The 55,683-nt window shown below is 71.1% G+C and carries 55 protein-coding genes, 1 tRNA gene and 1 pseudogene (1 of these 57 cut by a window edge); 15 read left to right on the plus strand and 42 right to left on the minus strand.

Annotation, left to right across the window (positions count from 1 at the left end; all coding sequences use genetic code 11):
- The first annotated feature begins 86 nt into the window (after nt 1–86).
- Together O2L52_RS04275 and O2L52_RS04280 are read left to right on the plus strand one after the other, a co-directional pair.
- Entirely contained in the window at nt 87–1,226 is a 1,140-nt protein-coding gene (locus tag O2L52_RS04275; RefSeq protein ID WP_270114086.1) for a sensor histidine kinase, read from the plus strand.
- A complete protein-coding gene (locus O2L52_RS04280; protein WP_344472254.1) occupies nt 1,223–1,894 on the plus strand; it encodes a response regulator transcription factor in 672 nt (223 codons plus the stop codon). Before O2L52_RS04275 ends, O2L52_RS04280 begins: the two co-directional genes overlap by 4 nt.
- Here O2L52_RS04280 and O2L52_RS04285 read toward each other — a convergent pair whose 3' ends face one another.
- On the minus strand, nt 1,895–2,506 hold the full coding sequence (locus tag O2L52_RS04285; RefSeq protein ID WP_270114088.1) for a hypothetical protein: 612 nt from the start codon (nt 2,504–2,506) through the stop codon (nt 1,895–1,897).
- 173 nt (nt 2,507–2,679) lie between these two features.
- Between O2L52_RS04285 and O2L52_RS04290 the strand changes: the two genes are divergently transcribed.
- Together O2L52_RS04290 and O2L52_RS04295 are read left to right on the plus strand one after the other, a co-directional pair.
- Nucleotides 2,680–4,809 (plus strand): MMPL family transporter, encoded by a 2,130-nt coding sequence (locus O2L52_RS04290; protein ID WP_270114089.1) that lies wholly within the window; start codon nt 2,680–2,682, stop codon nt 4,807–4,809.
- Between the two features lie 189 nt (nt 4,810–4,998).
- Nucleotides 4,999–5,940 (plus strand): LysR family transcriptional regulator, encoded by a 942-nt coding sequence (locus tag O2L52_RS04295; RefSeq protein WP_270114090.1) that lies wholly within the window; start codon nt 4,999–5,001, stop codon nt 5,938–5,940.
- A 350-nt stretch (nt 5,941–6,290) separates the two neighbouring features.
- Here O2L52_RS04295 and O2L52_RS04300 read toward each other — a convergent pair whose 3' ends face one another.
- Nucleotides 6,291–6,977 (minus strand): hypothetical protein, encoded by a 687-nt coding sequence (locus O2L52_RS04300; RefSeq protein WP_270114091.1) that lies wholly within the window; start codon nt 6,975–6,977, stop codon nt 6,291–6,293.
- 9 nt (nt 6,978–6,986) lie between these two features.
- On the minus strand, nt 6,987–7,196 hold the full coding sequence (locus tag O2L52_RS04305) for a hypothetical protein (RefSeq protein ID WP_270114092.1): 210 nt from the start codon (nt 7,194–7,196) through the stop codon (nt 6,987–6,989).
- A gap of 141 nt (nt 7,197–7,337) precedes the next feature.
- On the opposite strand from O2L52_RS04305, the gene O2L52_RS04310 reads away from it, so the two are divergent.
- Both O2L52_RS04310 and O2L52_RS04315 read left to right on the plus strand, forming a co-directional pair.
- Complete coding sequence (locus O2L52_RS04310) at nt 7,338–7,898, plus strand: HdeD family acid-resistance protein (RefSeq protein WP_270114093.1); 561 nt, start codon at nt 7,338–7,340, stop codon at nt 7,896–7,898.
- Nucleotides 7,899–7,974: 76 nt separating this feature from the next.
- Nucleotides 7,975–8,487 (plus strand): hypothetical protein, encoded by a 513-nt coding sequence (locus O2L52_RS04315; RefSeq protein WP_270114094.1) that lies wholly within the window; start codon nt 7,975–7,977, stop codon nt 8,485–8,487.
- 58 nt (nt 8,488–8,545) lie between these two features.
- On the opposite strand, the gene argH is transcribed toward O2L52_RS04315, so the two are convergent.
- From argH to O2L52_RS04360, 9 genes are all read right to left on the minus strand, one after another.
- Nucleotides 8,546–9,940 (minus strand): argininosuccinate lyase, encoded by a 1,395-nt coding sequence (gene argH, locus O2L52_RS04320; protein ID WP_270114095.1) that lies wholly within the window; start codon nt 9,938–9,940, stop codon nt 8,546–8,548.
- A gap of 31 nt (nt 9,941–9,971) precedes the next feature.
- Nucleotides 9,972–10,523, minus strand: a complete 552-nt coding sequence (locus O2L52_RS04325) for an arginine repressor (protein ID WP_270114096.1) — start codon at nt 10,521–10,523, stop codon at nt 9,972–9,974.
- Nucleotides 10,524–10,539: 16 nt separating this feature from the next.
- Complete coding sequence (gene argF / locus O2L52_RS04330) at nt 10,540–11,457, minus strand: ornithine carbamoyltransferase (RefSeq protein WP_344472567.1); 918 nt, start codon at nt 11,455–11,457, stop codon at nt 10,540–10,542.
- Nucleotides 11,458–11,507: 50 nt separating this feature from the next.
- Nucleotides 11,508–12,710, minus strand: a complete 1,203-nt coding sequence (locus O2L52_RS04335; RefSeq protein WP_270114098.1) for an acetylornithine transaminase — start codon at nt 12,708–12,710, stop codon at nt 11,508–11,510.
- Nucleotides 12,707–13,609 (minus strand): acetylglutamate kinase, encoded by a 903-nt coding sequence (gene argB / locus O2L52_RS04340; RefSeq protein ID WP_270114099.1) that lies wholly within the window; start codon nt 13,607–13,609, stop codon nt 12,707–12,709. Before argB ends, O2L52_RS04335 begins: the two co-directional genes overlap by 4 nt.
- Nucleotides 13,606–14,760: a bifunctional glutamate N-acetyltransferase/amino-acid acetyltransferase ArgJ gene (argJ, locus tag O2L52_RS04345; protein ID WP_270114100.1), complete on the minus strand. Its 1,155-nt coding sequence runs from the start codon at nt 14,758–14,760 to the stop codon at nt 13,606–13,608. The genes argB and argJ overlap by 4 nt, the downstream gene beginning before the upstream one ends.
- Nucleotides 14,757–15,770 carry an N-acetyl-gamma-glutamyl-phosphate reductase gene (gene argC, locus O2L52_RS04350; protein WP_270114101.1) on the minus strand — a complete coding sequence of 338 codons (1,014 nt, stop codon included), beginning with the start codon at nt 15,768–15,770 and terminating at the stop codon, nt 14,757–14,759. The genes argJ and argC overlap by 4 nt, the downstream gene beginning before the upstream one ends.
- A 440-nt stretch (nt 15,771–16,210) precedes the next feature.
- Nucleotides 16,211–16,852 carry a response regulator gene (locus O2L52_RS04355; protein WP_270114102.1) on the minus strand — a complete coding sequence of 214 codons (642 nt, stop codon included), beginning with the start codon at nt 16,850–16,852 and terminating at the stop codon, nt 16,211–16,213.
- Nucleotides 16,849–18,090, minus strand: a complete 1,242-nt coding sequence (locus O2L52_RS04360) for a sensor histidine kinase (protein WP_270114103.1) — start codon at nt 18,088–18,090, stop codon at nt 16,849–16,851. Before O2L52_RS04360 ends, O2L52_RS04355 begins: the two co-directional genes overlap by 4 nt.
- A gap of 117 nt (nt 18,091–18,207) precedes the next feature.
- Between O2L52_RS04360 and O2L52_RS04365 the strand changes: the two genes are divergently transcribed.
- Nucleotides 18,208–18,654 carry a YrdB family protein gene (locus tag O2L52_RS04365; protein ID WP_270114104.1) on the plus strand — a complete coding sequence of 149 codons (447 nt, stop codon included), beginning with the start codon at nt 18,208–18,210 and terminating at the stop codon, nt 18,652–18,654.
- Here the strand turns inward: O2L52_RS04365 and O2L52_RS04370 are convergent.
- The 12 genes and pseudogenes from O2L52_RS04370 to O2L52_RS04425 all read right to left on the minus strand — a co-directional run bounded on the left by O2L52_RS04370 (nt 18,635) and on the right by O2L52_RS04425 (nt 29,091).
- Entirely contained in the window at nt 18,635–19,090 is a 456-nt protein-coding gene (locus O2L52_RS04370) for a DUF4190 domain-containing protein (protein ID WP_270114105.1), read from the minus strand. The genes O2L52_RS04365 and O2L52_RS04370 overlap by 20 nt on opposite strands.
- A gap of 190 nt (nt 19,091–19,280) precedes the next feature.
- Nucleotides 19,281–19,835 (minus strand): annotated as a pseudogene (locus O2L52_RS25410) (phosphatase PAP2 family protein); the annotation flags it as partial.
- Between the two features lie 14 nt (nt 19,836–19,849).
- Entirely contained in the window at nt 19,850–21,445 is a 1,596-nt protein-coding gene (locus O2L52_RS04380; protein WP_270114107.1) for a penicillin-binding transpeptidase domain-containing protein, read from the minus strand.
- Nucleotides 21,446–21,604: 159 nt separating this feature from the next.
- A complete protein-coding gene (pheT, locus tag O2L52_RS04385) occupies nt 21,605–24,115 on the minus strand; it encodes a phenylalanine--tRNA ligase subunit beta (protein ID WP_270114108.1) in 2,511 nt (836 codons plus the stop codon).
- A gap of 3 nt (nt 24,116–24,118) precedes the next feature.
- The gene (gene pheS, locus O2L52_RS04390; protein WP_270114109.1) at nt 24,119–25,186 is read right to left on the minus strand and encodes a phenylalanine--tRNA ligase subunit alpha; all 1,068 of its coding nucleotides are present in this window, start codon (nt 25,184–25,186) and stop codon (nt 24,119–24,121) included.
- A complete protein-coding gene (locus tag O2L52_RS04395; RefSeq protein WP_270114110.1) occupies nt 25,183–26,139 on the minus strand; it encodes a TrmH family RNA methyltransferase in 957 nt (318 codons plus the stop codon). Before O2L52_RS04395 ends, pheS begins: the two co-directional genes overlap by 4 nt.
- Entirely contained in the window at nt 26,140–26,523 is a 384-nt protein-coding gene (gene rplT, locus O2L52_RS04400) for a 50S ribosomal protein L20 (RefSeq protein WP_270108037.1), read from the minus strand.
- Nucleotides 26,524–26,572: 49 nt separating this feature from the next.
- Nucleotides 26,573–26,767, minus strand: a complete 195-nt coding sequence (gene rpmI, locus O2L52_RS04405) for a 50S ribosomal protein L35 (protein ID WP_270114111.1) — start codon at nt 26,765–26,767, stop codon at nt 26,573–26,575.
- Between the two features lie 83 nt (nt 26,768–26,850).
- The gene (gene infC / locus O2L52_RS04410) at nt 26,851–27,555 is read right to left on the minus strand and encodes a translation initiation factor IF-3 (protein WP_344472571.1); all 705 of its coding nucleotides are present in this window, start codon (nt 27,553–27,555) and stop codon (nt 26,851–26,853) included.
- Between the two features lie 338 nt (nt 27,556–27,893).
- Entirely contained in the window at nt 27,894–28,361 is a 468-nt protein-coding gene (locus O2L52_RS04415; RefSeq protein WP_270114113.1) for a PH domain-containing protein, read from the minus strand.
- Nucleotides 28,362–28,393: 32 nt separating this feature from the next.
- Nucleotides 28,394–28,789 carry a hypothetical protein gene (locus O2L52_RS04420; RefSeq protein ID WP_136530083.1) on the minus strand — a complete coding sequence of 132 codons (396 nt, stop codon included), beginning with the start codon at nt 28,787–28,789 and terminating at the stop codon, nt 28,394–28,396.
- Nucleotides 28,786–29,091 carry a ribbon-helix-helix domain-containing protein gene (locus tag O2L52_RS04425; RefSeq protein ID WP_270114114.1) on the minus strand — a complete coding sequence of 102 codons (306 nt, stop codon included), beginning with the start codon at nt 29,089–29,091 and terminating at the stop codon, nt 28,786–28,788. The genes O2L52_RS04420 and O2L52_RS04425 overlap by 4 nt, the downstream gene beginning before the upstream one ends.
- 123 nt (nt 29,092–29,214) lie before the next feature.
- Here O2L52_RS04425 and O2L52_RS04430 point away from each other — a divergent pair, with 123 nt between their 5' ends.
- The 5 genes from O2L52_RS04430 (at nt 29,215) to O2L52_RS04450 (ending at nt 36,227) form a co-directional block, all read left to right on the plus strand.
- Nucleotides 29,215–30,693, plus strand: coding sequence for an aminopeptidase P family protein (locus O2L52_RS04430; protein WP_270114115.1), 1,479 nt, complete (start codon nt 29,215–29,217; stop codon nt 30,691–30,693).
- 399 nt (nt 30,694–31,092) lie between these two features.
- On the plus strand, nt 31,093–33,813 hold the full coding sequence (acnA, locus tag O2L52_RS04435) for an aconitate hydratase AcnA (RefSeq protein WP_344472574.1): 2,721 nt from the start codon (nt 31,093–31,095) through the stop codon (nt 33,811–33,813).
- A gap of 141 nt (nt 33,814–33,954) precedes the next feature.
- Nucleotides 33,955–34,347, plus strand: a complete 393-nt coding sequence (locus O2L52_RS04440; RefSeq protein WP_270114117.1) for a VOC family protein — start codon at nt 33,955–33,957, stop codon at nt 34,345–34,347.
- Between the two features lie 93 nt (nt 34,348–34,440).
- The gene (locus O2L52_RS04445; RefSeq protein WP_270114118.1) at nt 34,441–34,896 is read left to right on the plus strand and encodes a DUF3291 domain-containing protein; all 456 of its coding nucleotides are present in this window, start codon (nt 34,441–34,443) and stop codon (nt 34,894–34,896) included.
- Between the two features lie 251 nt (nt 34,897–35,147).
- Nucleotides 35,148–36,227 (plus strand): NAD(P)-binding domain-containing protein, encoded by a 1,080-nt coding sequence (locus O2L52_RS04450; protein ID WP_270114119.1) that lies wholly within the window; start codon nt 35,148–35,150, stop codon nt 36,225–36,227.
- Here O2L52_RS04450 and O2L52_RS04455 read toward each other — a convergent pair.
- From O2L52_RS04455 to O2L52_RS04470, 4 genes are all read right to left on the minus strand, one after another.
- Nucleotides 36,169–37,071: an endonuclease/exonuclease/phosphatase family protein gene (locus O2L52_RS04455; protein ID WP_270114120.1), complete on the minus strand. Its 903-nt coding sequence runs from the start codon at nt 37,069–37,071 to the stop codon at nt 36,169–36,171. The two genes, O2L52_RS04450 and O2L52_RS04455, sit on opposite strands and share 59 nt — an antisense overlap.
- A 40-nt stretch (nt 37,072–37,111) precedes the next feature.
- Nucleotides 37,112–38,023 carry an endonuclease/exonuclease/phosphatase family protein gene (locus O2L52_RS04460; RefSeq protein ID WP_270114121.1) on the minus strand — a complete coding sequence of 304 codons (912 nt, stop codon included), beginning with the start codon at nt 38,021–38,023 and terminating at the stop codon, nt 37,112–37,114.
- Nucleotides 38,024–38,196: 173 nt separating this feature from the next.
- On the minus strand, nt 38,197–39,885 hold the full coding sequence (locus O2L52_RS04465) for a glycosyltransferase family 2 protein (RefSeq protein WP_270114122.1): 1,689 nt from the start codon (nt 39,883–39,885) through the stop codon (nt 38,197–38,199).
- A 331-nt stretch (nt 39,886–40,216) separates the two neighbouring features.
- Nucleotides 40,217–41,632, minus strand: coding sequence for an FAD-dependent monooxygenase (locus O2L52_RS04470; protein WP_270114123.1), 1,416 nt, complete (start codon nt 41,630–41,632; stop codon nt 40,217–40,219).
- A 205-nt stretch (nt 41,633–41,837) separates the two neighbouring features.
- On the opposite strand from O2L52_RS04470, the gene O2L52_RS04475 reads away from it, so the two are divergent.
- The gene (locus O2L52_RS04475; protein WP_270114124.1) at nt 41,838–42,692 is read left to right on the plus strand and encodes a hypothetical protein; all 855 of its coding nucleotides are present in this window, start codon (nt 41,838–41,840) and stop codon (nt 42,690–42,692) included.
- Nucleotides 42,693–42,793: 101 nt separating this feature from the next.
- Here the strand turns inward: O2L52_RS04475 and O2L52_RS04480 are convergent, their stop codons facing one another.
- Nucleotides 42,794–43,960 (minus strand): VLRF1 family aeRF1-type release factor, encoded by a 1,167-nt coding sequence (locus O2L52_RS04480; protein WP_270114125.1) that lies wholly within the window; start codon nt 43,958–43,960, stop codon nt 42,794–42,796.
- Nucleotides 43,961–44,054: 94 nt separating this feature from the next.
- Complete coding sequence (locus O2L52_RS04485) at nt 44,055–44,831, minus strand: DsbA family oxidoreductase (protein WP_373897018.1); 777 nt, start codon at nt 44,829–44,831, stop codon at nt 44,055–44,057.
- Nucleotides 44,832–45,063: 232 nt separating this feature from the next.
- On the opposite strand from O2L52_RS04485, the gene O2L52_RS04490 reads away from it, so the two are divergent.
- Nucleotides 45,064–45,138, plus strand: a tRNA-Val gene (locus tag O2L52_RS04490).
- A 60-nt stretch (nt 45,139–45,198) separates the two neighbouring features.
- Here O2L52_RS04490 and O2L52_RS04495 read toward each other — a convergent pair.
- The 6 genes from O2L52_RS04495 to O2L52_RS04520 form a co-directional block, all read right to left on the minus strand.
- Complete coding sequence (locus O2L52_RS04495; RefSeq protein ID WP_270114127.1) at nt 45,199–45,588, minus strand: MmcQ/YjbR family DNA-binding protein; 390 nt, start codon at nt 45,586–45,588, stop codon at nt 45,199–45,201.
- Between the two features lie 26 nt (nt 45,589–45,614).
- Complete coding sequence (locus O2L52_RS04500; RefSeq protein ID WP_270114128.1) at nt 45,615–46,031, minus strand: hypothetical protein; 417 nt, start codon at nt 46,029–46,031, stop codon at nt 45,615–45,617.
- 52 nt (nt 46,032–46,083) lie between these two features.
- Nucleotides 46,084–46,563 (minus strand): MarR family winged helix-turn-helix transcriptional regulator, encoded by a 480-nt coding sequence (locus O2L52_RS04505; protein ID WP_270114129.1) that lies wholly within the window; start codon nt 46,561–46,563, stop codon nt 46,084–46,086.
- A gap of 99 nt (nt 46,564–46,662) precedes the next feature.
- Nucleotides 46,663–47,568: an NADP-dependent oxidoreductase gene (locus O2L52_RS04510; protein ID WP_270114130.1), complete on the minus strand. Its 906-nt coding sequence runs from the start codon at nt 47,566–47,568 to the stop codon at nt 46,663–46,665.
- A 186-nt stretch (nt 47,569–47,754) separates the two neighbouring features.
- Complete coding sequence (locus O2L52_RS04515) at nt 47,755–48,192, minus strand: VOC family protein (RefSeq protein WP_270114131.1); 438 nt, start codon at nt 48,190–48,192, stop codon at nt 47,755–47,757.
- Between the two features lie 9 nt (nt 48,193–48,201).
- Nucleotides 48,202–48,729 carry a cysteine dioxygenase family protein gene (locus O2L52_RS04520; RefSeq protein ID WP_270114132.1) on the minus strand — a complete coding sequence of 176 codons (528 nt, stop codon included), beginning with the start codon at nt 48,727–48,729 and terminating at the stop codon, nt 48,202–48,204.
- 74 nt (nt 48,730–48,803) lie between these two features.
- Here O2L52_RS04520 and O2L52_RS04525 point away from each other — a divergent pair, with 74 nt between their 5' ends.
- Entirely contained in the window at nt 48,804–49,667 is an 864-nt protein-coding gene (locus O2L52_RS04525) for a LysR family transcriptional regulator (protein ID WP_270114133.1), read from the plus strand.
- Nucleotides 49,668–49,710: 43 nt separating this feature from the next.
- On the opposite strand, the gene O2L52_RS04530 is transcribed toward O2L52_RS04525, so the two are convergent.
- The 6 genes from O2L52_RS04530 to O2L52_RS04555 all read right to left on the minus strand — a co-directional run.
- Nucleotides 49,711–50,700: an LLM class flavin-dependent oxidoreductase gene (locus O2L52_RS04530; RefSeq protein ID WP_270114134.1), complete on the minus strand. Its 990-nt coding sequence runs from the start codon at nt 50,698–50,700 to the stop codon at nt 49,711–49,713.
- 15 nt (nt 50,701–50,715) lie between these two features.
- Nucleotides 50,716–51,003, minus strand: a complete 288-nt coding sequence (locus tag O2L52_RS04535; RefSeq protein ID WP_270114135.1) for an ArsR/SmtB family transcription factor — start codon at nt 51,001–51,003, stop codon at nt 50,716–50,718.
- An 80-nt stretch (nt 51,004–51,083) separates the two neighbouring features.
- Nucleotides 51,084–52,616: an FAD-dependent oxidoreductase gene (locus tag O2L52_RS04540; RefSeq protein WP_270114136.1), complete on the minus strand. Its 1,533-nt coding sequence runs from the start codon at nt 52,614–52,616 to the stop codon at nt 51,084–51,086.
- Nucleotides 52,617–52,645: 29 nt separating this feature from the next.
- Nucleotides 52,646–53,266, minus strand: coding sequence for a GyrI-like domain-containing protein (locus O2L52_RS04545; protein ID WP_270114137.1), 621 nt, complete (start codon nt 53,264–53,266; stop codon nt 52,646–52,648).
- A gap of 39 nt (nt 53,267–53,305) precedes the next feature.
- Nucleotides 53,306–54,544: an ROK family transcriptional regulator gene (locus tag O2L52_RS04550; protein ID WP_270114138.1), complete on the minus strand. Its 1,239-nt coding sequence runs from the start codon at nt 54,542–54,544 to the stop codon at nt 53,306–53,308.
- Nucleotides 54,545–54,627: 83 nt separating this feature from the next.
- Nucleotides 54,628–55,683: the end of a beta-galactosidase gene (locus O2L52_RS04555; protein ID WP_270114139.1), read on the minus strand. 1,524 nt of this gene lie beyond the right edge of the window; 1,056 of the gene's 2,580 nt are visible here — the last part of the coding sequence; the start codon falls outside the window, past its right edge — the gene reads right to left on this strand; the stop codon is at nt 54,628–54,630.

Raw genomic sequence — 55,683 nt, forward strand, 5'->3', positions numbered from 1 at the left:
CCCCCGCGGGGCGCCCCCCCCCCCCCCCCGCCCCCCCCCGCCCCCCGCCCCCCCCCCCCCCCCCCGCTCCTCTTACGCTTGGAGGCGTGCTGCACCGCTTCTCGATCTCCCGGATGGACCTGCTCGTCGGGGCCGTCAACGCCGTGATCGTGCTGACCTGGACGTTCGCGCAGTGGGTGCTCCACGTGCGCGACACGCAGGGGCTCAACGAGGACCTGGCGTGGGCGATGATGTTCGTCTCAGTGGCGGTCCTGTTCTTCCGCAGCGCTTTCCCGCTCACCGTGGCGCTGGTGTCGATGGCGGCGACGATCGTGTACTACCCGGCGTCGTCGACGGACGGGCCGATGCTCATGGCGTTCGTGATCGCCCTGTACACGCTGGCCGCGCTGGGGCGCATCGCCGCCGCGGCGGTGATCGCCGGGCTGGTGTTCCTGATCGTGGTGATCTCGGAGTACCTGGCGGGCTTCGCGCACATGACCGCGAGCGAGACGCTCATGCTCAGCGGGTGGATCATCGCGGTCCCGGCGATCGGCGCGGTCGTGGCGCACTACCGGCGGTACCGGGCGGAGACCGAGGTGGCCCTGGCGGAGACGCAGCTGCGGAGCGTCGCGGAGGAGCGGCTGCGGATCGCGCGGGAGCTGCACGACGCGGTCGGGCACCACCTGTCGCTCATCAACGTGCAGACCTCGGCGGCGCTGCGGAAGCTGCGCAAGGACCCGCTGTACCGGACCGAGGAGACGCTGCAGGTGATCGCCGAGACGAGCCGGTCGTCGCTGCGGGAGCTGCGGGCGATGGTCGGGGTGCTGCGCGAGCCCGGGGAGGACTCGCCGACCGGTCCGGGGCCGAGCCTGGAGCAGCTGCCGCTGCTGGTCGACGCGGCGCGGGCGTCGGGGCTCGAGGTGGAGCTGCGCGTGGACGGCCGGGCGGTGCTGCCGGTGGCGGTGGACGCGGCGGCGTACCGGGTGGTGCAGGAGTCGCTGACGAACGTGCTGCGGCACGCGAAGGCGCAGCGGGTGCAGATCAAGGTGGTCACGGGGACGTCGACGCTGGCGGTGGCCGTGCTCGACGACGGGGTGGGCGACGGCAAGGGCGCCAAGGGGCCGGGCAACGGGCTGACGGGTATGCGCGAACGGGCCGAGAGCCTCGGCGGTACCTTCAACGCGGGGCCGCGCGGTGACGGCGGCTTCTCGGTCGAGGCCACGTGGCCGCTGGAGGTTGACAAGTGATCCGGGTGATGCTGGTTGATGATCAGCGGCTGGTGCGGGCGGGGTTCGCCTCGATCCTCGGCGACGAGGAGGACATCGAGCTGGTCGCGGAGGCGGGCGACGGGTCCGAGGCGCTGGAGCTGGCGCGGCGGCACCGCCCCGACGTGGTGCTCATGGACATCCGCATGCCCAATGTGGACGGCCTGGAGGCGACCGAGCGGATCGGCCGGGACCCCAAGCTCGACGGCGTCAAAGTGGTGATCCTGACGACCTTCGACGAGGACGACTACGTGTACCGGGCGCTGCGCGCGGGCGCGAGCGGATTCCTCGTGAAGGACACCGATCCGGACGAACTGATCCACGCGATCCGGGTGGTCGCCGTGGGCGAGGCGCTCATCGCGCCGCGGGTGACGCGGCGGCTCATCGCGGAGTTCGCCGGGCGCGTGGCCCGGCCGGAGCCGAGTTCGAAGCTGAACGCGCTCACCGAGCGCGAGACCGAGGTGCTCAAGCTCGTGGCCACGGGCATGAGCAACGACGAGATCGCCGGGTCCCTGTTCCTCTCTCCCGCGACGGCGAAGACGCACGTCAGTCGCATCATGTCGAAGCTCTCGGCGCGCGACCGGGCGCAGCTGGTCGTCACGGCGTACGAATCGGGGCTCGTGCGTCCTACCTGGACAGACGGGTCGTAACTACCGGTCGCGGGGGGCTTTGAGGAGCTCTTCGTAGTCGGCGGCCTCGACGGGGTCGAGCACGGCGAGGCGCCTGAGGAGCTCGGCCTCGGCCGAGCGGCTCTCGGCCTCTTCGGGTGACGCCGCCTGCCAGGCGAGGCGGTGGGTCTCGGCCTCGGTGGCCGGGTCGAGCACGACCAGGGTCTCGGCGAGATCGACGACGTAGTGCGCCGGGCGCGCCAGCGGCGCGACCTCCCGGATCACGTCCTCCGGGCGGGCCTTGCCGCCCGCGCGGCGGTGGGCGAGGACGTCGGCGGCTTTGACGAGGATCGCGGCCGCGACTCCACCGGCGATGAGCCCGAGGAAGATCGCGGGGCCGGCCTCGAGCGGGGTCAGCAGGACCGCGCTCGTCGCGCCGATCGCCGAGACGAGGACGTACACCAGCATGCTCTCGGGGCGGTGCATGAAGTCGTACCAGGGCGGCACGGGGCCGGCGAACCCGTCGAGGGCCCGGTCCAGCCGGGTCGCGGCCTCGTCCGTGCCGGACGACCGGTCGGGGGCGGTGATGATCGCCTTCTTGGTGCGCGCGCCGCGCACGATCCAGGCGATGCCTTCGACGTAGGGCTCGTTCATGCGGGGGTTCCTGTCCAGGGGCGACGGGGGCAGGAGCAGTCTATGCGGCCCCGTCCAGGCTCCCGTGCGACTGGTGGCGTAGGCCGGACGGTGCGGCTCATCCCTGGGACGTAGTGCGAATACCGCTGCTGAGGCGATGCGGCGGAGCGCGTCCGACGGCGAGAGTTGCCGGCATGGAACCACACCTTGCCTCGAAGCCCTCGGCGCTCGCGCGGCTGTCCGGCTGGACGCAGCGCCGCCCGCTGATCGCACTCCTCCTCTGGGTCCTCGTGTTCGCCGCCGCGATCGGCGCCTCCGGCGCGGTCGGCTCGGCCTTCGAAGACGACAACTCGATGCCCGGCACCGAGTCGCAGGAGCTCTCCGACCTGCTCGACGAGCGCGCCCCTGAGGCGAACGAGCTCACCGTGCAGGTGGTCTTCGGCGCCGAGGACGTCGCCGCCGAGCAGGACCGCATCGCGGCCTTCCTCGCCGACCTGGGCGACGAGCCGGGCGTGACCGGCGTGAACGACCCGTTCGCCGAGTACGGCGCCGTCAGCGAGGACGGCACGGTCGGCTACGCCACGCTGACCTGGGACGGCACCACCGCCGAGGCGGCCGACCTGATCCCGAAGGCCGAGGAGGCCTCCAGCGACGGCCTCGAGTTCGCACTGGGCGGCGACGTCATCCGCGAGGCGGGCGAAGGCGGCGGCGGTGCGGCCGAGGGCATCGGCATGCTCGCGGCGCTCGTCATCCTCGTGTTCATGTTCGGGTCCCTGCTGGCCGCGAGCCTCCCGCTCATCACCGCGCTGTTCGCGGTGGGCACCGCGTTCTGCCTGTCGATGCTCGTGTCCCATGCGGTCACGCTGCCGACGTTCCTGACGCCCATCATGTTCCTCGTCGGCTTCGGCGTGGGCGTGGACTACGCGCTCCTGATCTTCGCCCGCTTCCGCGCCGAGATCCAGCACGGCGCGAGCCGCAGGGCCGCCGCCGCCATCGCACTCGACACGGCCGGACGCTCGGTCCTGTTCGCCGGCTCCGTGGTGATCGTGGCGCTCATGGGCCTCTTCGCGCTCGGCCTCGGCTCGCTCCAGGCGGTCGCGATCGCGGTGGCGCTCACCGTGCTCGTGACGATGCTCGCCTCGGTGACGCTGCTGCCCGCGCTGCTGGCGCTGTTCGGCAAGCGGATCGAGAAATCGGTGCGCAAGAAGGCCGCGAGGGCCAAGCGCGCCCCCGGCTCGCGCTGGGTCGGCTGGTCGCGGTTCGTGGAGAAGCAGGCGTGGCTCGCGATCATCGTGGTCACCGCCGGACTCGTCGCCCTCGCGACGCCGCTGCTGGACCTGCGCCTCGGCTTCGCCGACGCCGGGACCGACACCGAGGGCACGACCAGCCGCGAGGCGTACGACCTGCTCTCCGACGGGTTCGGGGAGGGCTTCAACGGCCCGCTCATGGTCGTCACCGACGGCACCGAGGCCGAGGCGAACGCCGCGTTCGCGGCCATGAACGGCCTCGACACGGTCGCGATGGCCTCCCCGCCGTTCGCGATCGGCGACGACCTGTGGATGTCGACTGTCGTGGGCACCGCCGGACCCGCCGACCAGGCCACTGTTGACCTCGTGCATGAACTGCGCGACGACGTGCTGAACGAGGTCGAGGGCACGCAGCTCGTCGGCGGCTCCACCGCCGCCGCGATCGACTTCAGCGACATCATGATCGAGAAGGCGCCGCTGTTCCTGCTGTTCGTGGTCGGGCTCTCGCTCCTGCTGCTGATGGTCGTGTTCCGGTCGGTCCTCATCCCGATCAAGGCCGCGATCCTCAACCTCATGACGATCGGCGCGAGCCTCGGCGTGGTCGCGTGGATCTTCCAGGAGGGCATGTTCGGCATCCCGGCCGGCCCGGTCGAGGCGTTCGTGCCGGTGATGTCCTTCGCGATCATCTTCGGCCTCTCGATGGACTACGAGGTGTTCCTCATGTCGCGGATGCGCGAGGAGTGGCAGCGCACCGGCGACCCGGTCGAAGCGGTCCGCAGGGGCCTGGCGTCCACGGGCGGCGTGGTGACCGCCGCGGCCGCGATCATGATGGCGGTCTTCGGATCGTTCGTCCTCGACGACGCCCGCCTGCTCCAGCAGTTCGGCATCAGCATGGCCGTCGCGATCTTCATCGACGCCTTCGTGATCCGCTGCCTCCTCGTCCCGGCGATCATGAAGGTCATGGGCCGGGGCGCCTGGTGGATGCCGAAGTGGCTCGACAAGGCCATGCCGCACGTGACCGTGGAGCCCGAGACCGAGGCCAGGCCGCTCGAACGCGAACCGGTCCCCGCCCGCTAGACCTCAACGGAAACAGGAGCATCAGGGACCCGGCGCTCCGCGCCGGGTCCCTGATGTTCTCCGCGCGCAATGCCCGGCCCTCCCTGCGGCCCCACCCGCGTTGGGCGCAGGTCGGGTTCACCGTGAATAATCGTCGTTCAACAGGGCTCAGCGATCGTTGAGCGAGATTGAACGGTGGAGGTGAACGCGTTGGAGCGGCAAGAGATCGAGGCGTTCCTCATCTTGTGCGAGGAGCTGCACTTCGGGCGCACCGCCAAGCGCATGCTCATCTCTCCAGCCCGCGTCACCCAGCTCATCCAGAAGGCGGAGCGGCTGGTCGGGGCGCCGCTCTTCGAGCGCACCAGCCGGGGTGTGGTCCTCACCGAGCTCGGGCAGCGCTTCCGGCAGGACCTCGAACCCGCTCATGAGGCCGTCCAGGAGGCCGTGCGCCGCGCGGTCGACTCAGGCCGCGGCATCACCGGCGTGCTGCGACTGGGCTTCCTCGGCACCACGAACGGCATGCACCTGCTCGAACTCGGCCGCGCCTTCGAGGCGAAGCATGAGGGAGCCACCACCAGGCTGCTGCTGGAATCCGAGGTCGGCGACCGGCTTCGCCCCCTCGTCGAGGACCGGGTGGACCTCATGGCCACGCTCCTCCCGGTCTCCGACCACGACATCGTGGTCGGACCGGTCATCCTCCGCGAGCGGCTGGTCATGGCCATGTCGGCCGACCACCCGCTCGCGAAGCGGGAGCAGTCCTCCATGGAGGATCTCGCCGACTACCCGGTGATCGCCTCCTCGTCCAAGGACGAGCTGTGGATCGAGCACTTCGTCCCGCGGCGGACGCCCTCGGGGCGACCGATCGATCGCGCCTACAGCGTCGACACGCTCCAAGCGGGAATGGCGTTCATCGCCTCCAGGCCGACCATCGGCCCGATCATCACGCAGTTCGCCATGTTCAACCAGCACGCGGGCATCACCTACCGCCCGATCGAGCAGGCACCGGTCATCGAATCGGCGCTCGTCTGGCCCGCGGCCAAGGAGAACGAGCTGATCCGCGCCTTCGCGCGCGTCGCCGAGGAGCACGGCCCGGTGGAACTCGAATGGGACCCGCTCGCGCCTACCTCGCCCGGCGCGGGCGACGCCGTTTGAGACGCACGGCCGCATACCGGCCGCATCGAGCGGGACGCGCCGCACCGGACATCACCTGGCGGAGCCGGATCCAGTTCAGCCGCAACCGGACTACGGCGAGGGATCGCCGGACCGACCACATGCGGCGCGCACGCAGCAGACAGAGGCGCAGCCGCGTCGCGACCGCGACGGACCTGGCCGGCGCAGTGCGTTCACGGCCGACGGCCGCCGGAGGGAATGCGACGGCACGCGGTCCGAAGTGCTCTATGTCCATTGCGGTGGTCCTCGGGGTTCGTTCCGCTTCTGCGGCTCACCCCTCAATCCTCACCGCTCCCACCCGCCCCGGCAATGGCGATCTCCTGAAAGCGGATTCAGCGAGGGTCAACGGCCGACGGCGAACACGCGGCCTTCCTGAACGCCTCGATCTCCTCCGGGCTCGACAGCCGCACGACCGCACCGATCTCGGCCATGTACCGGCGCTGCCCGGCGGGGAAGCGGGCGAACACCTTGGCCGGGTCCGCCAGGAGGTCCGCGTAGATCTCGAGGCCCTCGGCGTAGAAGAGGTCGACCAGGCGCGGCTCGCCCGCAGGGGTCGCCATGACGTTGCTCGGGTTGCGGTCGAGGCCGCCCCAGTACGGGACCGCCTCCGCCGCTTCGGCGCTCAGCCGCCCGGCCTCGGCCCGGACCGCCGCGATCGGTCCCTCGGTCTCGGCGTCCCAGTCCCGCCACACCTCGGCGGCCCGGTCCTTGTCCGTGGGGACCAGGAACTCCATCACCGTGAGCCGCCCGCCGCCCTCGAGCGGCGCGTCGAGCTCGATCCGCGGCAGCAGCGGGTTGCCCGCCAGCGCGCGGCACAGCCGCACGAACACCGCGTAAGCCGGCTCGAACGGGCTCACCCTCGCGGCCAGCTCGCCGTCCGGAGAGCGCCACACCGTCGCCCAGTCCCCCGCGCCGCACACGTTCCACCCGTCGGCCAGCAGCCACCCGGCCGCCTCCCGATGGCTCAACGCCGCCAACGCGGCCGGATCGGTCGGGAATCCCCGCAGCACATCACTCACGCCCGCAGCCTACGCAGCGCCCCCGCACCGGCGAAACGCCTTTTCCGCCCCGCCGACGCATGCGACTCTCGCCGCGTCGGCCCGCGCTTGTTCTTCCTGGGAGCACTGCTCGAGGCTGCGCAGCGCGCGTCGGAGCACGTCAGCGTCGCTCTCGCCCTCGTGCGCGAGGGTCCGGATGATGCGCTCGTCATCGGCGTCGGGGCGAAAGCGAATGAACATGTGCCGAGTTTCCCGCAACGGCTCGCCTCGCTCTCGGAGGCGTCCGCCGTGTCGCGTTTTCGGGGAAGGCGCACTGTCCGCCCCGGTTGGGTCTAGCCTCGGGGATAGGAGCGTTATCGCAGGTGGAACGGGGTGGATGCGATGATCGAATTGCTCGCGAGGAACTGGGCCTGGGTGCTGGTTCGCGGTGCCTTCACGATCATCTTCGGGGCCATGGCCGTGCTCTGGCCCGGGATCACGCTGTACGTGCTCATCATCCTGTTCGGCGCCTACGCCATCGTGGACGGCATCACCGCGATCGCCATGGGCGCGAGGCGGTCCCGAGGGCGGGGCGTCCTGATCGTCATGGGCGTCGTCGGCGTGGTCGCCGGTCTCATCGCCCTGTTCTGGCCCGGGATCAGCGCGCTCGCGCTGCTCTACGTGATCGCGATCTGGGCGATCATCTCCGGCCTCGTCTCGATCGTGAGCGGCTTCGGCCTCTCGCGGGACGCGGGCGGGCGCTGGCTGTTCGTCATCTCCGGCCTCGCCGGGGTCGTCCTGGGCATCCTGCTGCTGATCAACCCCGAGGAGGGCGCGGTCGCGCTGGTCGTGACCATCGGGTTCTTCGCGATCATCTGGGGCTTCTTCACGGTGTTCACCGCGGTGCGGCTGCAGCGCCTGGCCAAGGAGCTTGACGCCCGCCAGGACTTCGCGGATATTTAGGACTGTAAATATAAGACGGAGCGCGGGGTTGGGCGCGCCCCCTCAGACGACACACGCCTTAGAACACGGAGTCGCCATGCACCCCCCGCAACACGCCGTCCGCAATGCCGTGAGGGCCGCCTCGGTGGTCCTCGCAGCGCTGTTCACGATCCTGGCCGCCGCCACCCCCGCCTCGGCCGCGCCGACCTCCTTCAGCGCCTCGGACCGGGGCGAGGACGGATGCACGGTCTTCGAGACCGCCGGCCAGGCGGACTGGTCCGTCAACAGCATCCCCGAGATGCCGCCGGTCGAGCTCACCGGCAAGACCTACACGTACGCCGACGGCCACATGTGCCTGCCGGTCGTGCCGCGTGACCGCCACGTCGAGTTCATCGGGTACGACCGGTACGGCAAGCCGATCGCCGAACTCGCCGTTCCCGTCTCGGTCGACGGCGGGTCCGAGTACACCGAGTACCTCGTCGGGCCCTACGGCACTCGGATCGCGTACGTGACCGTCGCCGTCTGCGTCACGCAGCCCGCGACCGGTTCGGGCGCGGTGCGCGACTGCGGCGCGACGCAGGTCGTCTATCCGCAGCCCGCCCGCGGCTAGAACGAGCGAAAGCGGCCCGTGCGTCGCACGGGCCGCTTTGCTTCGAGCGGGTGGACCGCTAGGCGGCCCAGGCCTTCCAGGCGTCGATCTGCTCGCGCACCTGCGCCAGCTGGTCGGCCACCGGCTTCGGGCCGGTGGAGCCCGGCGTGGTGCGGCCCGCGAGGGCGCCGTCCACATCGAGCACCGCCTTGACCGACGGGTCGAGGTGCGCGGAGATCCCCGCCAGGTCGGCGTCGGCGATCTCGTGCAGCTCGATGCCGCGCGACTCGCAGTGGGACACGCAGGACCCGGCGATCTCGTGGGCGCTGCGGAACGGGACGCCCTTGCGCACCAGCCAGTCCGCGATCTCCGTGGCGAGGCTGAAGCCCGTGGGGGCCGAGGCGCGCGGCACCTCGACGTTGAACCGCATGGTCGCGACCATGCCCGTGACGGCCGGGAGCAGGAGCGCCAGGTTGTCGAGCGAGTCGAACACCGGCTCCTTGTCCTCCTGGAGGTCCTTGTTGTACGTGAACGGCAGGCCCTTGAGCGTGACGAGCAGGCCGGTCAGGTTGCCGACGAGGCGGCCGGACTTGCCGCGCGCGAGCTCGGCGACATCCGGGTTCTTCTTCTGCGGCATGATCGACGAGCCCGTGGAGAACGCGTCGTCGAGCTTGACCCAGCCGAACTCCTGGCTCGACCAGAGGATGACCTCCTCCCCCAGGCGGGAGAGGTGGATGCCGACCATCGAGCACACGAACAGCAGCTCCGCCGCGAAGTCGCGGTCGGAGACGCCGTCGAGCGAGTTCGCGACGGGGCCGTCGAAGCCGAGCTCCTCGGCCACGGCGACCGGGTCGAGCGGCAGCGACGAGCCCGACAGCGCACCCGAGCCCAGCGGGGACAGCGCGGCGCGCTTGTCCCAGTCCCGCAAGCGGTCCAGGTCGCGCAGGAGGCCCTGCGCATGGGCCAGGAGCTGGTGCCCGAGGGTGATCGGCTGGGCGTGCTGGAGGTGGGTCATGCCCGGCGCGGGCGCGTCCACGAGGCCGGCCGCCTGCTCGGTCAGCGCGCTGACGAGGTCCGTGAGGTCGGCGGCGAGGCCCTTCGCGTGGTCGCGGCAGTACAGGCGCAGGTCCGTGGCGATCTGGTCGTTGCGCGAGCGGCCGGCGCGGAGCTTGCCGCCGAGGTCGCCGAGGCGCTCGACGAGGCCGCGTTCCAGCGCGGTGTGCACGTCCTCGTCGGCCACGGTGCCGGTGAAGGCCCCGGAGGCGACGTCGTCGCCCAGCTCGTCGAGGGCGGTGAGCATCGTCGCGAGCTCGTCAGCGGTGAGCAGCCCGGCCCGGTTGAGCACGCGCGCATGGGCTTTGGAGGCTTTGAGGTCGTACGGCGCGAGGCGCCAGTCGAACCCGATCGAGGCGTTCAGGGCCTCGAGGGCGGCGGCCGGGCCGCCCGAGAAGCGGCCTCCCCACAGTTTCGCCATTACGCCGCGTCTCCCTTGGTGTGCTTGACGGTCATTGCTGGTGCTCCTTGGCGTCGTTCGCCGACGCGGTCTCGTCGGTGGCGTACGGGTCGGGCCCCTTGCCGGCCCAGTGCAGCATCTGGTCGGCCACGTGCGCGCCGGTGACGCCGTCGCGGGCGATTACGGCGATCGTGTCGTCCCCGGCGATCGTGCCGATCACGTCGTGCAGTCCCGAGCGGTCGATGGCGCTGGCCAGGTACTGGGCCGCGCCGGGCGGGCAGCGCAGGACGGCCATGTTCCCGGAGTGGTCGGCGCCGACGAGGAGTTCGCGCAGGAGCCGCTGGAGCCGGTCCGAGGCGATCTCCGTGTCGCGAAGGGGCCGTTCGCCTTCCGCGAAGATCGAGTAGACCGCCGAGCCGCCGTCGGTGCCGCGCACCTTGACCGCGCCGAGTTCCTCGAGGTCGCGCGAGAGCGTGGCCTGGGTGGCCTCGATGCCGTCGGCGGCGAGGAGGTTCGCGAGCTCGGTCTGGGAGCGGATCGGGCTGCCCGAGATGAGCTCGACGATGCGGGCCTGCCGGGCGGCCTTCGTGGTCGGCTGGTTCATCGTCGCGCACCCCGGTTCATCGCTGCTCCTTCAGGAGCCAGGCGAGGAGGGCCTTCTGGGCGTGGAGCCGGTTCTCGGCCTGGTCGAACACGAGCGAGTGCGGGCCGTCCATCACCTCGTCGGTGATCTCCTCGCCGCGGTGGGCGGGGAGGCAGTGGAGGACGATCGCGTCGTCGGCGGCGTGCGCGAGGAGTTCGGCGTTGAGCTGGTACGCGGTGAGCGTCTGGATCCGGTTCTCGCTGTCGGCCATGCCCATCGAGACCCACGCGTCGGTCGAGACGACGTCCGCGCCGGCGACGGCCTCGACCGGATCGGTGGTGACGACCACGGAGCCGCCGGTCTCGGCGTTGATCTCGGCCGCGCGGGCCAGGACCTCGTCCGCGGGCTGGAAGCCGTCGGGCGCGCCGATGCGGACGTGCATCCCGGCCATCGAGCAGGCGATCACCGTGGAGTTGCCCATGTTGAACGCGGCGTCGCCGAGGTAGGCGATGCTCGTGCCCTTGAGCGGCTTGTGCTCGGCGATGGTCTGGAGGTCGGCGAGGAGCTGGCAGGGGTGCCAGCCGTCGGTGAGCGCGTTGACGACCGGGACGCTCGCGTTCGCGGCGAGCTCCTGGATGCGGTCGTCGCCGAAGGTGCGGATCACGATCGCGCTGGTGTACCGCGAGAGGACCCGGGCGGTGTCGGCGACGGTCTCGCCGCGGCCGAGCTGCGTCGACTGGGCGTCGATCACGACCGAGTGGCCGCCGAGCTCGCTGATGCCGATGTCGAAGGACAGGCGGGTGCGGGTCGAGGGCTTCTCGAAGACGACCGCGACGGACTTGGGGCCCGCGAGCGCGCGGAAGCCGTAGCGGTCGGCCTTCATCTTCGCGGCGAGGTCGAGGACCTCGGCCTGCTGCGCGACGGTGAGGTCGTCGTCCCGCAGGAAGTGCTTCAGGTGCGGCGCGGCCGAGCGCTTCGGGTTCGGCGGCGCCGGGGGCGTGACGGTCACGGTCGGCCTCCGGGGGCGGGCAGCACGATGTCGAGGGCTTCGATGAGCTTGTCGCAGAACGTGTCCAACTCCGATGCGGTGATCGTGAGCGGGGGCGCGATCCGGATCGTGTCGGGGCGGGGGGCGTTGGCGAGCACGCCGAGGCCGACGAGGCGCTCGACCGCTTCGGCCGCGACGGGCTCGGCGAGGTTGATGCCGCGCCACAGCGCCTGGCCGCGGACCTCGGTGATCCGGGGGTCGGCGAGGAGCCGGTCGTCGAGGCGCTGCCCGAGCTCCAGCACGTTCTCGAAGAGGTGGTCCCGCTCGATCGTGTCGATCACCGCGAGGGACGCGGCGCACGCGATCGGATTGCCGCCGAAGGTGGAGCCGTGGACGCCCTTGGTGAAGAGCGCGGCCGCCTCCTCGGTGGCGAGGACCGCGCCGATCGGGACGCCGCCGCCGAGGCCCTTCGCGAGGGTCACGACGTCGGGGACGATCCCTTCGGCGTGGTGTGCGAACCAGGCGCCGGTGCGCCCGAAGCCGGACTGGATCTCGTCGAGGACCAGCAGTGCGTTGTGCTCGGTCGTGAGGGCCCTGGCGGTCTTGAGGTATCCGGCCGGGGCGGGGATGACGCCGGTCTCGCCCTGGGTGGGTTCGAGGAACACCGCGGAGACGGTGTCGTCGACCGCGGCCTTGAGCGCGTCGGCGTCGCCGTAGGGCACGAACACGACGTCGCGGCCGTAGGGCCCGAAGGGCTCGCGGATGGCGGCCTTGCCGGTGATCGACAGCGCGCCGAGGGAGCGGCCGTGGAAGCCTTGTTCGGTGGCCACGATCCGGGATCTGCCGTGGGCGGTGCCGTGGAGGATCGCGAGCTTGAGCGCGGCCTCGTTCGCCTCGGTGCCCGAGTTGCAGAGGAAGGCCCTGCCGGGGTTGCCCCACAGGTCGAGCAGCTTCTCGGCGAGCTCGACCTCCTTCTCGTGCAGGAAGAGGTTCGAGGTGTGGGCGAGGCGGGCGGCCTGCTGGCTGATCGCCTCGACCAGCGCGGGGTGGTTGTGGCCGAGGCTGGAGACGGCGATGCCGCCGATCATGTCCAGGTACGTGTTGCCGTCCACATCGGTCACGTAGCGGCCCTCGCCCTCGCGGATGGCGACGGGGGGGAGGCCGTAGTTGCCCATGAGGGCCGCGGTGTACCGGGCCTTGATCTGCTCCGAATAGGTCATTTCGACTCCTGGACCATGGTGCCGACGCCGTCGGTCGTGAAGATCTCCAGCAGGGTGGAGTGGGGGACGCGCCCGTCGATGACGTGCGCCTGGGGGACGCCGCCCTGGACCGCGCGCAGGCAGGCCTCCATCTTGGGGACCATGCCCGCCTGCAGGGACGGCAGCATCTCCGCGAGCCGGTCGGTGGTGACCTGCCGCAGGAGCGAGTCCTTGTCCGGCCAGTTCTCGTAGAGGCCTTCGACGTCGGTGAGGACGATGAGCTTCTGCGCGCCGAGGGCCTCGGCGAGCGCGGCCGCGGCGGTGTCGGCGTTGAGGTTGTAGAGCACGCCGTCGTGGTCGAGCGCCACAGTGGAGACCACCGGGATGCGCCCGGCGTCGATGAGGTCGTCCACGGCGGCGGTGTTGACGGACGCGACGTCGCCGACGCGGCCGACGTCGACCTGCTCGCCGTCCACGTCCGCCCAGCGGCGCTTCGCGGTGAACAGCTGCGCGTCCTCGCCGGACATGCCGACGGCGAACGGCCCGTGGTTGTTGATGAGCCCCACCAGTTCCCGGCCGACCTGGCCGACCAGGACCATCCGGACCACGTCCGCGGCCTCAGGGGTGGTGACGCGCAGGCCGCCCTTGAACTCGGAGGCGATGTCGAGCCTCGCGAGCATCGAGGAGATCTGCGGGCCCCCGCCGTGCACCACCACGGGCTTGATGCCCACGTAGTGCAGGAACACCATGTCGGCGGCGAACGCGGCCTGCAGCTCGGGGTTGATCATGGCGTTGCCGCCGTACTTGACCACCACGATGGAGCCGGTGAAGCGCTGGAGCCACGGCAGGGCCTCGATGAGGGTCTCGGCCTTGCCGAGGGCCTTCTGGAGGTGCGGGGCGAGGTCGTCGATCGCGCTCATGTGCTGTACGCCGAATTCTCGTGAACGTAGTCGTGGGACAGGTCGTTGGTCCAGATCGTGGCCGAGGCCGGGCCGTTGTGGAGCTCGATGTCGATCGTCACGTCGCGGCCCTTGAGGTCGACGAGGTCGCGCGGCTCCCCGGCGGCGCCGGCCTTGCAGATCCACACGCCGTTCACGGCCACGTCGACCGCGTCCGCGTCGAACGGCGCCTTCGAGACGCCGACGGCGGCGAGGATGCGGCCCCAGTTCGGGTCGGAGCCGAACAGGGCGGTCTTGACGAGGTTGTCGCGGGCGACGCAGCGGGCGACCTCGACCGCGTCGTCCTCGGTCGCCGCGCCCGAGACGGTGATCGCGACGTCCTTCGTGGAGCCTTCGGCGTCCGAGAGCAGCTGGTGCGCGAGGTCCTTGCACAGCTCGGTGAGCGCGGTGATGAACGCGTCCGCCTCGGCCTCTACGCCGGAGGCGCCCGAGGCGAGGAGGAGCACGGTGTCGTTGGTGGACATCGACCCGTCCGAGTCGAGCCGGTCGAACGAGTACCGGCAGGCGGTGCCCAGCGCGGCGTCGGCGAGCGGCCCGTCGACCACCGCGTCGGTGGTGAGCACGACGAGCATCGTGGCGAGGCCGGGGGCGAGCATGCCAGCGCCCTTCGCGATGCCGCCGACCGACCAGCCGGCGGGACTCGTGACGACGGCGTTCTTCGCCACGGTGTCGGTGGTCATGATCGCGGTCGCGGCCTGCTCGCCGCCATCGTCGTGGAGCGCCGCCGCGGCGGCCTCGACGCCGGGCAGGAGCTTGTCCATCGGCAGCTGCTCACCGATGAGGCCGGTCGAGCAGACCGCGATCTCGACGGCGCCGCAGCCGAGGAGCTCGGCGGTCTTCTCGGCGGTGGCGTGCGTGTTCTGGAAGCCCTGCGCGCCGGTGCAGGCGTTCGCGCCGCCCGAGTTGAGGACGACGGCCTTGAGCTGACCGGTGGTGAGCACCTGCTGGGTCCACTTGACCGGGGCGGCCTTCACGCGGTTGCCGGTGAAGCGGCCCGCGGCGACCTGCAGCGGGCCCTCGTTCACGACGAGCGCCATGTCCGGCTTCCCGGAGGCCTTGAGCCCGGCGGTGACGCCGGAGGCCTTGAAGCCCTTGGGGGACGTGATGGTCACGGTGCCACTCCGTTCACGGTGAGGCCCGCGGCCTCGGGGAGGCCGAGCATGAGGTTGGCGCACTGCACGACCTGGCCGGCCGCGCCCTTGCCGAGGTTGTCGATTGCCGAGGTCACGATGATCCGGCCCGAGTCCTTGTCCACAGTGCCCTGGAGCTGCACGGCGTTCGTGCCGAAGGTGGATGCCGTGGAGGGCCACTGACCTTCGCGCAGGACGCGCACGAAGTGCTCGCCGTCGTAGGCCTTCACCAGCGCGGCGTGCACGTCGGCGGCGGTCACGTCCCCGGTCGCCTTGGCGGTCACCGTGGAGATGATGCCGCGCGGCATCGGCGCCAGCAGCGGCGTCATCGAGATCGAGGCGGCCCCGGAGGCCTGCTTGATCTCGGGGACGTGCTGGTGCGCGCCCACCTTGTACGGGCTCATCGCGCCCATGACCTCGCTGGCGAGGAGATTCTTCTTGGGGGCGTTGCCCGCGCCGGAGGTGCCGGAGGCCGCGACGACCACCACGTCCTCGGGCGAGGCGATCCCCGCGTCGAGGAGCGGCCGCAGGGCGAGAATGGTGGCGACGGCGTAGCAGCCGGTCGCGGCGACCCGCGTCGAAGCGGCGATGGCCTCGCGCTGGCCGGGCAGCTCGGGGAGGCCGTAAGTCCAGGTCCCGGCGTGCGGGCCCGGGTAGTAGGCTTCCCAGGCCGCGGCGTCCTCGAGCCGGTGGTCGGCTCCGAGGTCCACGATCTTCTGGCCGGCCGGGAGCTGGGCGGCGAGCGCGGCCGACTGGCCGTGCGGGAGGGTCATGATGACGAGGTCGGCCTCGGCGAAGGCCTCCGGGGTGGTCGGGGTGAAGCGTCGGTCGCCGTACGCGGTGAGGTGGGGGTGGACTGCGGTGATGTACTCACCGGCGTTGCTGTGCGCGCCCGCGGCGACGACGTCGAGCTGCGGGTGGTCGGCGAGCAGCCGGAGCACCTCGCCCCCGGCGTAACCGCTGGCACCCGCCACGGCGACCTGATAAGTCACTGGAAACCTCCATGCTGAATGACTATGCAGAGTACTGTATCAGCATTCAGGCGTAACAGCGCGGTCGTATTCCGGACACTGGGACGTGATCATCGCCCCCTGCTCGCGACCGGCGACCGCCGCCACGGCCTCCTATTGTTTAGCCTGCTCACGGCAACGACCGGCCGTCGTCCGCCAAGGGTGCCGCCTTCGGCGTACATGCTCACCGGCCAACCGTCCGCCCCGAGACTCCCCCGGCGCGCCCGGTCGCCACCGACACGCCCCGCCCCCCTTCATCGCGCCTGCTCACGGGCGACGGCCCACCGCTGGCCGCCGAGACGCTGCTCCGCTTTCAGCCTGCCCGTCGCATCCGACAGGCAACCCGACCGCCCGATCCCACGCTCTCAGGGTGCCTGCTCGCGGGCGACAACGACCGTTGGCCGCCGAGGCCCGGCCCGCCTTCATCGCGCCTGCTCGCGGGCGAAGATGGCCGCCTGCACCCGGCTCGCCAGACCCAGCTTCGCGAGCACGCGGGTGACGTGCGACTTCACCGTCGCCTCGGCCATTCCCAGCTCGCCCGCGATCTCCGCGTTCGACATCCCTTCGCCGATGAGCGCGAGCACCTCGGTCTCGCGCGGCGTGAGGTTCGCCAGCCCGGCATTGTCGACCGCGATCGGGGCGTAGGCCGGGCGCGAGCGCGCGAACTCGGCGATGAGGCCGCGGGTGACCGCCGGGGAGATGAGGCCGTCGCCGCGCGCGATCGTGCGCACCGCCTCGACCAGGGTCTCGGCGTCCGCGTCCTTGAGCAGGAACCCGCTGGCCCCGGCCCTGAGCGCGTCGAACACGTTCTCGTCCTCGCCGTAGCTGGTCAGCACCAGCACGTCCGCGACCCCGCGCAGCTCGGCCGCCGCGGCGATCCCGTCCTTGCGGGGCATCCGGATGTCCATGACGACCACATCGGGGCGGAGTTCCCCCGCGAGCGCCACGGCCTCGACGCCGTCGGCGGCCTCGCCGACCACCTCGATCTCCTCGGCGCTGTCCAGGAGCATCCGCAGCCCGGCGCGGACCGCCGCGTGGTCGTCGGCGAGCAGGACCTTGATCATCGTTGCGGGCTCCGTTTCGGGAATCGGCTGGTTCCGGGCGATTGCGGCTCAGGTGACTCGAGTCCCCCAGTGGGGATCTCGGCGCGCACCCGCCAGCGGCGGCCCTCAGGTCCGGCCCGGACCTCGCCGCCGAGGATCCGCACCCGCTCGGTCATGCCGACCAGGCCCGCGCCCCCGCTGGGCATGTCGCCGGTGCCCGGGCGCACGGCGTTCTCGACCTCGACGACGATCCACTCGTCCTCGTAGCGGATCGCGACCGAGGCGTCCGAGCCGTACTTCAGCACGTTCGTCAGCGCCTCCTGCACGACCCGGTACGCGGTGAGCTCCACCTCGCCCGGCAGCGCCCGGGCGGTCCCCTCCACGGCGAAGTCCACGTCGAGGCCGACCTTGCGCATCCGCTCGACCAGCTCCGGCACCTGGTCGAGCCGGAACGACGCCAGCTCCTCGCCGGCGCCGCTGTCGGCCGCCCGCAGCAGGCCGATGATCCGCCGCAGTTCCGCCAGGCCCTCCACACTCGAGGAGCGGATGGCGGCCACCGAAGTCCGCACCGTCTCGGCGTCCAGGTCCTTGCGGGCCTGGAGCGCCGTGGACTGCAAGGCGATCGCCGACAGATAGTTCGCGACGGTGTCGTGGAGCTCGCGCGCCATCAGGGTGCGCTCGCGCAGCACCGCCTCGCGGCGGCGCACGTCCGCGAGCCGCGCGGTCTGCTCGGCCCGCTCTGTCTCCAGCGCCGCCCGCTCATGGGCCTGGCGCACGATGATCGCCGAGAAGATCGGCGAGACCAGCACCAGCGCGGCGATCGCCAGCATGCTGAGCACCGCGGCGGCCCGGCCGTCCTCCGCCGCGATGTAGACCCCGGTGGCCAGTACTGCGGCGACCGCGGCCGGCACCATGATCCGCAGCCCGCGCCGCGAACCGTAGCGGGCGTACGCGTACAGGTTGTCGGTGAACACGAACACGACCGCGAGCGAGAACCCGATCGCGATCTCGGCGCCGAAGCCGATGAGGCCCAGCGCGAGCGTCATCCCCGGCCAGGTGCGGCGCAGCACGACGCCGGTGCAGACCAGGACCAGCGGAATGAACCGCACCGCCTGCGGCACCTCGATGCCGAACCGCTCGTAGCTGCCGAGCGCGAGGAGGGCCGAGCCCAGGGCGAACAGCAGGACGGCGGCGATCACGGAGGGGCGCTGCACGCCGCGGAAGCGGTCGGCGAGGGAGCGGCGCGGCGGACTGGTCATGGAACCCATCCCATCATGTCCGGCGGACCGCGGCCTCAGTCTGGATGCCTAACCGCACCTCCGACTTTGGTCGCACCCGCCTCGGCGGCCCCACGTTCGGGCGACCATGATGGGCACGTGTCCGAACAGGAGAACCCCTCAGTGAACGGCGCGGCCCCGGCCGATGTCGAAGCCAATGTCGAAGCCGACGTCGAATGGGCCCGCTACACCGGCGCCGCCCGCACCCTCGTGCTCCTCAACTCGCTCCTGGCGCTCGTCTTGGAGCTGGCCATGTTCGGCTTCGTCGTCTGGTGGATCCTCACCCTCGACCTGCCGCTGCTCGCGCGGATCCCGATCGCGATCGCGGCCTTCGGCGCGTTCGCGACCCTGTGGGGGCTGCTGGTCTCGCCCAAGGCCCGCTACCCCCTGCCGACGGCGGGAACCGTCGCGTTCAAGCTAACCGCGTACGGCGTCAGCGCGCTGGCGCTGTGGGGCGTGGGCTACCCGTTCGCGGCGCTCGCGTTCGCGGTCCTCGCGGCCGCGAACACCGCTGTCGTCACGTACGTCAGAACCCGAGCAGCCTGAGCGCCCAGGTGGGGTCGTCGGTCGGGAAGTCGCTGTACCAGTCGCCGTTCTCGAGCTCGTTCACCGCGGAGCCGACGAGAGCGATCACGAAGATGTAGTACGCGATCCAGGCGATGGTCGCGGCGATCCCGATCCAGCCGAGCACCACGCCCGCTGTCGCCATGCCGTCGCCTTGGTCGCCGGTCTCGCGGATCTGGCGCTTCGCGACGGTGCCGAAGATGAGCGCGAGGATGCCGATCGGACTGCACACCCCGACGATCCCGCAGATCATCGCCGCGATCGCCATGCCGTTCGTGGGCCGCGGCGGCACGTACGGCGGGTACCCGTAGGGCTGCGGCGGGTACGGCACGTACGGCGGCTGGGCGGGCTGCTGGTACGGCTGCTGATATGGCTGCTGCGGGTCCTGTGGCTGGGAGTACGGGTCGGGCATGGTCATCGGGGGCACCTCTCAGAATGAACTGCCACCAGCTTAAGCGCTCGGAGCCAGTGCTCTGTGCCCCCGCGTCCGCCGTCTCGGGCGCGGTGCCTTCACGTAGGGCCCGTTCGCGGTCGAGGAGTGGCGCGAGCGCCCACCAGGTGAAGACGGCGACGGCCGCGCCGGTGGCCGAGCCCGCGAGCGTGTCGGTCAGCCAGTGGGCGTGCTGCCAGTTCCTGGAGACGATCATGGCGCAGGTGAGCACGACCGCGACCGGCCACCAGCGCCGCAGGTGCCGGGCCGGGACCAGGAGCACGGCGATGACGACCACGAGCGCGGCCATCCGGGAGCTGTGCCCTGACGGGAACGCCCATGAGTCGGTGTCCACCATGATGTCGGCCGGGCGCGGGCGTTCGCCCACGGCCTTGCCCACGTCGGTGATGAGCTTCGTCGCCGTGAGCACCGCGCAGGCGTAGACGGCCGAGCGCCAGCGCCGCACGAGGAGCAGCGCGACCACGCCGACCGCGAAGAGGACCAGGCCGAGCTCGCCCCCGAGGAAGTCGAAGAACGCCGCGACGTGCCACGCCGGGCTGTCGACGGGGCTGCCGACGAGGCCGTTCCACCAGTCGTCGAGGCCCTGCCACGGCGGCCCGGTCGGGTCGGTGCGCACCCAGATCGCGTCGCCGAGCACCGCGAGCGGCACGGCGATCGAGAGGATCAGGAGCAGCCGCGACCGCGGGAAGCCGTTGGGAGTCATGCGCGGCATCGTATCCGAGCCGCTCAGCACCAGGGCCAGTCGCACGGTTCTGAAGTCGAGGGCTCCGGTTCGGGCTCCTCCGAGGTCGTGGGTTCGGGTTCGGGTTCGGACGAGGTGGGGTCGGGCTCGGGTTCGGGTTCTTCGGTCGTGTCGTCGGGCGAGGGCGAGTCGGAGGCGCTCGGGGAGGCGGAGGCGTCCTCGCCGCAGCCTTCGGCGTCGGGGTTGGCCTCGCAGTACGCGCTGTCGGGGTCGATCTGGCCGTCGTCGCCGACGATGTCCTCGGTGAGGTCCTCGCCTTCGCCGGAGGCGCCGGGCAGCTGCTCGGCGGCGTAGTCGTTCGTCTCGATGGCGGTGTCGATCACACTGCGCCACAGGGGTACTCCGCCGTCGGCGGCGGCTTCGCCGTTGGCCCAGGCGGCGACGCTCAGCTGCGGTATCGCGCCGACGAACCAGGCCTGGGTGGTCTCCCCGTGGTAGTCGGCGCCCGCGCCGAAGAAGTCGCGGTCCTCGATCGCCTGGGCTTCGCCGAGGCCGAGGAATTGCAGGTCCTGGGCGGTGGTGTCGGCGAGGGCCTGGTTGGTGGCGATCTCCTGCCCGGGCGGGACCTCGTCGTCGCCGTCGTCGATGACGCGTTCGATGAAGTGGGTGTCGGCCTGGAGGCCGCCGGCGGCGATGGTGGCGTAGACGCCCGCCATGTCGGCGACGCTCACGGGGTAGGTGCCGAAGTCGGCGGCGCTGAGCCCGCCGTACTCCCCTGTGCTCAGGTCGTAGACGGTGCCTTCGCCGTCGGCGATGGTGTTGAGCCCCATGCGGTGCGCGGTGTCGAGCACGGCCTGGACGCCGTACTTCCCGGCGACGGCGTCCATGGCGGCGGTCCGCGACTCCTGGACGGCTTCGGCGAGGGTGACGTCGGTCGTCTCGTCGCTCCACCAGGACTCGATGGAGGCGCCGCCTTCGAGCGCGGTGGCGGCGGTGATCATGTCGAACACGGAGGACGGCGGGTGCGGCGCGGCGGCGCCGACCTGGTCGGTGCCGGAGGGGCCCTCGGCGCCGTAGTAGCAGCGCACCGCGCCCGTACCGGGTTCGACGGCGACGACGCCGGCCTCGCCGGGGGTCTGCTCGGCGGCCTCTTGGAGGGCCTGGTCGAGGGTGAGGACGACGCGGAGGCCGTCGGGCCGGGCGGCCTCGTCGTAGAGCTGCTCGGGGGTGAGGCCGTAGCGCGCCTCGAGTTCGGCGTTGATCTGCTCGACCAGCGAGGGGTGCCGGTCGGCGAAGTCGGCGGGGAGGGCCTGGCCGCCCGCGTAGAGGTAGGCGGCGTCCTCCTGGTCGGCGCCGCCCGCGCCGCCGTCGGGGAGGTTGGCGAGCACGATCGAGACGCCGATGGCGATCACGAGGCCCACGGCGCCCGCGACGGCCAGACGGGTCCGATCGAGCCGCAGGAGGCCGTGGAAGACGTGCGGATCGACCTTGATGGCCGAGAAGACGTTCGTGGCGTCCTTGCGCCGCGAGCCGTTGTAGGACGCGCCGGCGGTTCCGGCTCTGTGGCTGCCGGCCAGCGCGTCCTGCGAGCCGGTCCGCCTCCGCCGCCCACCGACGCGAGAGGGGTTCCCGTTATTCACAACACGTACCTTAAAAGGCGCGGACCATGCCCTAACCCCCGGCTCAGCGCTAACTGCGCGTAACCATCCGATTTGGACATGTAAATGGGGCGCACCGTCACTCCTGTGACAATGCGCCCCAAGGCGTTCGAGCAGGTCATCCGCGCTCGGCTGCGCCGATCAGACGCGGATCGCGGCACCGAACCGCTCGGCCGCGACCGCCACGGCGGCGTCGCGCACGGCCACGCCCTCCTCGTTCGTCAGCGTCCGGTCGGCTGCACGCAGCTCCAGCTTGAACGCGAGCGACTTCTTGCCCTCGCCGAGCTTCGCGTCTCGGTAGACGTCGAAGAGCCGCAGCGAGTCGAGCAGTTCGCCCGCGCCTTCCCGCAGGGCCGCCTCGACCTCGCCGGCCGGGACCGGCTCGGCGACCACGATCGCCACGTCGATGAGCGTGGCCGGGAAGTGCGAGATCACCGGCGCGGGCGCCAGGTCCGGCAGCGGCAGGGCCGTCAGGTCCAGCTCCATCGCGGCGGTGCGCCGGGGCAGGCCCAGGCGCTCGCAGACCTCCGGATGCAGTTCGCCGGCGTGGCCGACGGGAATGCCGCCCACGCGCAGCTCCGCGCACCGGCCGGGGTGCCACGGTGCGGCCTCCCCTTGGGAGACTTCGAGGTGCACGCCCGATGCGGCGGCCACGACCTCGGCGGCCTCGACCGCGTCGGCCCAGTCGACCGCGCGTCCGGGCGCGTCGACGCCGGCGGGCACGGCCTGGCCGCACAGCACGGCCGCGACATGGCGCGGCTGCACCGGCAGCCGCCGGATCGCGGCGGCGATGGCCTCGTCCTCGGGCCGCTTGGAGACGGGCAGCTCGACCACTTCGAGGTCGCTCCAGCCCTCGGCGGGCTGGAAGACCAGGCCCTCCTCGAAGACCGCGAGGTCCTTCGCACCGCGCGCCAGGTTGATGCGGACGGCGTTCACCAGGCTCGCGAGCACGGTGGTGCGCAGCAGCGGCGCGGCGTCGTCGAGCGGGTTGAGCACCGCCACGGCCTCGCGCTGCGGGTCCTTCTCGTCCAGGCCCAGCTCGTCGGCGCGGTCGCGCGAGACGAACGGGAACGTGTAGGTCTCGGTGAACCCGTTGTCCGCCAAGGCCCGCGCCACGCGGCGGCGGCGCCGCTGCGAGGAGGTCAGGCCGGTCCCGGCGATCGCGCGCGGGATGCTCGAGGGGATGTGGCCGTAGCCGTGGAGACGGGCCACCTCCTCTACGAGGTCGGCCGGGTCGGTCAGGTCGGGGCGCCAGGAGGCGGGCACCACGGTGAGGACGTCGCCGCCCTCCACAGTGCCCTCCTTGACGATCCCGCCGACGACCTCGCAGCCGGCCGCTTCGAGTATCGCCACGATCAGGTCGCGGCCGTAGTCCACGCCCACGGTGCGCGAGGGCAGGTCCACGGGCATGACGATCGGCGTGATCGGCTCCCGGTTGTCGATGTCGGCCACGGCGTCCACAAGGGTCCCGCCGCCGTACTCGACCAGGAGGTCGGCCGCGCGTTGGGCGGCGAGCAGCGTGATGCCTGAGTCCGCGCCGCGCTCGTAGCGCTTGGAGGCCTCGGAGGTGAGCTTGTGCCGCCGCGAGGTGCGGGCGATCGAGGTCGGGTTCCAGTGCGCCGCTTCGATGAGCACGTTGCGCGTGTTCGGCCCGACCTCGGAGGTCTGGCCGCCCATGACGCCGGCGAGCGAGAGCGGGCCGGTGCCGTCGGTGATGACCATGTCCTCGGGGTCGAGCTTGCGCACCACGTCGTCGAGGGTCTTCAGGGTCTCGCCCGGCTTCGCCCGGCGCACGACCATGACGTCCTCGAGCGCGTCGCGGTCGAAGGCGTGCAGCGGGTGCCCCAGTTCGAGCATGAGGTAGTTCGTGACGTCCACGGCGAGGCCCAGCGGGCGCATCCCGGCCTGGGTGAGCCGCTTGGCCATCCACTCCGGCGACTCGGCGTTGGCGTCCACGTCGCGCACCTCGCGCAGCGTGAAGCGCGTGCAGCCGTCGGTCTCGACCCGCACCGGGTAGGGCGGGTGCTCGGTCGCGGCGGGCTCGGCGGCCTTCGCGGCCGGGTCGGTGAACGCGACGCCAAGGCGGTGCGCGACCTCGCGGGCGATGCCGCGCACGGAGAAGCAGTAGCCCATGTCGGGGGTGATCGCCAGCTCGAACACGACATCGTCGAGGCCGACGACCGGGCGCGCGTCCTCACCGACCGTGACACTGTCGTGAACGGCACTGTCGAGGACGATGATGCCCTCGTGGTCGTCGGAGACGCCGAGTTCTCGGGCCGAGCAGATCATGCCGTCCGAGAGGCGGCCGTAGGTCTTGCGCGAACCGATCTTGAAGCCGCCGGGCAGTTCGGCGCCGGGCAGTGCCACGACGACGAGGTCGCCTTCGGCGAAGTTCCGCGCGCCGCAGATGACCGAGCGCGGCTCGGCCTCGCCGACCTCGACCCAGCAGTGGCGGATCGGCTTCTTGAACTCGGTCAGCTCCTCGATGGAGGCGACGCGGCCGACCACGAGCGGGCCGGTCACGCGGCCGCGCAGGTCGTCGACCTCTTCGACCTCGAGCCCGGCCTCGACCAGGGCGGCGTCGAGCGCCGCCGTGGACAGGTCGGCGGGCAGGGCGGCGTACTCGGCGAGCCAGGAAACGGGAATCCTCATCGTCTACTCCTCCACCTTCAGCCCGGCGGGGAACCGGACGTCGCCGTCGATGATGTCGCGCAGGTCGGTGATGCCGTGGCGCAGCATGAGCGCGCGCTCCACGCCCATCCCGAACGCGAAGCCCGAGTACACGTCGGGGTCGATGCCGCAGGCGCGCAGCACGCGCGGGTTGACCATGCCGCAGCCGCCCCACTCGATCCAGCGCGGCCCGTCCTTGTGCGCGGCGAACCAGACGTCGACCTCGGCGCTCGGCTCGGTGAACGGGAAGTACGAGGGGCGCAGGCGCGTGATCGCCTCGGCCCCGAAGACCGACTTCGCGAAGTGGTCGAGGGTGCCCTTGAGGTCGGCCATGGTGATGCCCTTGTCGACCACGAGGCCCTCGGTCTGGTGGAACACCGGCGAGTGCGTCGCGTCGACCTCGTCGGTGCGGTACACGCGGCCGGGCGCGACCGTGTAGATCGGCGGCTCCTGCGTGAGCATCGTGTGGATCTGCACCGTGGAGGTGTGCGTGCGCAGCACCATGTTCGAGCCGTACCCGCCCTTGCCGTCGGCGATGTGGAACGTGTCCATCATGGTCCGGGCCGGGTGGTCGGGGTGGATGTTGAGCGCGTCGAAGTTGAACCACTCGAGTTCGACCTCGGGGCCTTCGCCGATCTCGTAGCCCATCGCGACGAACAGGTCGGCGATGCGGTCCATCTGGACGTTGATCGGGTGGCGCGCGCCTTCGCGGCGGCGCGGCGTGCGGGCCGTGACGTCGACGGTCTCCTCACGGAGGATCCGGGCCGCCTCGGCGGCCTTCAGGATCTCCTCGCGGGCCTCGAACAGGCCGGTGATCTCGGTGCGGGCGGCGTTCACGTTGCGGCCGGCCTCACCGCGCTCCTTGCCCGGGATCGAACCGATCGCCCTGCGGGCCAAGGAAACCGGGGCCTTGTCGCCGAGCGTGGCGGACTTGGCGGCGGCGAGTTCCCCGAGGTCGGAGGCGGCGGCGATGATCGCGGCGGCGTCCTTGACGGCCCCGGCGAGGGCCTCGGGCTGGAGCAGGCCAGCCTCGTTCTCAATGTCTGTGCTCATACGTCTTTCTCCTGGCGGGACCTAAAGGAGTCTAGAAAAGGCAGGCGGCTCGGCCGCAGCCCGCTAGGGAAGACGTGGACGACTAACGCCACAGCCCGCACCCGGCGGGCTGGATAAATTCGCGAGAGCCGATTGACATGACACCAGTCTAACTTTCGTCGCTGTGCGGCCGCACTGGCATATAGGCACACCCCGGCGGCGACTGCGAGGTTCAAGCTCTCGGCCTTGCCCCAGATCGGGACGCCGACCTTGCGGTGCGCCAGGGCGGCGGTGGCCTCGTCGAGGCCGTGGGCCTCGGAGCCGAACAGCCAGACCGTGGGCGCGTCCAGGTCCCCTGCGCCGTCGAGGGCGTACAGGTCGTCGCCGTCGGCGGCGGCCGCGAGGATCTGGGCGTGCGGGAACAGGTCGAGCGCGTCGGCCGTGTCGGCGGCCCGGACCACCGGCAGGTGGAACAGGCTCCCGGCGGAGGACCGCACGCATTTGCCGTTGTACGGGTCGACCGAGTCGGTCGCGAAGACCACGCAGTCGGCCCCGGCCGCGTCGGCGGCGCGCAGCACCGTGCCGGCGTTGCCGGGGTCGGTGATGCCGTGGAGCACCGCGACCAAGGCCCCCTCAGCAGGGAGGGACTGGTCGAGGAACCTGCAGACCGCGACGAGCCCCTGCGGGGTCACGGTCTCGGCCAGCGCGGCCAGGCCGTCGTCGGTGCAGGCGTGCACGTGGGCGCCCGCACTGAGGGCGGCGTCGATCAGGTCCGAGTGGCGCGTGTCGGCGTCGAGGTCGTAGAAGAGGTCTTCCACCACTCCGGCGCCGATGGCTTCGCGGACGGCCTGCGGCCCTTCGGCGAGGAACCGCTCGGCCTTGTCGCGGGCGCGGCGGCGCTGCAGCTTCCGGGCATTGACGACCCGGGACGACCGCGCGGTGAGCGCGTCCGTCCCGGGTGGGTCAAGCTGCATCTACTGCTCGGCGGGGGCGTTGACGTCCGCGGGGAGGGCCTGGCGGGCGACCTCGACGAGGGCGGTGAACGCCGCCGCGTCGTTGACGGCCAGCTCGGCGAGGATCTTGCGGTCGACCTCGACCTCGGCGAGGGACAGGCCCTGCATGAAGCGGTTGTAGGTGATGCCGTTCGCGCGGGCGGCCGCGTTGATGCGGGTGATCCACAGCTTGCGGAACTCGCGCTTGCGGTTCTTGCGGTCGCGGTACGAGTACGTGTACGAGTGGAGCAGCTGCTCCTTGGCCTTGCGGTACAGGCGCGAGCGCTGCCCGCGGTAGCCCTTGGCCTCTTCGAGTACGACGCGGCGCTTCTTCTTGGCGTTCACCGAACGCTTGACGCGTGCCACAGTTCAGTCTCCTTGCGTTTAAAGCGGATGGGTGGTCAAACGGAGTGGGCTAGAGGCCCAGCAGCTTCCGGACCTGCTTCTGGTCGGCGGGGGCGACTTCGCCGCGGCCCTGCTGCTCGCGCTTGAACCGACCGCTCTTGTGCTCCATGAGGTGGTTCTTGCCGGCCTTGCGGCGCATCAGCTTGCCGGAGCCGGTCACCTTGAACCGCTTCTTGGCACCGCTGTGGGTCTTCATCTTCGGCATCGTGCTTCTCCTCTGTGTTCAATGCCGGTCGGGGCGGGCGCGCTGGGGCGCCCGCGTCCGGCCGGTGAGTCAGGTGCTCGGGGTCAGGCCTCGGGCTGCTTCTCGGCAGGCTCCGTGGCAGGCGCCTCGGCGGGCGTCTCCGCAGGGGCCTCGGCCGCGACTTCCGCGGGAGCCTCAGCCGGAGTCTCCTCGGGGGCCGCCTCCGGGGCCGCTTCGGCCTGCTCGGCGTCGCCGCCGCCGCGGCTCTTGCGTCCGCCACCGCTGCCGCCGCTGTTGCTCTTGATGATCTCGCCCTTGGGGCGGATCGGAGCGACGACCATGATCATGTTGCGGCCGTCCTGCTTCGCGGCCGATTCGATGATCGCGAGGTCGGACAGCTCTTCCGCGAGCTTGTCCAGCAGGCGCCGGCCGAGCTCAGGGCGCGACTGCTCGCGACCGCGGAACATGATGGTGATCTTGACCTTGTCCCCGGCCGTGAGGAACCGCACGATGTGACCCTTTTTGGTCTCGTAGTCGTGCTTGTCGATCTTCGGCCGGAGCTTCATCTCTTTGATGACGGTCTGCTGCTGGTTGCGGCGGGAAGCACGGGCCTTCTGGGCGGACTCGTACTTGTACTTGCCGTAGTCCATGAGCTTGCAGACCGGCGGACGGGCGGTGGGTGCGACTTCGACCAGGTCCAGGTCGACGTCGGCGGCCAGTTGCAGGGCTTTGTCGATCGACACGATGCCGACCTGTTCCCCTGCCGGGCCGACCAGGCGCACTTCCTTGGTCCGAATCTGGTCGTTAATACGCAGATCGCTGATGGGGCCTCCTTGGTTCGCGATTCTCGCCGATGTCAACATCGGCGCCCCTGTGGCTGTTCCGGTCGTCGGGGCGGGAGCCCCGGCGGCTTGTCGTTGCAAGCGTGACCCAGCACAGGCCTCACGCGAGTGAGGTCCCCAAAAGAAAAGACCCCGGCGTCAGCCAGGGTCCACTCCAAGGGCACGGCGATCATGTCGCCGTACGTGACCCGTTCACCTGTCGGCTCCCCCTGAAGGGGTCCCGGCTGCGGGTGGGAGCTGGACTCCGCTTGCGGCACCGCTCGCCATAAAGATGGCACGGTGCGATCGACACGCAATACTAGCACCTAGCTGCGGGACTGCTCCAAGAGTGCTCGCAGGTGTTTGATCGCCGCCACAGCGCGTTCCTTGTCGCTGACCTGCACGGCCATGATCGACATCTCGTCGTCGTCCGCGAGTTCCACGGTGGCCCAAGTCATCTTGTCCGTGAAGTTGATGGCGGTGACGACCTGCCAGGGGAAGAAGCGCTTGGAGGCGACGTTGGTCACCTCGACGCCCTTCTCGTCGGCACGCACGCGCAGGCGCAGGAAGCTGAGGGCGATGGCGGCGCCGATGACGCCGAGGCCGATCATCCCGGCCTGGTCGAGCCAGGTGATCGCACCGCCCTCGAAGGTCTCGTTGCCGAGGGTGAAGGAGAGGGCGGTGAAGCCGACGAACGCGATGCCCGCGCCGATCCAGGCGCCGATGCGGGACTTGCGAGGTCGGTAGTCGAGTTGGCCCAGATCGCTCATGGTCTGCTCCTGTACGGCGGTCACGCGCGCTCCTCCATTGTCCTTCGGTTCACGGCTCAAGGCAATTGGTCGATCTCGAGGCCCGAGTCGAATGCAAGCAGCGTCTTCGGCTCGCCCGTCACGATGGGCCAGCCGGGGCGGTTCAGGCCACACCAGGCGACGTGCCCGGCGGCGATGTTGCCGTGCTGGCGCGAGCGCGAGAGCATGAGGCCGACGTCGCGGGCGGACTTCTGGTCGAGGTCCATGACCACGGTGACGGGCAGGCCGAGCAGCACGAGGAGGGCGTCGCGGTCGCGGCGGCGGGCCTGCGACCAGGCCTCGGCGAGGGCCCCGGAGGGGATCGCGAGGACCACGTTCTGCTCGAGCGCGGTGAAGACGACGGCCTGCGGGTAGGGCATGGACGTGGCGAAACCGACGATGGCGGACACGTCCAGGATGCGGCCGCCGATCACGTATCGGCCTCTCCTTCTTTGTCGTCGACGCCGAGTTTCTCGCGGGCCCAGGCCAGGTGCTCGGCGCTGGGGGCGTGGCCCTTGCGCTCGAAGAGGTCCTGGAGCTCGCTGAGGGAGCGGTCGCGCTCGAGGCGCTCGGCGACGGCGGCGGCGACGTACTCGTCGACCGAGGAGGCCCGCCCGACCGCGACGAGGCGGCGGATCTGCTCGAGCTGGGAGCCGGAGAGCGTGACGCTCGGCCTCGTGGGCCCGGCCCCCGCGCCGGCGGGAGGATTGAGCGACGAATTGGCGCGATCGGTCACGATTTCCAGGGTAGCGGTGGCTCAGGCGTTCGCACTAGCCGCCATCGCCCGCTCATGTCAGTAGTACCGTCGTGGTGAGGCACATCCACCTCATCTGTCGACGATGGTCGGGAAGGACCTGTCATGGCTGAGAAGAAGTCCGGCGAGCGGCCCCACGACCCCAAGTTCCCCGAGAAGTTCCTGAACTTCATGCGCACGGGCTGGGGCGCGACGGAGCTCGACGTGGCCGAGTCGGCGCAGGCGGCCTATACGGCCCGCCGCCGCGAGGCGGTCTCGGCGGCCTTCCCGGGCGAGACGGTCATCGTCCCCACGGGGGCCGAGAAGACCCGCTCGAACGACACCTTCTTCCGCTTCCGCGCGGGCTCGGACTTCGCGTGGCTCACCGGCGACCTCGACCCCGAGGGCGTGCTGGTGCTGCACTCGAACGGGTCCGGCCACGACGCGGTGCTGTACCGGCGCCCGCGCAAGGGCTACGACTCGGACGAGTTCTTCCGCTCCGCGAAGTACGGCGAGCTGTGGATCGGCCGCAAGCGCTCGCTGCAGGAGACCAGCGTCGAACTGGGCATCGAGGTCCGCGACGTGGAGCGGCTCGACAGCGAGCTGCAGGGCCTCGAGCGCGGCAAGGTGCGCGTGCTGCGCGGCTTCGACGCGGGCGTCGATGCGCGCTTCGCGGCCGAAGAGGCGGCGCTGGGCGCCGAGGGCCACCCGCTGCTGACCCGCGACGGCGAACTCGCCGCGGTGCTCTCCGAGCTGCGCCTGGTCAAGGACGCGTGGGAGCTGGAGCAGCTGCAGGACGCGGTCGACATCACCGTGCGCGGCTTCGAGGACGTGGCGCGCGTGCTGCCCTCGAGCGGCTCGATCCCCGAGCGGGCCCTTGAGGGCGTGTTCGGGCTGCGGTCGCGCCTGGAGGGCAACGGCCTCGGGTACGACTCGATCGTGGGCGCCGGCCCGCACGCGACGACCCTGCACTGGATCACCAACGACGGGCGCACGACGCCGGGCGAGCTGATCCTCATGGACATGGGCGTGGAGAACAACCACCTCTACACCGCGGACGTCACGCGGACCCTGCCGGTGAGCGGGTCGTTCACGCCGCTGCAGCGGGAGGTGTACGACATCGTGCACGCGTCGCAGCAGGCGGGCATGGACGTCATCAAGCCCGGTACTGAGTTCCAGGAGATCCACCAGACCTGCATGCGGGTGCTGGCCGAGGGCCTCAAGGGCCTCGGGGTCCTGCCGGGCTCGGTCGACGAGGCGCTCGACAAGGACTCGCTGATCTACCGCCGCTGGACCCTGCACGGCTTCGGCCACATGCTCGGCCTCGACGTGCACGACTGCGCGAACTCGCGCCCCGAGCACTACTACAAGGGCGCCGTGCAGGAGGACTTCGTGCTCACCGTCGAACCGGGCCTGTACTTCCAGGCCAACGACGAGCTGGTGCCGGAGGAGCTCCGCGGCGTGGGCATCCGCATCGAGGACGACGTGCGGGTCACCGCCGAGGGCTGCGAGAACCTCTCGGCCGGGCTGCCGCGCACGTCGGACGAGGTGGAGACCTGGCTGGCCGCCCAGCGTGAAGCCGGTCCGCGCCTCGCCGGAGCCTGATCCTATAGGATATATCCTATGTGATCCGGCGCAGTGAGGCTGGGCACAGGGTCGCCGCAGGCCCCGAAAACCTCCCGCGTATAGTCCGAATTAAGACTTATATCCACCGCACCGGGCCGGCGGTGGCAGGCGCACCGCACACCAAATCGCCTGCCGCCGTCGGCCTTCAATCTCCCTCACGGCCCGGACGCGTTCTCCTGCAACAGGATCGAGCCTCCCAGTCCCTCGTTAGGCTCGGCTAAGCAACCCCTTGGAAACGCCGGGTGCTACAGTTGGCTCCGTAAATAAGACGGACGTACTGTTTTAGAGTCGGCGGCTCTGCCCGACCCCGGTTCCCGGCCCTTCAGGTTGGGGCAGACTGAAGCCGACCTTCAAATCCTGAATCGAGGAGCTCTCATGGTGAGTACGGACTCCTTCGGCGCCCGCGAGACGCTGCGGGTCGGCGAACACGAATACGACATCTTCAACATCGCAAAGGTCGAGGGACACGACCGGCTGCCGTACAGCCTCAAGGTCCTCCTCGAGAACCTCCTGCGCAACGAGGACGGCGCGGACATCACCGCCGACCACATCCGGGCGCTCGGCTCCTGGGACCCCGCCGCCAAGCCCAGCACCGAGATCCAGTTCACGCCCGGCCGCGTGATCATGCAGGACTTCACCGGCGTCCCCTGCGTCGTCGACCTCGCCACCATGCGCGAGGCCGTCCGCGACCTCGGCGGCGACCCGTCCAAGGTCAACCCCCTCGCGCCCGCCGAGATGGTCATCGACCACTCCGTGATCGTCGACTTCTTCGGGCACCCCGACTCCTTCAAGCGCAACGTCGAGCGCGAGTACGAGCGCAACCGCGAGCGCTACCAGTTCCTGCGCTGGGGCCAGACCGCCTTCGACGAGTTCAAGGTCGTCCCGCCCGGCACCGGCATCGTCCACCAGGTCAACATCGAGCACCTCGCGCGCGTCGTCATGACCCGCGACGGCGTCGCCTACCCCGACACCTGCGTCGGCACCGACTCCCACACCACCATGGAGAACGGCATCGGCGTCCTCGGCTGGGGCGTCGGCGGCATCGAGGCCGAAGCCGCGATGCTCGGCCAGCCCATCTCCATGCTCATCCCGCGCGTCGTCGGCTTCAAGCTCTCCGGCGACCTCCCCGCCGGGACCACCGCCACCGACCTCGTGCTCACCATCACCGAGATCCTCCGCGACCACGGCGTCGTCGGCAAGTTCGTCGAGTTCTACGGCGAAGGCGTCACCGCGGTGCCCGTCGCCGACCGCTCCACCCTCGGCAACATGGCCCCCGAATTCGGCTCCACCTGCGGCATCTTCCCCATCGACGAGCGCACCGTCGAGTACCTGCGCCTCACCGGCCGCAGCGACGAGCAGATCGAGCTCGTCGAGGCCTACGCCAAGGCCCAGGGCATGTGGCACGACCCGGCGAAGGAGGCCGAGTACTCCGAGTACCTCGAGCTCGACCTCTCCACCGTCGTGCCCTCCATCGCCGGCCCGAAGCGCCCGCAGGACCGCATCCAGCTCGACCACGCCGGGCACCAGTGGCGCCGCGACGTCGCCAACTACGTCCACGACGAGGCCGGCGAAGAGTCCTTCCCCGGCTCGGACGCCCCGGCGGAGAAGGCGAACGGCTCCCGCCCGCACAACCCGCAGACCGTCAAGTCCGAAGCCGGCGAGTTCGAACTCGACCACGGCGCCGTCGTGATCGCCGCGATCACCTCGTGCACCAACACCTCGAACCCGTACGTCATGGTCGGCGCGGGCCTGCTCGCCAAGAACGCCGTCGAGGCCGGCCTGCTCTCCAAGCCGTGGGTCAAGACCTCCCTCGCGCCGGGCTCGCAGGTCGTCACCGGCTACCTCACCCGCGCCGGGCTCTCCCCGTACCTCGACAAGCTCGGGTTCAACCTCGTCGGCTACGGCTGCACCACCTGCATCGGCAACTCCGGCCCGCTCCCCGAGGAGACCTCGGCCGCGGTCCAGGCCGGCGACCTCGCCGTCGCGGCGGTCCTCTCGGGCAACCGCAACTTCGAGGGCCGCATCAACCCCGACATCAAGATGAACTACCTCGCGTCCCCGCCGCTGGTCGTCGCCTACGCGCTCGCCGGCACCATGGACGTGAACCTCACGACCGACGCCATCGGCAAGGGCAAGGACGGCCAGGACGTGTTCCTGCGCGACATCTGGCCCTCCGCCGAGGACATCCGCGAGGTCGTCGACGGCAACATCGGCCGCGACATGTTCCTCAAGGAGTACGCCTCCGTCTTCGACGGCGACGAGACCTGGCAGTCCCTGCCGATCCCGACCGGCAACACCTTCGAATGGGCCGACGACTCGACCTACGTGCGCAAGGCCCCCTACTTCGAGGGCATGCCGGCCACCCCGGCCGCCGTCGAGGACATCGCGGGCGCCCGCGTCATGGCGAAGCTCGGGGACTCGGTCACGACCGACCACATCTCCCCCGCCGGCTCCATCAAGGCCGACTCGCCCGCCGGGTCGTACCTGAAGGACCAGGGCGTGTCCCCGGCCGACTTCAACTCCTACGGCTCGCGCCGAGGCAACCACGAGGTCATGGTCCGCGGCACCTTCGCGAACATCCGCCTGCGCAACCAGCTCGCGCCGGGCACCGAAGGCGGCTGGACCCGCGACTTCACCCAGGCCGGCGGCCCGGTCTCGACCATCTACGACGCCTGCCAGAACTACGCCGCGGAGAACACCCCGCTGGTCGTCTTCGCCGGCAAGGAGTACGGCACCGGCTCCAGCCGCGACTGGGCCGCGAAGGGCACCCGCCTGCTGGGCGTCAAGGCCGTCATCGCCGAGTCGTACGAGCGCATCCACCGCTCGAACCTCATCGGCATGGGCGTCCTCCCGCTCCAGTTCCCCGAGGGCGAGTCGCACCAGAGCCTCGGCCTCACCGGCGAGGAGACCGTCTCGATCACGGGCGTCACCGCGATCAACGACGGCATCCCGGAGACGGTCACCGTGACCGCCGTGAACCCCGAAGGCGCCGAGACCACCTTCGAGGCCGTCGTCCGCCTGGACACCCCGGGCGAAGCCGAGTACTACCGCAACGGCGGCATCCTCCAGTACGTCCTCCGCGGACTGCTGGCGAGCTGACACCGTGAACGACAGCGAGGGGCGGACCGGCAACGGTCCGCCCCTCGCTTCGTCCCCCGCCTGAATCCGGCGACGCCCGCGCCCGCCCTCCTCGGCGTGCCCGCCGCCGGCCGACCCCCACCGTTCGCAAAGGAGCGCACCATGAACCCGCAGCGCGGCACCTCGCCGTTCGGATACGGCGTCCACCATGTGCAACTGGCCATCCGCCCCGCGGGCGAGGACGCCGCCCGCGCGTTCTACGTCGGGGTCCTCGGCATGACCGAGGTTGCGAAGCCGTCGGAGCTCGCCAAACGCGGCGGCCTGTGGCTGCGCACCGACGCCCTCGAACTCCACCTCGGCGTCGACGCGGGCCACGTGCCCTCCGCGAAGGCCCACCCCGGCATCCTCGTCGCCGACCTCGACGCGCTCGCCGCCCGCCTCGCCGCCGCCGGATGCCCGGTCGAGTGGGACGCCGACTTCATCGGCTACCGCCGCTGCTACTCCCGCGACCCGTTCGGCAACCGGCTCGAGTTCCTGACGCCCCTCGCCGACTGAGGCCCCGCGCCGAAAACCCGGTCGACTGGGGTGCGACTGGGTTTCGCCCCCGGCCGTTGACGGCGGGTTCGGAGCGCTGGCAGGCTGCTTCTCATGAGTGCGGATTACGAACTGGCGCAAGTGAACATCGGGCGGATCCTGGCCCCCTTCGACAGCGAGGCGATGTACGGGTTCACTTCGAAGCTGGAAGAGGTGAACGCCGTCGCGGACGGCGCCGAGGGGTTCGTCTGGCGCCTGGTCGACGAGGGCGGGGCCGACGCGACCGACTTCCGGGTGTTCGGCGACGAGTGGCTCGCGGTCAACCTCTCGGTGTGGACCTCGCCGGAGGCCTTGCACGCCTACGTCTTCGGACCCGAGCACCGCGCGATGCTCAAGCGGCGGCGCGAGTGGTTCGCGCACCTCGCCGAGGCGTACTCCGCGATGTGGTGGGTCCCGGCCGGGCACCGGCCGGCCCTGCCCGAGGCGGAGAAGCGGCTGACGATCCTGCGTGAGAAGGGCCCGACCGCCGAGGCCTTCACCATGAAGGAATCGTTCCCGGAGCCTGCGTAGGGAACCAGGAAGCAGAGTCCGGAGCCTGCGTAGGGAACCAGGGAGCACAGTCCGGAGCCTGCGTAGGGAACCAGGAAGCGCAGTCCGGAGCCTGCGTACGGAACCAGGGAGCACAGTCCGGAGCCTGCGTAGGGAACCAGGAAGCGCAGTCCGGAGCCTGCGTACGGAACCAGGAAGCACAGTGCAGCACCTGGCGAGTGAAGGGCCTCACCCAGCGGAATCGCCCGCTCGGCGCGGTCGTTCCACTAGAGGTGAATCGCGAGGTCGAGGTCGTCGTCATCGGGGCCGGGCAGGCCGGGCTCTCGGCCGCCTACTACCTGCGCCGGCACTTCGCACCCGGGACCGGGTTTGCGGTCCTCGACCATGCCCCGCACGCGGGCGGGGCGTGGCAGTTCCGGTGGCCGACGCTGACGTTCGCGACCGTGAACGGGGTGTACCGGCTGCCCGGCATGGACGTCCCCGAACCCGAGCCGACCACCCCCGTCTCCGGCGTGATCTCGCAGTACTTCACCGACTACGAGCGCGAGTTCGACCTGCGCGTGCAGCGGCCCGTGTCCGTGAGCGCGGTGCGGTCCCTCCCCGACGAGCGCCTCGAGGTCGTCACCGACCGGGGCACCTGGATCACCCGCGCGCTCATCAACGCCACCGGCACCTGGGAGCGCCCGTTCTGGCCCCGCTACGCGGGGCAGGACCGGTTCAATGGCAGGCAGCTGCACACCGCGCAGTACCGCGGCCCCGACGAGTTCGCGGGGCGGCGCGTCGCGGTAGTCGGCGGCGGGATCTCCGGGATCCAGCACCTGCTCGAGATCGACCCGCTCGCCGCGTCCACGCACTGGATCACCCGGCGCGAACCGCAGTGGCGCTCAGGGGACTTCAACCCCGACCGGGGCCGCGAGGCCGTCGCGATGGTCGAGGAGCGGGTGCGGCGCGGGCTGCGGCCGCAGTCGGTCATCAGCGTCACCGGGGTGCCGATGACGCCCGCGATCCGGGCCGCGCGCGAAGCGGGCGTGCTCGACCGCCTGCCGATGTTCGACCAGATCACGCCTGACGGTCTGCGCTGGGACGACGGCCGCTTCATCGCCGTCGACACGATCCTGTGGGCCACCGGGTTCCGGGCGGCGCTTGACCACCTCGCGCCGTTGAAGCTCCGCGGATCGGGCGGCGGGATAATCATGGACGGCACGCGGGTGGCGGCCGATCCGCGCGTGCATTTGGTGGGGTACGGCCCGTCGGCCAGCACCGTCGGCGCGAACCGGGCCGGGAGGGCCGCGGTCAGTGCGATCCGCGCGTTCCTCGGTGCGACGTCCGCTCCCGCCGCGGCACGAGTCTGATCAGCGCCTGCACCGGCCAGTGGTCGGAAGGGGTCAGATCGCCCTCGGCGTAAGCGTTCACGCCGGCCCGGTGGATCTCGACGGCGCAGTCCTCGCTGGACCGGGCGAGGATCCAGTCCATGCGGGTGGGGCCCTCGGTGGGCTGGGAGCGCCAGCGGTTGAACGTGGCCCAGTCCGGGGTGAGGCGTTCGTCCGCGTGCTCCCAGGCGTCGGCGAGGCCGCCCCCGGTCAGGGCCCGGTGGGTCGCGGAATCGGGGCCGCAGTTGAAGTCCCCGGCCACGATCACGGGGTCGAGGAAGGGCTCGATCGTGTCCAGGAGTATCCGCGCGCCCTTGCGGCGGGCCTTCTCGGAGCGGTGGTCGAAGTGGTTGTCGACCACGTAGAGCCGGCGTCCGGTCGCGCGGTCCTCCAGGTGCACCCAGGTGAGCATCCGGATGGTGCCGCTTCCCCAGTTGCGCGAGCCGATCACGTTGGGGTGCTTGGAGAGCCAGAGGTGGTCGTATTCGAGCGGGAGGAGCCGGGAGGCGTCCCAGAAGATCGCGGTGGCCTCGCTGCGGGAGCCGCCGCCGCGGCCGAGGTGGACCCAGTCGTAGCCGTCGAGGTCCTCGCGGAGCTCGAGGAGCTGGCGGTAGCGGCCTTCCTGGGTGCAGATGATCGAGGGCAGTTCGTTCTCGAGCACGGCCTTGACGAGGGGGCGGCGCTTCCACCACGAGTGCGGGGCGCGGCCGGAGGCGGACTTGAGGTTGTAGGTCATGACGTGCAGGAACGGTGGATCGACAGGCCCCAGGAGCGAGTGCGGCCCGTTCCTGGCGCCCTCCGGGGCGGCGGTCAGCGCGTCGTTCACCTTTTCAAGGGTATTAGCGCGGCCGCCGCCTCGGAGTCCTTTACGGGAGCTCGATGAGCGCCTGCGCCGGCCAGTGGTCGGAGGGGGTGCGCCCGTCCCTGGTGTAGGTGTTCACGCCGGCCTTGAGGATCCGCACCTCTGGGGTGGTGAGGATCCAGTCGATGCGCCGCTCCTCCTCGGTGGGGACCGGGTTCCAACCGTTCCAGGTGCCGTAGACGGGGGTGACCGGCTCCTCGGCGGCGAGCATGGTGTCGACGAGGCCGCCGTCGGTGAAGATCTGGTGGATCGGGGTGTCCGGGGTGTTGTTGAAGTCCCCGGCGACGATCACCGGGGAGGTCCACGCGCTGATGACGTCGAGGTTCATCTGCGCGCCCTGCTGCCGCGAGTCCTCGGACTGGTGGTCGAAGTGGTTGTTGACGACGTAGAAGTCCTTGCCGGTGCGCAGGTCCTGGAAGCGGACCCAGGTGAGCATCCGGACGACGTTGTTGCCCCAGCTCCGGGAGCCGATGAGCAGCGGTGTGTCCGAGAGCCACAGGTGGTCGTACTCGAGGGCCTTGAGGCGCCGCCGGTCCCAGAAGACCGCGGTGGCCTCGCTCTTGGAGCCGCCGAGGCGGCCGAGGTGGATCCAGTCGTGGTCCTTGAGGTCCTCGAGGACGTCCTGGTTCTGCGCGTACAGGCCCTCCTGCGTGAACAGGACGGTCGGCCGCTCCTTCTCGAGGAGCGCCTTGACGAGGGGGCGGCGCTCGTCCCAGGTGCGCGGCGAGGGGTCGCCGCCTTCGTAGCGGAGGTTGAAGGTGATGAGGTGGAGCCGGTCGCCGCGGGGTGCGCCGATGAGGGCGCCGCCGTAGGCCTCCTCGGCCTGGGCGGTGCCGGCGAGCGCGCCGGAGGCTACGGCGGAGGCGCCGACCGCGAGGCCGGCGCCGAGGACATTCCGTCTACTGAGGATGGTCATGGAACCTCTATATCTCAGGATGCCCTGCATTTCACAGGAAATCGGGTGGAAGGCAAGTCAACGACAAATGCCGCGAACCGAACAACCGCCTGCCGGTGAACTCGACGTGAATGCACCTCGGCCCCATGCGGAACGCCCTCCCCGTCGCGCCTTCGGCACGGCGGGGAGGGCGTTCACGCTCCTAAAGCGGCAGTGCTCCTGACGCGAGGATCGCGGTGGCCGCGATCAACCCGGTCCAGGTGAGGGCCGCCGACCAGTGCAGGCGGTTCGGTGACGGGCTTCTCTTGGGGCTCATGGCCTTCTCCTTCTACGGTGGCGTTCGGTTCCGGGCGCGCGCGGCCGCGTCGACGCAGCGCGCCCCAGGCGGCGGCCACTACGGGCGCCGCGAGGTAGGTGTGGACGCCGATGAGCACGGCCGCGCCCCACAGGCGCTCCCAGCCGTGGACGGCGACGTCGTAGGCGAGCAGGGCCCACATGGCGGCGAGCGTGCCGCCGGTCCACAGCAGCACCCAGTTCACGGCGGTGCGCACCAGCGGGTTGGCGCGGCGGCGCGCACCGGTCGGGACCCACTCGGCCGCCTTGCCGCCCAGCATGTCCCGCAGTGCGACCAGGTGCGCGAAGCTCGACAGGAGTCCGGCCCGTAGGGTCTCCAGGCGCGTGCGCGAGCGGTGCAGGAGCGGCAGCAGCACACCCCAGGTCCAGATCGGGACCAGGAACGGCAGCAGGTGCACCGGGCTGATCTGGTCGGGCTGCCAGGCGAGGACGATGAGCATCGGCAGCGGTACCGCCCAGATGTTCACCACCCCCATGATGTAGCCGCTGATCCCGGCCCAGAATCCGAGCTGCGCCCGCCAGGGCAGACCCATGCCCGGCAGCGCGCCGGGGCGGGCGAGCTCGAGATTGCCCAGGCACCAGCGGTACTGCTGGTTGAGGAAGGCCTCGAGGGTGTCGGGGCTCAGTCCCTTGGCGAGGGCCAGCGGCACGTACACGGTGCGCAGGCCGAGCCGGTAGAGGGCGAGCCCGGTGTAGAGGTCCTCGGAGTGGTCGCGCACCACGAAGCCGCCGACCCGGTCGAGGGCCGAGCGCCGGTACACGGCGTTGGAGCCGCAGCAGACGGCCACGTCGTCGGCGTCGCGGGCGGGCTGGAGCCAGCGGTAGAACTGCTCCTGCGCGGCGGCGCCGGTGCGCTGGAGCCAGCCCATGGAGCGGCCGGTGTCGAAGACCTGCGGCGACTGGACGATCGCGACGGAAGGCTCTGCGGTGTAGGGCATCAGGTGGTGGAGGAAGTCCGGGCGCGGGCAGAAGTCCGCGTCGAAGACGACCACGAACTCGGCTTCGGAGCGGCCGAGGCCGTGGTTGAGGTTCCCGGCCTTCTTTCCGACCCCGGGGTCGGGCCGGTGGACGTACGCGAACCCGTGCCGGGCGGCGAGTTCGCGCACCTCCTCCCGGTCGAGTTCGTCGAGGACGAGGACGCCGAGCGGGCCGTCCCAGGCGAGCGCGGCGACGTACCGGTAGGTGTTGGCGAGCACTTCGACGGGCTCACCGCAGGTCGGCAGCAGCACATCCACTGAGGGCGGTGCGTCGGGGCGGTAGGCGCTCGTGAGCAGTTGGTGCCCGGCGGGGGTGATGCGGCGTGCGCGGATGCCGTCGAGCATTGAGAGTCCGACGGCGGCCGTATTGAGGATCAGCACGATTCCGAACGGCCATAGTAGAGGATTGGCGAGCGCGAGGGCGACAGTGGCGGCCGCGGGGAAGAGGCACGAGGCGAACATGACCGCCATGACCCAGCGGCGTTGCGGTCCGAAGTAGTCGTAGAGCTCCGCATCGGTCGGCGGAGCTGGGAGTTCAGGATTGGCAGCCATGATGAGGGACGGCTCCGAGGGTGGTGAGGCGGGGAGATGCGGCCGGTCCACGGTGTCCGGCCTCCGATGCCGGATTCGGCAATGCCTTGAGGGTAGCGCTCCCACAACCTTGCGAGCAAGGGCGCATAGCGTATTTCTCGATCAATATGCCAAGTGCCACAAGGCAATGCCATCGATGATCTTCAGCGTTTCGAATAAATGGATCGACAATTCCCGATGCATTTCACGGCCCCGCCTGCCGATGCGCCTAAAGAGGACTGTCGATGCCGTTGTCGAACGCGCACGGCGACGGCGGCGGGCCGGAGCCCGCCGCCGCGGTGGTGTTCGGAGTTCAGCTCTTGCCCGCGTGGCTCTCCAGGTAGGCGCGGATCGCGGCGGGGTCGTCCTCGCCGGCCCAGCCGATGTAGGCGTCGGGGCGGACGATCGTGACGGTGCCGTCGGGGGCGGCCGAGGCGGCGTCGGCGACGAAGCCGGCTGCGTACGACTCGGCGCTGTCGAGGACCACGAACCTGCCGCCTCGCAGGGCCTCGTAGAGGCGGGTGCCGTCGGCGAGGTCGATGTCGTTGGCGCGGTGGCCCACGAGCCGGCCCTCGCCCTTCTCATGTCCGTAGTGGATGCCGATGCCGCTGATCATGCCGGTCATCTTGTGCATGATCGGCTTGATGCGAAGGGCGGTCTCGACGGCGATGCCGCGCACGGCCTGGCCGATCTTGGAGCGGTTGGCGGCGACGCGGACGAGCGCGCCGCTGGAGCGCAGCACCGCCTTGCCGACCGGGTGCCGTTCGCCTTCATAGGAGTCGAGCACGGCCGGGTCGGCGCCGCGCAGGGCGGCGGCGAGCTTCCAGGAGAGGTTCGCGGCGTCCTGGATGCCGGTGTTCATGCCCTGACCACCTGCGGGCGAGTGGCAGTGGGCGGCGTCGCCCGCGAGGAAGACGTTGCGGTCGCGGTAGGTCGGGGCCTGCCGCTCATCCGAGTGGAACCGCGAAGCCCACCGCTGGTCGTGCATGCCGAAGTCGGTGCCGAGCGCCAGCTTCGCGGCCGTCCGGATCTCCTCGAGCTCGACCGGGGCGTCGTCGGCCTGCTGGTCGGCGCTGTTCCAGGCGATGATCCGCCAGTAGCCGTCGCCGAAGTCGGTGACGAAGCAGAAGGCGCCGTTGGCACCCGCGGTGATCGGGCTCTGCGCGGGCGGTTCGGCGAGGAGCACGTCGGCGAGCATCATCGACTTGAGGACCGAGTCCCCGGGGAACGGGATGCCGACGGCCTCGCGGACCGGGGAGCGGACGCCGTCGGCGCCGACCACGTAGGCGGCGGTGTAGTCGCCCTGGTCGGTGTGGACGGTGACGCGGCCGCCGGCCTGGTCGACGCCGGTGACGGTGTGGCCGTAGTGGATCGTGACGCCGGCTTTGGCGGCGCGCTCGCGCAGCACACGCTCCACGTTGTACTGCGGGGTCATGAGCACGCACGGGAACCGGGTGTCGAGGTGGTTCAGGTGGAGCGTGGCCCGGCCGAAGAGGAAGAGCTCGTCGAGCTTGTTGCCGCCAAGGGCGAACAGGTCGTCGGCGACGCCGCGGGCGTCGAGGACTTCGAGGGTACGGGCGTGGACGGCGAAGGCCCTGGAGAGGTTCGAGAGCTCGGCACCGCGCTTCTCGAGGACGAGGACGTCCACGCCGGCTTCGGCGAGGTCGCCCGCGAGCAGCAGTCCGGTGGGTCCGGCTCCGACGACGATGACTTCCGCTTGGGTTGACATGGCGCTCTCCTTGGGGTGGTCCGCGACGCTTTAATTCATCACTTGATGAATTAACGGTAGCATCCCGGATCCCGCCATGGGAACCGTTGGGAGAGCAGGCTTCGCATGAGCTGAGCCACTCCCGGCGGCGAGCGCCCGGCCGCGCAGCGGCAGAGTCGGCGCTGCGGGACACCCGGGCCAATCCAGTTCATTTAGGATGCTTCGCATGCCCAGCCCCGAACACCAGCCAGGCGCCGCAGACGAGCCGCCGGCGCCCGAACCGACGCGCCCCAGCATGGAGGCCCGCCCGGAGCCGACGCCCCCCGCAGCGCACCTGCCCTTCCAGCCCCCGATGTACGCCGCCGCTCCCCTGCCGCCGCAACCGAAGCGCAGGAGCGGGCGCGTACTCGCCATCGCGCTCGTGATCGCCCTGATGATCGCCGGCGGGGTGGTCGGCTACCTCGTCACCGGCGACGACGACTCCGGTTCCGCCGCAGAGGAGTCCGCGTCCGAGGAGCCGAGCAGCGCGGCCGAGCTGAGCGACTCGCCCTCCCCCGAGGCCCCGTTGTTCTCCGGCGAGTTCCTGGAGGTGGCGACACTGGGCGCCAGCGTGCCGGTCGCGAACGACCGCTGGCAGCTCGACGAGGGGCCGGTCGACTTCGACTACGCGAAGGACGCGTCGCTCTACAACATCGAGCTCGCCGAGAACTGGTACGCCGCCTTCTCCGCGGGGCGCTATGCGATTCCCGAGCTGCCGTTCAGCCCGGAGACCATGGGCGACACCGCCTCCACGGTTGCCCGGGTCTGGGCCGAGAGTTCCGCGTCGGGCGGGGAGAACGGCCGCGCCTCAGACCCGGTGCTCACCGAGGTCACCGTGGACGGTCGCGCCGGGGTCCTCGCCGAGTCCACCGCCTCGTGGGACGGCTCGCAGTTCACCGCCGACGAGTACGAGCGAATCGTGATCCTGCTGGTCGACGTCGACGGGGTGAACGCGTTCGTGGCCGGGGCCTACATGCCGCAGTCGGCCGACGACGAGTACGACCTGCTCGTGGACGCCCTCTTGGCGACCACGTTCGCGTAGCCGGAAACGGCTCAGGGCCGCGGGAGGTGAGAAGCCCGCGGCCCTGGATCGTACTGCCGAAGATAGGTTAGCATAACCTAACTTCGAACCTCAAGCGGTGCTCACCAGCGCAGGAACGCGCCGACACCCCCCGCCTTCTCGTCGATCCCCACGCCGTCGCTGAGGATCGAGACCCGTGCGTCCGAGGCCAGCGCCATCTCGATCATCGCCTCGCCGAGCTGGGCGTCCGCGATGGCCGAGGCCAGCTCGGGCTGCCCGGGGGCGATCGCGTCGGCCAGGACCGCGCCTTCCGGGATGCGGCGCCCGCTCCACACCGAGTCGCGCTCGATGACGAGCCGGTCGACCCGGCCGCCCTGGAGCGCGTCGAGCACGGCCTCGGAGCCCGCCACGGTCTTGCGCGGGGACTCGGCGAAGTCGGCGGTGAGCCGCGCGTCCCGGGCCGCCCTCGCGGCCGCGATCTCAGGCGCGAGAGCCTGCTGGATCTGCGCGGGCGTGGACTGGCTGAGGACGAGCCGCGAGGGCACGACCTCGGCCTTGAGCCCGTTGTGCAGCGACTTGGAGGCCGCCTCGACGAGCTCCGGTTCGCCGGTGACGACGAGCAGCTCCCAGCCGAACGTCGTCACGTGCTCCTCCAGTGTGGAGTGGGCGGCGGCGAGGAACTTCTGGAGGTGCTCGCCGATGCGGTAGTCGAACAGGTCGTGCTGGTTGTTCGCGGTGATGCCGTCGCGCCCGCCCCAGGCGCTGCGGGTGGCGCTGGGGCCCTTCATGACCCGCCAGCTGGCGGTGTCGAGCTCGAAGTGCAGCCCGGAGACCTCCTCGCACCTGCCGAAGCGGCTGTCGAGGAGGCGCATGCCCTTGCCGTCGACGACGGCGATGCCGATCGGCGAGCCCTCGGCCCAGGCGCCGAGCATCGGGGCGATGTGGGAGCGGGGGGCGAGGGCGACCCGGTCGGTCAGCGGTGTCTGCATCTCGACGCTGTAGGTCTGGCCTGAGGCGAGCCCGATGAACAGCGCGCGGCCGATCCCGGGCGCGCCGGGGCGGACGAGCTGCTCGATGTCGAGCTTCATCTCCTCGACGCGGCGGCCGAGCGCGGAGCGCGTGCCGTTGTCGACGGCTTCGTGCAGTTGCTTCAGCCCCTGGTCGAGCCGGGTCTTCCAGGGCGGCGTGGAACCTTCCTGCCGGGGGTCGGCGTTGACGTAGAGCGAGAGCACGCCGGTGTCGTCGCGCAGTTTCACCAGCCTGAGTTGCGTCTCGCGGTCCATCGGCATGGCTAATCGCCTCCTCGATCGAGCGGAATTCGCCTCAGGATATTCCCGGAGGTGCCCGTTCGTGAAGGTTTCGCCAGTTACGCCTGAAGTGCCGTCAGACGGGGCACCCGTCAGGCCCGCACGCTCCACTAATTGACGACTCCGCATGCTCCGTCGAACTGGCGCCTTCAGCGCCGGCGATCGTGGTGATCGCCGGTCGCTTTTCACCCCAAGCCTTCTCGAGGACCTCGGTGAACAGCTCGGTGGGCTGGGCGCCGGAGACGCCGTACTTCTCGTCGACGACGAAGAAGGGCACGCCGGTGGCGCCGAGCGCGGCGGCCTCGGCCTGGTCGGCGCGGACCGCGTCGCGGTAGGCCTCGGGGTCGTCGAGGACCGCGACGACCTCGTCCTTGTCGAGGCCGGCGGCGACGGACACGTCGATCACGCGCCCACGCTCGAAGATCGAGGCCTCGTCGGCGAAGTTGGCGACGTAGAACGCCTGCCAGACCTGGGCCTCCAGGCCCCGCTCAGCAGCGAGGTGCAGGATGCGGTGGAGGTCGAAGGTGTTGCCGTGGTCGCGGCCTTCGGTGCGGTATTCAAGGCCCTCGGCCTTGGCGAGGTCGCCGAGCCGGTACTCCCCGGCCTGCGCCTGGGCGCGGCTCATGCCGTACTTCTTGACGAGCATGTCGACGACCGGGGCGGTGTCGCCCGGCTCGCGGTGCGGGTCGAGTTCGAAGGACCGGTGCCGGATCTCGACGTCGACCTTCCCGTCGAGCTGCTGCACGGCCTTGTCGAACCGGGCCTTCCCGACGTAGCACCAAGGGCAGGCGATGTCGGACCAGATGTCCACGCGTAGCTTTTCCACGACTCCCCCAACACTTGAAGCTTCCATGAAATTCCACCCTGTGCCCCGGGCCTCCCCACCTGCGCCCCAGGCCCCACCAGCGACCGCAAATGCGGCGAGTCTCGCCACTCGCGCCCAAGCCTTTCCACCCGCCCACGACGCGCGCACCCAGGCCTCTCTCGCCTGCCCACAATGCGAGCACCCACGCCACCCGCCACTCGCGCCCAAGCCTCCGTTCAGGTACCCTGTCTCAGGCTCGGCGCGCTCCCGCGCGCCCTCCGGGTGCTTAGCTCAGCGGTAGAGCACCTCGCTTACAACGAGGTGGTCACAGGTTCGATCCCTGTAGCACCCACCAGCACGAAGACCCCCGGCGGAGCATCCGCCAGGGGCCGAGAAGAGCCAGATCAAGAGCCGGTCAGCCTTGGGTGGGCGGGCGGTCGTGGCGGGGCAGGGTTTGGACCGCCAGGTCGTAGGAGTCGCGCACGAGGTCGGTGGCCAGTGCTCGGGTGATGCCGGTACCGGGGCCGATCGAGATCCAGTGGTTCTTGTCGAGGTAGCGGCCGGCGGTCACGGTCCGGTGTTGCGCGCGCAGGGCGCGGGCGTCGCTCGGGTCGGCCTTCACGGTGATGATCTGCTCGTCGGGGTCGTCGGTGACGATCAGGAACACTTTGCCGGCGACCTTGTACACGTCCAGCTTGTCGACGAACGGGCGTCCTTCGGTGACCTCGGGCAGGGATGCGGCCACCTCCCGTGCGACCGCCTGGAGACGCTCGCCGTTCATTCCCTCGCCGTCCGGTGACTGCATGCGCTGATCCTATGTGCAGTCGGGGTCTAGTGGTCGAGCCAGCGGCGGATCGCGTCGAGTGCGTTCTGCGGGCTGGTGTTGAAGCTGATCCGGATGCCCGGCTGGAGGTCGATGAGGACGTTGACGATCCGCTCCAGCAGCACGGTGTTCTCCGGGAACAGGCGCACGCCGCCGCCGACGAGTGCGACGCCGAAGGTGCCTTCGGCGAACCGCCGGCGCAGCTCGGCCTCGGCTTCGTCGGGGTCTTTGCTGATGCCGCACAGCTCGCCGGCGATGCCTTCGGCCTGGATCGCTCCCCAGCCGCGCTCGATCTGCGCGGCCAGCTCCGCGACCGTCATGTTCAGGGGTGCGAGTTCTTCTTCGCTCATCGTCTCCGCGAGGAAGCCGATGAAGAGGACGCGGTCGCTGACCGGCGCTTTCACTTGCGAGTTCTGGTGGGACATCGAAATTCCTCCATAGTGGATCTGGTGTCTTGACCCGGACGCGTGCCGGGACTCAGGCGGGTGCTTCCGGCGGTTGGTTGCGGGCGTTGATGGCGTCGATGACGGTGTGGGCGGTCCGGACGAACGTCTCGGCCTGCTCGTGCGAGAGGTCCCTCGTGGAGGCCTCCTCCAGCTCCCGCCACATCGCCGCGATGGGCTCGCGCATGGCGCGCCCCTGCCCGGTGAGGTGGACGACCATGACGCGCCGGTCGTGCTCGGCCGGTTCGCGGACGAGCAGCCCCGCGTCCTGCATGCGCCGCAGCGACTTCGAGACGGTGGAGTGGTCGAGGCCGACGGCGTCGAGGAGCTCGGACTGGGTCTGGCCGTCCCGGTCGAGCAGGTGCATCAGCAGGAGCTCCTGCCCCGGGTGCAGGCCCAACGCACGGAGCATGGCGGCGGCTCGTCCGCGGTGGGCGCGGGCCAGTTCGAAGATCGCGTAGCTCAGCGGACCCTCGCCTGCTGTGGACGGGACGCGCGGTGCGGGATCGGACATGGTGTTCCTTTGGCGGTGTAGGCGGCACGGCCGGTGGACGCGGCCGCTCCGACAGCGTAGAAGGCGGCCGGACCGGGCGCGCTCACTCCACAACAGGGCCTACTCGACGGTGAGGACGAGCTTGCCGCGGACGTGCCCGGCGTCGCTGATCCGCTGGGCTTCGGCCGCCTTGCCGAGCGGGTAGGCGGTGGCGGTCGTGACGAGCCCGCCGTTCGCGGCGTCCTCGGCGAGGGCGGCGAGGCGGGCGGCCGACTGCTCCTGGGCGCCTGAGGCGAAGACGATGCCGAGCTCGCGGGCGCGGAAGTCGGCGATGGTGACGATGCGCTCGGTGCCGCCGCGGAGCGCGATGGAGTCCTCCAGGGCCCCCTTGCCGGCCAGGTCGAACACCGCGTCCACGCCCTCCGGCGCGAGTGCCCGGACCCGTTCGACCAGGCCCTCGCCGTAGACCGTCGGGATCGCGCCGAGCGAGGCCAGGTAGTCCTGGTTCCCCGGGCCGGCGGTGGCGATGACGCGCGCGCCGCGCGCCACGGCGAGTTGGACGGCGATGGTGCCGACCCCTCCGGCCGCGCCGTGCATGAGCACGGTCTCGCCCTCGGTGACGCCCAGCAGGTTCAGGACCCGCTCGGCCGTCTCGCTCGCGACGGGCAGCGCCGCCGCGTTTTCCCAGCCGAGCCCGGCGGGCTTGCGGGCCACGGTGGTGGCCAGCGCGTACTCGGCGTAGGCGCCGGTGTCGGACCAGCCCAGCACCTCGTCGCCCACCTGCACGTCGCTCACGCCGTCGCCGACGGCGTCGACGACACCGGCGAGCTCGCCGCCCGGGATCGCGGGCAGCGGCGTCGGGCGGACGGCCTCCATCGCCCCGGAGCGGATCTTGCCGTCGATCGCGTTGAGGCCGGCGGCCTTGACGCGGATGCGGACCTGGCCGGAACCGGGGACGGGGACTTCGACGTCGGTCTCGTGCAGGACCTCGGTGCCGCCGAAGCGGTCGAACTGGATGGCCTTCATGACTCCTCCTAGATCGCCACCCGATTAGGTGGCTAGACACATAACTGTAGCGAGAAATGTGTGGCTAGCCAAGTAAATTATTGATACATCATGCAGATCGTGACCCGGAACACCGCCGGGAATGCGGAAGGGCCGCCGACGCCGATGCGCGTCGGCGGCCCTTGCGGGTCCGCAATGCGTAGTGGTTCAGCCGAGCTCCTCGACCAGGCCGACGATGACGCCGGCGGGGCCGCGGACGTAGGCGTAGCGGAGGATGTCCTCGTACTGCGCCACCTCGCCGACGAGTTCGGCGCCGTGGGGCCGCAGCCGGGCGAAGGCGTCGTCGACGTTGTCGATGACGAACGTGAGGCGCGGGATGCCCGGCGTGCTCACCGGTTCCCAGGGCGCCGGGCTCACGGCCTTCGGGTGGTGGATCGTCGAGAGCTCGACCTGGCCGTGGCCGTCCGGGGTCCGCAGCATCGCGATGTCGGCCCTCAGGCCCTCCAGCGCGGTGAGCTTGTCCGCCCACTCGCCGCCCACGGGCGCCTGGCCGACCAGTTCCATGCCGAGCGCGACGAAGAACTCGATCGCGGCGGGAAGGTCCTCGACGACGATGCCGACGTGGTCCATGCGCTTCAGTGTCATGGGAAAGGCTCACTTCTCCGCGTGCGCGGGCTCGTAGTAGCGGCGGGCGCTGCTGCCCACCCTAGTGAGGTCGGTGCCGTAGATGTGGAGCGAGATCGCGGTCTCGGTGCCGGTGTTGACGATCCGGTGGATGTCGCCGGGCGGGGCGAAGCCGTTGACCTCGCCGGGCCGGTTGTCGCCCGCGCCGATCCGGTTGAGGTGCTCGTCGAAGAGCTCCTCGTGCTCGACGCCTTGGAGGACGCCGACGACGCACCAGGTGATGTGGTCGTGGATCCGCGTGGTCTGGCCCGGCCGCCAGATCACGGCGGTCACGGAGAAGCTGCCGTCGGGCTCGGCGTGCAGGACGTGCCCGGTGGGTCCGTCCGGGTCGCCGAGGCGCTGCTCGGGGGTGAGGAGTTCGGGGCCGGGCAGGACCGGGCGGAGCCCGTCGGCGACCGCGCGGGCGGCCTCGTCCCAGTCGGCGGCGTTGCGGAGCGCGGCGCGGACCGCGGTGGTGACATCGGTCAGTGCGGGTGTCGCGGTGATGATGGCTGTCATGGTTTCAGCCTCCTACGGATCGATCCATCAGTCCAATGCCAGATCACGTGGAAACCTATAGATACCATTGATACATGCTCGATCTGGTGCGGCTCCGGGTCCTCGCGGCGGTCGCCGCGCACGGCTCGGTCACCAAGGCCGCCAAGCACCTCCACTACGCGCAGCCGTCGGTGAGCCACCACCTCGCCCGACTCGAGGCCGAGACCGGCGCCCGGCTGGTGCAGCGCGTCGGCCGCGGCATCCGGCTCACCCCTGAGGGCGAGCTGCTGGCGCGCCGCGCCGCCGAGATCATCGGCCGCGTCGATGCGGCCGAGGCCGAGCTCGAGGCCATGGTGGGCCTGCGGACCGGCCGGGTGCGGGTGGCCGGGTTCCAGTCGGCGCTGAGCACGCTCGTGCCGGAGGCCGCGGCGGCGCTGCGCCGGGACCATCCGGGCATCCAGCTGCAGCTGGTCGACGCCCATCCTGTGGCGGCGATGGAGATGCTGCGCACCGGCGAGGTCGATGCGGCCGTGGTGTTCCGGTACGAGGAGGACCTGCCCGGCGACATCCGCGGCGTGCACCTCTTCGACGACCCGATGTACCTGCTCAGCGCGCGGGCGGGCGACACGCTGCTCGACCACCGCCGTTCGGCGTGGATCGGCGGGTGCGTGCGCTGCCGCCAGGAGCTCCTCGAGCTGTGCGAGGCGGCCGGGTTCACCCCCGAGATCGCCTACACCAGTGACGAGATCATCGTCCAGCAGGCGCTGGTCGCGACCGGCCTCGGCGTGACCACGGCCCCGGGCCTGGCCCTGCGGACCCACCGCCGGGACGACATCGAGGCGACCGAGATCGACCGCTCCCGCCGGATCCACCTCGTCACCTACGGCGAACCACCCGACCCGCCGGCGACCACGGCGTTCATCGCGGCGCTGCACGTCGCCGCGGAGCAGTACGCCTGAACGTGCCGGAGCGCCGGGCCACGGCCCGGCGCTTCGCTTCGTTCTAGTGGCGGCCCATGGCCTTCGCGGTGAGCTCGACCGAGCGGATGCGGTCGGGGACCTCCTGGGCGTGGTGGGCGGTGATGAGCTCGTCGGCGCGCACGGACTGGGCGAACGCCTCGAGGTAGGTGCGCACGTCCTCAGGGGAGCCGGTGGCGGTGTACTTGGTCATCGACGCGAGCTGCTGCCCGCCCGCGGAGGCGAGGAACGCGTCCACCTCGGCGTCGCTGAACTCCTGGCCGCCCTGGCCGCGCTTGATGAACGCGCGGGTCCGGTTGCGGTAGGAGATCTCGCGCTGGGCCTCGGCCTCGGCGCGGTCCTCGGCGGCGAAGACGTTCACGCCGGCGATCACGTACGGCCGCTCGAGCTGGTCCGAGGGCTGGAACTCCTCGCGGTAGGCGGCGACCGCCTCGAACAGCGCGTCCGGCGCGAAGTGGGAGGCGAACGCGTACGGCAGGCCGAGCTGCGCGGCGAGCTGCGCGCCGAAGAGCGAGGAGCCCAGGAGGTACAGGGGCACTTCGGTGTCCGGGACGGGCACGGACTGCACCCCAGGCACCCGCGACTGCCCGCTCAGGTAGCCCTGGAGTTCGAGCACGTCCTGCGGGAACGTGTCCGCGGAGGTCGCGTCGCGGCGGATGGCGCGCATGGTCTGGCGGTCGGTGCCGGGCGCGCGGCCCAGGCCGAGGTCGATGCGGCCGGGGAAGAGGGTCGCGAGGGTGCCGAACTGCTCGGCGATGACCAGCGGGGAGTGGTTGGGCAGCATGATGCCGCCGGCGCCGAGGCGGATGGAGTCGGTGTGCTCGGCGACGTGGCCGATGACGACGCTCGTGGCGCTGGAGGCGATGGTCGGCATGTTGTGGTGCTCGGCGTACCAGACCCGCCGGTAGCCGCTGCGTTCGGCGGCGCGGGCGAGTTCGACGCTCGCCGCGAGGCTTTCGCGCGCGGAGCGTCCCGGCGCGATCGGCGCCAGGTCGAGGATCGACAGTGCGGGCATGGTCGGGGGCCTTTCTCAGAGCGTGTGGTGGAGGTCTTCGGCGAACGCGCGGATGCGCGCCTCGTCGCGGCGGTAGTAGATCCACTGGCCGCGCCTGGTGGCCTGGAGGAACCCGGCCCGCTGGAGGACCGCGAGGTGCGCGGAGACGGTGGAGGCGGAGGCGCCGGTCTTCTGCTGGATCAGGCCCGCGCAGACGCCCAGCTCCGCCGTGTCCCCGCACGGGAAGTGGGCTTCGGGGTCCTTGAGCCAGTTGAGGATGCGCAGGCGCGTCTCGTTGGAGAGGGCCTTGCACTCGTCGATCACGTTCGCCCCCTTCGCTATTTCGCTAATTAACGAAACATACCTCGGCGGCGGGCCGGCGGCATCATGAGGCCGGTCACGGGTCAGTGGTGCGGGTGCGCCTCCAGCGGCGCGGCCGCCGGGCCCTGGAGGACGGCGCCGCTGGTGGCGAAGCGCGAGCCGTGGCACGGGCACTCCCAGTTGCGCTCGGCGTCGTTGAAGCCGACGACGCAGCCGAGGTGGGTGCACGTGGCCGACAGGGTGTGCAGGCCGCCGTCCTCGTCCCGGTAGACGGCCCGGAGCGCGCCCTCGATGCGCATCACCGCGCCCTGGCCGGGCGCGAGATCCTCGGGCTCGGACGGGGCGGCGTGCGGCAGGCGGTCGCCGATGAAGTGCTTCACGACCTTCGACTGGGCCGCGGCGAGCTTGCCGCCCTCGCGCAGCAGGTGGAAGCGCCCGGGGCCGAACAGCCCGGCCCACCGCGGCGGCTCGCCCGCCATCGTCTCGGCGATGGTGCGCGCGGCCGCGACGCCGTTGCTCATCCCCCAGCCGCCGAAGCCGCAGGCGACGTACACGCCGTCCTCTCCTGAGACTTCGCCGACGAACGGGACCCGGTCGGTGGTCGTGTAGTCCTGTGCGGCCCAGCGGTATTCGACCGACTCGAGCCCGAACCGGTCGGTCGCCCACGCGGTCAGCCGCTCGAGCCGCTCGGCGGTGCCGGCGTCGCCGGGCGTGAACGCCTCGCCGGTGACGATGAGCAGGCGCCGCCCGTCGCCGTACGGGGCGGTGCGCACCGAGCGGGTGGCGTGCTCGGTCGTGAGGTACATGCCGCCGGGGTCCGCCGCCTCGGGGATCGCCCCGGCGACCACCAGTTCGCGGCGGGGTGTGAGCCGCGCGAAGAGCTTGACGCGGTCGATCACCGGGAACTGGGTGGCGATCACGACCTGCTCGCAGCGGACCTCGCCGCCGCCCGCGAGCGCGAGGACGTGCCCGCCGTCCCTGGACTTCGAGTCGTCGAGGCCGGTCACGCGCGACTGCTCGAAGATCCTGCCGCCCTGCGCGGTCAGATCCGCGGCCAGCGCGAGGAGGAAGCGGCGCGGGTGGAACTGGGCCTGGTCCTCGACCCGGACGGCGCCCGCGACGGGGTACGGGAGGCCGGTCTCGGTCGTGAACGAAGCGGGAAGGCCCGCTTCGCGGGCGGCGTCGGCCTCATCGCGCAGCGCCGCGACGCCGTCCTCGGTCTCGGTGTAGACGTAGGAGGGTGCGCGCTCGAGGTCGCAGTCGATCCCGAGTTCGGCGGCGATCTCGGCGACGCGGGTGATGGCGCTGGTCTGCGCCTCCGCGTAGTCGCGGGCGGCCGCGCTGCCGAAGCCGTCCCGCAGGTGCGCGTAGACGGCGGCGTGCTGCGCGCTGAGTTTGGCCGTGGTGTTGCCGGTGACGGCGGCGGCGATCCGGTCGGCCTCCAGCACCGTGACCGAGCGGCCCGCGCGGGCCAGCTCCCAGGCCGTGCACAGTCCCGCTATGCCGCCGCCGACGACGGCGACGTCCGTGGTCACCGGGCCTTCGGCGGCCGGGTAGGTCGTGGCCTCGGTGGAGGCGATCCAGTAGGACTCGGGCAGGACCAGCGGCGACTTCATGCCCCCGGGGGTACCCCGGGGGCCGCGGCTCACTCCACGGGCTTGACGGGCTGGCGCAGGATGGTCCTGAGCTTGGCGGGCGCGGTGCGGCGGGCGTCGCTGAGGTAGATCTCGTGGTGGTCGCCGTTGAAGGTGAGCTTGTTGTGCGGCAGGTAGTGGTCGTGCAGGCGCTGCAGGACGGGTGTCTCGGACTCGTACGAGCCGAGGTGCAGGGTCTGGACGCAGAGGCCTTCGGTGAAGGCGACCAGGCGCAGCTGCTCGAAGGCCGGGTTCGGGTGCTTCGCGGCGGCCTCGCCCGCGGCGGCCACGACCATCTCCTGGGTGATCCACTCGGGCTGGCCGATCATCATGGTCCACTCCCAGGCGCTCTTCTCGCGGGTGAGGAACACGGCCGGGTCGTCGGCCCGCCAGAGCCCTTCCATGGGGGCGACCACGAAGTCGCGGCCGAGGGTCCGCTTGCTGGCGAACTTCAGCGTGTACGCCGTGCCGTAGAGGGCCGCGACGGCGTCCGCGTAGGCGGCGCCGGTGTTCGGGTCGCCCTTGCCGTCGACCGCGAGGTACCGGAACTCGGGCACCTCGACGACGGCGAACGCGCCCTTCGGGGGCGAGTACAGCTGCTTGTGGGCCTTCTTGACGTCGTACTTCTCCATGCCCGCAGTCTCCCATCCGGCTCCGACACGCGGGCGGGGTCAGATGGCCGTGGGGACCCGGGTGGTCACGAGCCCGACGTCGCCGAGGAAGCGCTCCAACGCGATGGTCGCGATGCCCGTGGCGACGGAGTTGCCGCGCACGGTGGAGACCTCGATCGCGAGGTCGGAGGCGGAGTCGCCGGGGGCCTCCTCGAGCACGCGGCGGCGCACGGCCGGCACGAGGTGGTCGCCGAGGGCCCAGGCGGTCCAGCCGGTGAGGGTGATCATCTCGGGGTTGACGATCGCGCAGAGGTCGGCGATCGCGGAGCCGAGGTACCGGGCGGTGAGTTCGAGGGTCTCGGTGAGCGCCGGGTGCGCCGGGGCTTCGAGCGCGGCGGCGAAGGCGCCGATGAACTCGCGCTGCATCGGGACGGCGGCGAGCGGGTGGTCCGGGGCGATCGCCGCGAGGGTCTGCTGGATGCCCGCCGCGCCCACATAGGCCTCGACGCATCCTGAACGGCCGCAGCGGCACCGGCGGCCGTCGAGGGCGAGGAGGCTGTGGCCCCACTCCCCCGCGCCGTTCTGCGCGCCGCGCAGGATCGTGCCTTCGAGGACGATCCCGGCGCCGACGCCGGTGCCGAGGTTGACGGTGATCATGCTCTTGTGGCGCCGGCCCTCGCCGAACCAGAGCTCGGCGGTGGCGATCGCCTTGAGCGGGTTGTCGACGACCATGGGCAGGCCGATGCGCTCGCGCAGCAGGTCGACGTGGAGCCAGGGCGCGTTCGGGACGACGACGGCGACCTCGGCCCGGCGCTGCATGCCGCCGGGGAGCGAGATGCCGACGCCGAGCACGTCGTCGCGGGTGGCGGGGGCGCCTTCGAGCGTGCTCTGCTCGAGGGCGAGGTCCAGGGCGCTCACGATGGCGTCGGCGACGTAGTCGTGCTCGTCCTCGCGCTCGTCGGTGGCGACCTCGGCGGAGGCGAGTTCGTCGAGCGCGGAGTCGAACACGGTCGCGCGCACATAGGTCTCGGCGACGTCGACGCCCACGATCCGGCCGCGGCTTCCGTTGAGCCGCAATCTGGTCGTGGGCCGCCCGATGCGTCCGCCGGTGCGGCGGGCCTCGGTGACGATGCCGCCTTCGAGCAGGTCGCTGACCACCGTGGCCACCGTCGCGTTGCTCAGGCCGGTCGAGGCGGCGAGGTCGCCCCGGCTCGCCTCGCCCGCCGCCAGCAGCGCGTGCAGCACGTCGAGCCGCGACTCGCTGCGGATGTCGCGCGAGGTGCGCCTGGTGACGGCCATGTGGATCTCCTGTGCAGCTACTGGGGTGCCCGGTGGTCCCGGCCGGGTGCGGGCCGGTCGGGACCACCGGACGCCCCCTGAGGTCATTCCGGCGAGGCGGCGGCGGTGACGCGCGCGAGGCGCGGCCGTTCCCCGCCGGCGGTGCCGTGGACCAGCAGGCGCACCGCGCCGGTGTTCCATGATCCCGGAATCCACAGTCGACCGGGGTCCCCGCCGGTGAACTTCGGCCGGGCCGCGTCCTCGAGCCACACGCGCCCGAGCAGTTCGCCGCGTGTGAACGCGCTGACGCGCACCTGCGCGCCCTCGAACCGCAGGGAGCACCCGCCGGACGGGACGGCCACGTCGAGCCACGCCTCCTCCCCCGGAGCGAGCTCGAGCGGCAGCCCGACCGCCGTTCCCGCACTGTCCTTCTCGGACAGCGCGAGCAGGGCATGGTCGGCTTGCGCCTCGACCTGCCAGTCTCGCACAGCCTCCAGGCGCAGCAGGGTCGCACCGCCGCTGTCGACCGGCCAGTGCGGCATGGTGATCGCCACTGCACGGCCTTCGCCGGGGGCGAGGTGCACCCACGGGTCGTTCGGGCTCACGATGCGCGAGGCGCCGTCCACGGTGATCTCGCACGGCGTCTTGAGACCGTCGAGGTGCAGCGCGTAGTGGCCGGTGCCGTCCACCGGCAGGGCGCGCCGGTACGTGACCGGGCGTCCGATCCGGGTGCTGCTCCAGCCCGCGAGGGTCCGCACGGGGGCGGGGTCGCCGGCCCACTGCTCGCCGCCGTCGACGGTCCACAGTGCCGTGACGTCCTCGCTGGACGCGATCGCCCAGACGCGGCCGAGGCCGCGCAGCGACCCGATCGCGAGGCCGGGCAGGCGCGAGTCGTCGAAGTTCGCGTGGCCCCAGGTCTCCACGGTGGCGTCGAGCCGCGAGGCGCCCGCGAGCGGGATCCGCACGGTGGCGCCGAACTTCGCGATGCTCGGCAGGGCGGTGCCGTCGAGCGCGAGGTCGACGATGTCGCTCGCGCCTTCGATGAGCAGCTCGCCGAGGCCTTCGACCGCGGTGGCGTAGTGCGTGCGGCCGCGGTAGACGCCGACGGCCTCGGAGCTCGGTGCGAGCTCGTGGGCCTCGGTCGCGCCGGTGCGGGTCTC

Source organism: Glycomyces algeriensis (assembly GCF_027622855.1).
Classification (GTDB): Bacteria; Actinomycetota; Actinomycetes; order Mycobacteriales; family Micromonosporaceae; genus Glycomyces; species Glycomyces algeriensis.

What these genes read in the sequence shown, in the direction of transcription:
- O2L52_RS04285 (WP_270114088.1), bottom strand. Translation starts at nt 2,506, where the DNA reads ATGAACGAGCCCTACGTCGAAGGCATCGCCTGGATCGTGCGCGGCGCG.
- O2L52_RS04290 (WP_270114089.1), top strand. Translation starts at nt 2,680, where the DNA reads ATGGAACCACACCTTGCCTCGAAGCCCTCGGCGCTCGCGCGGCTGTCC.
- O2L52_RS04305 (WP_270114092.1), bottom strand. Translation starts at nt 7,196, where the DNA reads ATGTTCATTCGCTTTCGCCCCGACGCCGATGACGAGCGCATCATCCGG.
- O2L52_RS04310 (WP_270114093.1), top strand. Translation starts at nt 7,338, where the DNA reads ATGATCGAATTGCTCGCGAGGAACTGGGCCTGGGTGCTGGTTCGCGGT.
- O2L52_RS04315 (WP_270114094.1), top strand. Translation starts at nt 7,975, where the DNA reads ATGCACCCCCCGCAACACGCCGTCCGCAATGCCGTGAGGGCCGCCTCG.
- argH (WP_270114095.1), bottom strand. Translation starts at nt 9,940, where the DNA reads ATGGCGAAACTGTGGGGAGGCCGCTTCTCGGGCGGCCCGGCCGCCGCC.
- O2L52_RS04325 (WP_270114096.1), bottom strand. Translation starts at nt 10,523, where the DNA reads ATGAACCAGCCGACCACGAAGGCCGCCCGGCAGGCCCGCATCGTCGAG.
- O2L52_RS04335 (WP_270114098.1), bottom strand. Translation starts at nt 12,710, where the DNA reads ATGACCTATTCGGAGCAGATCAAGGCCCGGTACACCGCGGCCCTCATG.
- argB (WP_270114099.1), bottom strand. Translation starts at nt 13,609, where the DNA reads ATGAGCGCGATCGACGACCTCGCCCCGCACCTCCAGAAGGCCCTCGGC.
- O2L52_RS04355 (WP_270114102.1), bottom strand. Translation starts at nt 16,852, where the DNA reads ATGATCAAGGTCCTGCTCGCCGACGACCACGCGGCGGTCCGCGCCGGG.
- O2L52_RS04360 (WP_270114103.1), bottom strand. Translation starts at nt 18,090, where the DNA reads ATGACCAGTCCGCCGCGCCGCTCCCTCGCCGACCGCTTCCGCGGCGTG.
- O2L52_RS04370 (WP_270114105.1), bottom strand. Translation starts at nt 19,090, where the DNA reads ATGACCATGCCCGACCCGTACTCCCAGCCACAGGACCCGCAGCAGCCA.
- pheT (WP_270114108.1), bottom strand. Translation starts at nt 24,115, where the DNA reads ATGAGGATTCCCGTTTCCTGGCTCGCCGAGTACGCCGCCCTGCCCGCC.
- pheS (WP_270114109.1), bottom strand. Translation starts at nt 25,186, where the DNA reads ATGAGCACAGACATTGAGAACGAGGCTGGCCTGCTCCAGCCCGAGGCC.
- O2L52_RS04395 (WP_270114110.1), bottom strand. Translation starts at nt 26,139, where the DNA reads ATGCAGCTTGACCCACCCGGGACGGACGCGCTCACCGCGCGGTCGTCC.
- rpmI (WP_270114111.1), bottom strand. Translation starts at nt 26,767, where the DNA reads ATGCCGAAGATGAAGACCCACAGCGGTGCCAAGAAGCGGTTCAAGGTG.
- O2L52_RS04430 (WP_270114115.1), top strand. Translation starts at nt 29,215, where the DNA reads ATGGCTGAGAAGAAGTCCGGCGAGCGGCCCCACGACCCCAAGTTCCCC.
- O2L52_RS04440 (WP_270114117.1), top strand. Translation starts at nt 33,955, where the DNA reads ATGAACCCGCAGCGCGGCACCTCGCCGTTCGGATACGGCGTCCACCAT.
- O2L52_RS04445 (WP_270114118.1), top strand. Translation starts at nt 34,441, where the DNA reads ATGAGTGCGGATTACGAACTGGCGCAAGTGAACATCGGGCGGATCCTG.
- O2L52_RS04460 (WP_270114121.1), bottom strand. Translation starts at nt 38,023, where the DNA reads ATGACCATCCTCAGTAGACGGAATGTCCTCGGCGCCGGCCTCGCGGTC.
- O2L52_RS04465 (WP_270114122.1), bottom strand. Translation starts at nt 39,885, where the DNA reads ATGGCTGCCAATCCTGAACTCCCAGCTCCGCCGACCGATGCGGAGCTC.
- O2L52_RS04470 (WP_270114123.1), bottom strand. Translation starts at nt 41,632, where the DNA reads ATGTCAACCCAAGCGGAAGTCATCGTCGTCGGAGCCGGACCCACCGGA.
- O2L52_RS04475 (WP_270114124.1), top strand. Translation starts at nt 41,838, where the DNA reads ATGCCCAGCCCCGAACACCAGCCAGGCGCCGCAGACGAGCCGCCGGCG.
- O2L52_RS04480 (WP_270114125.1), bottom strand. Translation starts at nt 43,960, where the DNA reads ATGCCGATGGACCGCGAGACGCAACTCAGGCTGGTGAAACTGCGCGAC.
- O2L52_RS04485 (WP_373897018.1), bottom strand. Translation starts at nt 44,831, where the DNA reads ATGGAAGCTTCAAGTGTTGGGGGAGTCGTGGAAAAGCTACGCGTGGAC.
- O2L52_RS04495 (WP_270114127.1), bottom strand. Translation starts at nt 45,588, where the DNA reads ATGCAGTCACCGGACGGCGAGGGAATGAACGGCGAGCGTCTCCAGGCG.
- O2L52_RS04500 (WP_270114128.1), bottom strand. Translation starts at nt 46,031, where the DNA reads ATGTCCCACCAGAACTCGCAAGTGAAAGCGCCGGTCAGCGACCGCGTC.
- O2L52_RS04505 (WP_270114129.1), bottom strand. Translation starts at nt 46,563, where the DNA reads ATGTCCGATCCCGCACCGCGCGTCCCGTCCACAGCAGGCGAGGGTCCG.
- O2L52_RS04510 (WP_270114130.1), bottom strand. Translation starts at nt 47,568, where the DNA reads ATGAAGGCCATCCAGTTCGACCGCTTCGGCGGCACCGAGGTCCTGCAC.
- O2L52_RS04515 (WP_270114131.1), bottom strand. Translation starts at nt 48,192, where the DNA reads ATGACACTGAAGCGCATGGACCACGTCGGCATCGTCGTCGAGGACCTT.
- O2L52_RS04520 (WP_270114132.1), bottom strand. Translation starts at nt 48,729, where the DNA reads ATGACAGCCATCATCACCGCGACACCCGCACTGACCGATGTCACCACC.
- O2L52_RS04525 (WP_270114133.1), top strand. Translation starts at nt 48,804, where the DNA reads ATGCTCGATCTGGTGCGGCTCCGGGTCCTCGCGGCGGTCGCCGCGCAC.
- O2L52_RS04530 (WP_270114134.1), bottom strand. Translation starts at nt 50,700, where the DNA reads ATGCCCGCACTGTCGATCCTCGACCTGGCGCCGATCGCGCCGGGACGC.
- O2L52_RS04540 (WP_270114136.1), bottom strand. Translation starts at nt 52,616, where the DNA reads ATGAAGTCGCCGCTGGTCCTGCCCGAGTCCTACTGGATCGCCTCCACC.
- O2L52_RS04545 (WP_270114137.1), bottom strand. Translation starts at nt 53,266, where the DNA reads ATGGAGAAGTACGACGTCAAGAAGGCCCACAAGCAGCTGTACTCGCCC.
- O2L52_RS04550 (WP_270114138.1), bottom strand. Translation starts at nt 54,544, where the DNA reads ATGGCCGTCACCAGGCGCACCTCGCGCGACATCCGCAGCGAGTCGCGG.